A 56,219-nucleotide genomic window follows, 5' to 3' on the forward strand; every position below is an offset into this window, starting at 1 on the left:
GTTGATGTCGATGGGCATGATGATGGTGCCGCCGGCCGTTGTCTCACTGCCGTTCAAACTGGCGTTTTTCGTGGTCGCGGACGGTTGGAGTCTGGTGTCCAGCGCCTTGGTGCGCAGCTATTTCTGAAGCGCAAATGCTTTAGTTCACCACGAATTCGGCGTGTAATGCCCCCGCCGCGTTGATGCTCTTCAAAATGTCGATCATGTCATGCGGCGCTACACCCAAGGCGTTCAGCCCGGCTACGACCTCTGACAGGTTGGTGCCGCCGGATACTTCAGACAGCCCGGTGCCGGGTTCATTTTGGATTTCCACCGAGGTGCGCGGCAGCACGATGGTTTCGCCTTCGGAAAACGGGTTCGGCTGCGACACCATCGGCGTCTCATCAATCCGCAGCGTCAGGTTGCCCTGCGCCACCGCCACCCGGCTGATCCGTACATCTTCGCCCATCACTATGGTGCCGGATCGCTGATCTACCACGACGCGCGCTTTGGTTTCGGGCTCGACTTGTATGTTCTCAACCCGGCTGACCAAATGCGCCGGAGAGCGCCCCTTGGTTTGCAGCAATACCGTGCCCGCATCCAACATCTCGGCCGACCCATTGCCCATTTTGGCGTTGATCGCGGATTCGATCCGCTCTGCCGTGGTAAAATCGGGTTCGCGCAAGGCCAGACGCATAGACTCCAGTTGGGTGAAATCAAACTCCACCTCGCGCTCCACTCGCCCGCCCGAGGGGATCATTCCGGCAGTAGGCACGCCTTGTACAATCTTGGCCGCCTGTCCATCAGCAGAAATTCCACCAGCGATAATGGCGCCTTGAGCCACCGCGTAAATCTGCCCATCCGCACCATTCAAGGGCGTCATAATCAGCGTGCCCCCCAACAGGCTTTTTGAATCACCTATTGCGGAAACAGTCACGTCAATCTGGCCGCCAGCCCGGGCAAACGGCGGCAAAGTGGCGGTCACGAACACTGCCGCGACGTTTTTCGGCTGATACTGCTCACCGGTGACGTTAACCACCAACCTCTCCAGCAGGTTAGACATGATTTCCTCGGTGAACGGCGCATTGCGCAAGCCATCGCCAGTGCCGTTCAGACCAACAACCAAGCCATAGCCCACCAAATCGTTTGAGCGCACGCCGTCAAATTCGACCAGATCCTTGATGCGGATCGGGCCAGACCAAGCAGCGCTGGAAAGCAGGCCAAACATGACGGCGCAGATGAGTTTGCGCATCACAAGTAATCCAGCAGGCTTAGATGCGAAAGTCGCGCGGTGATGGCGTAGATTTTCTCCAACTGCGCCTCGGTGTCCTCTAGCCTCGTTGCGGATTCGTAGGGATCGGCCTCGGTGATGCCATTGCGCGCAATCTGCAACGCCGAGGTTTCGCTGGCATTGCGCGTGGCTGCGGCGTCGATTTGCGCTTCCACCAGACCAATCCCAGCAGCTACATTCGTGCGATCGGTTTTGTTATCCAGCAGGCTAAACCCGGCGCGGCGGGCAAGGTCTTGCCGCCCCGTGCTTTGCCCAGCCAGCACGCCGCGATTGAGCAGCGCCGCCATCGCCAACCCCTTGACGGTATCGCGCAAAGCCGGATCTTTGGCGGTGACGTCAATACGGGCTTCCTCGCCGGGCGCAATCGTAAGCCCAGCCAAAACATCGCCGCCTTGATAGGCGAGCGCATCATAGCCGGCAGGGTCTGCGAACCAACTTGTCACGGCAATTTCTACGTCTTGCGCGCTTACGGCTCCGGTCACGGCGACGCCGAGCGCGCTGAGCAACGTGTTGGCCCCGATCACTGCGGCCGCCATGGTGCCCACTCCGGCAAACAAGCTGCGCCCGCCGAACTGCGTGTTGAAAGCCGAAAGCACGGTTTGCAGTTTTTGCTCGGCATCCTTGCCCGCCAAATCAACCATCGCATCCGAGCCGCCCGTCGCCGCAGCGATCAGGGTCGTGCTGAGCCCAGACGCCAGACTGTCAACCGTGCCAAGCACAACCTGCATCGCACCGGTGAAAGCCGCTGCCTCGGCGGTCGCCGAGCCGTAGCCTTTCAGCCGAGCCAACGACGCATCGATGCCTGAAATCGGCACCAAATCGCCCGAAACGCGCGCAGTGATGTCGCTGGCATGGCCGGTTGCAACCTCATTCGTCAGCCTTTGCAGGTTTTGTTTCAGCGCCACAGTGTGGCGCCGCAACATGAAAGACTGGGCCATATCGCCCAAAGAAACCGCACCCATGCCTACATCTCCAACAATTTTTGCATCATTTCGCCGATGGTCGAGATCACTTTGGCATTGGCGGCATAAGCCTGCTCAATCACCAACAACGATTGCAATTCCTCATCAGTATCAACGCCATGCTCCAGCTCCATCGTTTGTAAGGTTTCCAGACGCGCAGATGAAAAACTCGCTTCATTCTCCGCCATGACCCGGGCTGTTGCGGCACCTGACACCACATCGGCGGCAAGCGTGGAAAAGCTGCGCGCGCCGGTCATAAATCCGCCAGATGCCGGGGTGCGTGGTGCTGACAGGGCGGTCTGCAAGTCTTTCAGCAATTGCGCATTGCCAGCAGACCCGGGCGCTGTGGCTCCAAGCCCATCACGAAGCCGCCAAACCGCGCCGCCCTGTGCTGCGTCCACCGCCGCATTAACAGTCAATCGTTGTGCGAGGCCGGTTTCGTTGGCAACATCGAAAGCAGCACCTGCGTCTGTAAACAAGCCAGCAGCACCCGCAGCCCGTGTGCCATCCAGACCTGAGGCCGCAAAACGTTCCACCAGATCGCGCGCCACCGCATCAAGTTTACCTTGGGCTTGCGGAGCCAAATCATCGCGGATGGCGAACTGCGCCGCCAGAGTGCCGCCTGAAATCGGGCCATCCTCTGCCGCGGTTGAAATCGCCTTTCCGTTCAACGTCAGCCCCGACAGAGCGCCGCTGCCTTGGGTCATCGCGGCAACGACCACGCCCACCGGAGTAAATCCCAGCCTAGCCGGCAAGCCATCTAACACCACAGCACCGCCCGTCGTAAACAACGCAATTTCGCCCTTATCGCGCGGCACTTCACGCAGCGGAATGATTTTGGCAATGCTGTCAATTGCCTGCTGACGTTGATCGATCAGCGCCGAATTATCGCGCCCGCTGCCCGAGGTCGCCCGGATCAACCCGTTCAGATCGGCAATCCGCGCCAAGGCAGTGTTCACTTGTGCCACCTGCGTTTCGATCTGATCGTCAGCGCTTGCGCGGGCTTGCTGCACATCATTGCCCGCCGCCGCCAGATGGGCTGCCAAAGCCTTTGCCGAGCCCAGCACTTGGCTGAGACGCGCCTCGGATTCCGGGCGAGAGCTCGCTTCAATAAGCGCGGTGTCGAAATCGCTGATCCGACTGCCCAGTGACGTCGCGCTATCAACTGTGCCAAGCGTGGTTTCGACCCGCTTCAGGAATGCCGCGGTCACGTCCCGCGCACCACTGCCCGCCTGCGCAAGCCTGCGATCGCCCAGCAGCACGGGGTCGCTGCGCCGCGTCACGCCGATCACGCTGACGCCCTGACCCGACCCGCCAACCGTGCGGGCGCTTACTTGCAATTCGCGCCGCCCATAGCCGTCGGTCATCGCGTTGGCGATGTTTGAGGAAACAATCTCAGCCGCGCGCGCCGCTGCGTTGAGACCAGATAGTGCCGAGGAAAGCCCCGATGTGATCGACATTCAAGCCTCCTATCGTTTGATATTTGTGGTTTCTTGCAGCATTTCGTCCGCCGTCTGGATCACCTTGGCGTTTGACGAATAGGCGCGCTGGGTTTGGATCAGTTGCGTCAATTCTGCCGCCACGTCGGTCGAAGATTCCTCGCGCGAAAAGCCGACCAGCGCGCCAGTTGGGCCGTCGCCTGCGTTCCACAGATAAAACGGGCCAGAGGCCGCCGAAACCTGATATGTCTGATTGTTCAGCGCCATCAGCCCGTTCGGATTGGGCACGTCTACCACCGGGATTTGGTAAATTCGCCGGGTGAAGCCTTGGTCGTAAATCGCGTATAGATCGCCTTTTTCGTCAACCTCAACCGAGGTCAGGCTCGCGACCGGAGAGCCGTTCTTGCTGATTGATACCGGCGCAAAACTGCTGGAAAGTTGCGTCATGCCATTTGGCAGCCCCAACTCGCCCAGTTTCAGCGCGATGCCGCCGCCCGCCACCGAAACCGGAATTGTGCCGCTGGCGGGGTCATATGCCGCGCCTGACACCGCTGTGACTGAGGCAAGGGTGCCGCCTGCTGCTTGCGAGGCATCAAAGGTTAAGGTGTATTCACCAATCACCGCCCCACCCGAGGCGCTGTCACGAATGCTCATCGTCCAAGCGTTTGATGCACCGGTGGCCGGCACTGTCGGGGTAAACCTGAACTCCAGCGATTCGGACGTGCCAAGATTGCCAAAATATTCAACCGTCAAATCATGCGGATCGCCCGATGCCCCGGCAATTGTGCCCGACGCGGGCAGGTTGACCCCCAACGTCATGTCCGCCGTCGGATTGCCGACATATTGGTTGGCATTGATCCGCACCGGTTGCAGCGCAGCCATAGTATCGCGCGGATAGGTGTTCAGGCTGCCATCCGGATTGGCCGGCCATCCCATCAGCACCAATCCGGTTTCGGTGCGCAACACCCCTTCGGCATCGGGGCGAAACGAACCAGTTGTCACTAAAGAAATCGGATAAGGTCCGGTGGCGCTATCCAACGCGCCGCTGTCAGTTACGGGTAGAAATCCGCGACCATCAATCGCCAGATCGGTGGCGTTGGTTGTCGAAATCAGCGGCCCGCGCTCGTCAATCAGCCGCATATTTGAGGCGCGCACACCGCCCGCAGAATAGCTGGCCTTGGCATTGCTGTGCAAAACCACCGAGTGAAAATCCGTCTCGGCGCGTTTATAGCCGTAGGTGGATGAGTTGGCGATATTGTCGGAAATCGTCGCAAGCCGGTTGGCATTGGCGTTCAGCCCCGCCACCCCGGCGTTTAGCGAAGAGGAAATTGTCATGGAAAGCGCCTTTCTGCAACTTCGACCGTCATAAGATCGAACCTGCCTGATGCGCCTTAACATCGCCCTAACAACTCAAGTTTTACGCATCTCAGCGGTCCTTACGCAGCAGGATGATTTCCAAGCGGTTGTTACGAATTGCGCTGGGGTCTTGCGTGGCAGGTTTACGATCGGCATGGCCACTGATCCGGGCCATCCGCGCTGGATCCACTCCATCCGCCTCTAGCATCACCCGCATTGACTGCGCGCGGGCGGCAGAAAGATCCCACGCCGGATTGTCTTTCAGGGTGATCGGCAGGGTGCGCAGATGACCGTTCACCGCGACTTTGTTCTCGGCCAATGCCAGCACTTCGGAGATCAAAGCGGCAATTTTGCGAGTTTCACCGGTTGGCTCCGCCGTGTCGCCGATAAACAAGGCAGCACCCGGGAGATCAAATATCTCAACCACTAAGCCCTCATCTGTGACCTTGGTTACAACATGCCGCAGCAGGCGTTGCATGGTCATGCTTTCGCCACCCTGCGCCATGAGCGTCTGGGCAATCTGTGCCAAACGACCCTGCTCTGCCGCCGCTGCCGCGTCTTTTTCGCCCGCAGTCGCCTCACCGCTTGCAGTCGCCTCACCGCTCGCCCTGTTGCTTTCGGTCGGCATCGCGAGGCTGGCGCCACTGCCATTTCGGCTTAGCGTTTCCTCCGAGAAGGTAGAATCGCCGCCAAACATGCCATCGCCACCGCCCGAAACCCGGCTGATCGCAATCGTCGGACTAAAATAATCCGCGATACCTTTACGTTGCTTTTCCGTCGTCGCGTTTAACAGCCACATCAGCATGAAGAAGGCCATCATGGCCGTTACAAAGTCAGCATAGGCCACTTTCCACGCCCCACCGTGGTGACCGCTGGCCTTGATGATTTTCTTCCGCTTAATAATGACTGGCGCGGCATTTGATTGCCCAGCCATCACACACCCATGTTTCACACCCAGGGTCAGATATAGCGGAACAGGCTTTACCAAGGCTTAAGCAATTGGATTTTAGCTATTTCCTGCGCACCATAGCGATGCCCAAATGGTCATCCTCTGTGCTCAAATATCCGACGGGGGTTTAATTCCTAGGCCAGCCCCGCAACTACCGCTCTCGCAAAGCCTCATTCGACTTATAAAGCGGCTTGGTCAGATAGGTCAGAATGGTCTTTCCCCCGGTTTCCAGTTCAACATCCGCCTGCATCCCCGGCTTGATTTCAAGGCCCTTTTGCCGCTCGGTGAATGCGGCTCGATCCACGGCCAGGGTCACTTTATAATGCGGGTCGCCATTCGGCTCGCGGGAACGGTCGTCCTTGAACGTGTTCGCCGAGATGAAAACCACCTTCGCCTTCAACGAGCCATAGATAGTGTAATCATAGGCCGACAGCTTGACCGTTGCGTCCAGTCCCTCGCGCACCGAAGCAATGTCACGCGGCTTCACCCGCGCTTCGATGAACAACGCGTCGTCCAGCGGGATGATCTGCAATATCTCCTCGCCCGGCTTCACAACGCCGCCGATTGTGGTGATCGACAGTTTGTTCACCACGCCACGCATCGGTGCCACCAGCACGGTGCGTGAAAGTTGATCCTGTGCCAGCTTCAGCTTTTGCCGCAAGCCCGCGAGATCGCTTTCGGTCTTGGCGTAGTCCGTCGCCCGCTCCATCTCGGTCGTGGTGCGCGCCTCGCTCAGTTTATTGTTAGCATCGGAATTGTCACGCCGCGCCCGCGTCACCTCGATCAACGGTGCGATGTCCTGCTTGTACATTTTCTCGAGCAAATCCAACTCGTTAGAGGTCTGCTCCAATACCGCCTGCGCGCCACCAACCCGCGCGTCGTATTCGCTCAACCGCGCCGTCAGCAGCGCCTTTTCTGAGGCCACAACATCCGGCACCCGGTTCCCAAAGCTGTCCGGCACAGCAAATCCGGGCTCGCCGTTCATCTCGGCTTCCAGCCGCAAACGGCGGATTTCCAGCGTGGCAATTTCATCGGACAACTCATCGACCGCCGCTTGGTACTGCGTGCCGTACAGCCGCGCGAGGGTCTGGCCCGGCTCTACAACGTCACCTTCGCCGACATTCAACTCGGCCAGAATCCCGCCTTCAAGGTTCTGGATGATCTGCGGCCGACTCGAGGAAACCACCTCGCCCTGCGCCCGCACAATTTCGTCAACCCAAGCCACCGAGGCCCAGATCACGAACACCACCATCACCAGCACAATCATCCAGATCGTGCGGCTTGGACCACGGGTCTTGTCAGCGAAGCTTTCGTCATAGGTAGCAAGGCTCATGGTTTCGCGCCCCCGACTTGCATGGCAGCACCATCAGAACGCCGCCAGCAACTGAAATCCACGCTAGATAGCGACCGATGGATGCGACAAGTCCCAGAAAAATCAGTATAAACGGCAAATCGCCCATTGGCCAATCGTCGTCGCTGCGAAGAACTCGCGCACCGAAGAAAACTCGCGCATCGCCGAAAAAAGGCTCGACGGGCTGCGCTGCCCCGGCCCGCGCTTCATGCCTAGCAGCTCTGTGCATCAGCCGCGCCTGACCGACCGGAGGCGCCAAATGGTGCCAGCAAATCCCGCGCGCCCGCGGGTGCCATATACCGCCTTGTGTCAAACCGCGCGCCGCCTTATCGCTTTGCCCAATGCTGCTGCCAGACCGGAGCCTTACCCATATGCCAACCCCCGCACGTCTTGCAGCGATCTTGCTCGCCCTGATGACGCTCGCCAGTTGCCAAGTTGGCAGCGGTTTCACCTCGTCACGCGCCGCCCCTGTGCTGAACGGAGCGTTGCAGATCGGCGTCCCCCCCGGCTATTGCATCGACCGCAAAGCCAGCGGTGAAAGCCGTGACACCGCGGTCGTTTTGATGGGGCGCTGCACCGATGCAATGAAAGCCACCCCCGCCTTGATCACCGCCTCGATTGGGCAGAGCGGTTCTGCCGGGGTGATGACTGCGGGCGGCCCGGCCCTCGCCACATTCTTCCGCTCCAACCAAGGCCGCGCCATGCTGGCACGCTCCGGCCGCGCCTCGGATGTGCGTGTTATCGCGGCTTTAGGCTCGGGGGACGCTTTCCTGCTACATCTGCAAGACCGCAACGCGGGTGAATATTGGCGTGCGGTTATTGGCATCAAGTCCCGGCTGGTTACACTCTCAGCGACCGGTACCGAGGCGGTTCGCCTTGACCCTAACCAAGGCCGCAAAGTGTTGGAAGACGCCCTCGCGGCTTTGCGTAGCGCCAACAAAATCCCGGCCTAGCCGCCTCTCGCTATAAGATCGCTACAGTTCGTGCCAAATTGCGAGCTTTGGGATGGAGTATTAATTTTTTTGCGGCGATAACGACATAGTTCCATAGGCTCAACAATCTAGTCGTGTCTCAGGCGCGGCTTGTTACAGTGGCGACAGCAAATGTGCGGGAAGGTGTTATGGCAGGGCAGATGTCAGGTTTTGTGGATCGGTTTCTGCACAAGCGCGCTTTAAGGCGCTGGGGTGTTGCGGCGGACCGAGCCCCCGCCACCGATTTGGAAGGTTTGCGCAGCTTGCGCGCGCGCGCCCGTGCGCTGCGGCGCAATTTGGACCGCGTCATCCACGAGGCAGAGCATCGCTTGGCAATGCCAGTCATCGGCTCCAACATCATTCGTAAGCAACGCGGCACCGATTGGGCTTGGCGGCCTGAGTTGTGGAAGGGTTCGATCCCGGTTCCGGGCATGGCTTCGGTTCCCGGCAGGGCTCTGATCTACGATGGGGCGACGATTTTCCACGATTGTCGGCATTCTGAACTGACCGTCCGGCAGATACGCAACACCCGCGATGTCGATATTGCGCCCTTCGGCTTTCGCATGGATGTGTTTCGCTTTGACGGATCGTTCCTGTCTCTGGTGGTGGAATTGCCCGAAGACGCGGCGCGCGGCTTGAAGCAAAAGCACATCATTCGCATGGACGTGATTGTCGAGATGGAGAAGCCGCTTGAGATCTTTGCACGGCTCAACATCAAGCACGGTCCAAACGTCGAACAAATCGTTCGCGAGTTGCCGCTTAACGAAGAAGAAGTCATGGTCGAATTTGACCTCGCCTATTCTAAGATCAACGAAAAACGCGTCGAGAGACTTTGGGTCGATCTGATCTTTGAAGGCCCCGAAATGAACCAGATCATTTTGCGAGATGTGACATTCTCGCGCCGCCCACGCGCCGAGCTCTGAGGTTTTGATGTCCGACACCATACTCACCAAAACCCGCATCCGCGCTGGCATCTGGGAGGGCGTTCTGACTGGCGCAAGCACCTCGCCCACATTAGATGTGCTCCACTTGGAACAGCCGATCAAAGGCGTCAGCGTCAGCCCGATTGCGGATCGTTCCGGCGAATATGCGGTGCAGGTGCCGATTCCCGCCGACCTGCTCAGCGAAGGCGTGCAAACTTTTCTGATCCGCGATCATAATTCTGGGCAAACCTTGGCGCATTTCACCATCATCACCGGGGTGGCGATGGAAGACGACGTGCGCGCTGAAATTGATTTGCTGCGCGCCGAGCTCGACATGCTAAAGCGAGCCTTCCGCCGCCATTGCCTTCAAACAGCGAACTGATCAGCGCGGGAGCTGAAAAATTACTGCGAAGCGCAAACAAAGCAGCCTGTAAGGCTCGCTAACTAAGGTTGCGCGCGAAATCCAGCATCGGTGCCTGACCGCTGCCGACGCCCGTAAAAAACATGGGTAGCTCGGGTACCCCGCCGCGACACCTGCGCAAGCATTGTCACCCGGGGTTGTGATCTTTATGGCCGCATGGAATAGCCGCATCCCTGAGACGCATCGCTTGGCTGCCATTGTCCGTGCTGACCTCAAAATTCTTAGATCTCGCCTTCCGGTCGCCAATTCGATAGGTGACTTCGCCATAGCCTTGAAAGCCTGACGCCAAATGGCAGTTACCGCCGACCATCAACGCCGTGGTGTTTTCAAGACAACGTAATGTTAAGGAAATCGCCGATGCGTCGCCATAGGATGCGCATTGCACATCTTCCTGCGCCAAAACCTTTGCATATGCATCGGTTGTGTCCTTCATGGCCGACTTATCCAACTGCAAGACCCATTTGCCGCTATCGGATGCGGCGACGGGTGCGGGATCATCTGCTTTTGGCGAAGTTGCCGCAGTCTTCAGGGCTTTCGCGGCTTCCGCAGCAGCTACGCCCGGAGGCAATGAATCCGAGATGATAATGGCACCGAGTTCTTTCCCGGCCCACTGGTCGTAACAATTCAGACGCGCAACAGGTGCCGATATTTTGGTGCAGGCTTCCTGCGCCTGAACGGCTGCCGCTGCCAGCAGCAGGGCAATCAAAGCAACAGCGAAAGTTTTATTCATCTAGGTTCCAATAGTTGGCAACGTCGAACCCGCTTCGTTGCGCCGATGCGTTCAGCCCCGTCAGTTAGCATTGAAAGAATTAACAAACCATGAATCACCACTCATTAACCCATTGTTTTTGTTAGAGCGAGATTTCCGCCACGCGTGAACGCCCCCCATCGTGACGCGGCGTTTCCGATGACAATTCTGTAAATTCAAGCCATCCTTCCGCAAACCCGGAGACGACGATGCCCTATCCCCACCTTCTCGCCCCGCTTGATCTGGGCCACATTACTCTGAAAAATCGAGTGCTGATGGGGTCGATGCATACGGGGCTAGAAGAGACCGGCGACTGGAACCGCGTAGCCGAATTCTACGCCACCCGCGCCCGTGGCGGGGTCGGATTGATGGTGACAGGCGGCATGGCCCCCAACCCAGAAGGCGGCGTTTTCCCCGGCGCGGCAGGACTGTTCACTCCGCAAGATATCGCAAACCACCGCATCGTGACCGACCGCGTCCACGAAGCAGGCGGCCTGATTGCCATGCAAATCCTGCACGCGGGGCGCTACGCCTATTCCAAAGATTGCGTGTCGGCGTCAGCCATCAAATCCCCCATCTCACCCTTCCCGCCCCGAGAGTTAGACGAGGCAGGCATCGAGAAACAAATCGCCGACATCGCCACCGCAGCCAGCCGCGCCCGCGAGGCAGGCTACGATGGAGTAGAAATCATGGGGTCGGAAGGCTACTTCCTGAACCAGTTCCTCGTCACCCATACCAACCACCGCACGGATCGCTGGGGCGGCAGCTTTGAGAATCGGATGCGTCTGCCGGTTGATGTGGTGCGCCGCGTCCGTGCTGCTGTTGGAGCGGATTTCATCGTAATATACCGCATCAGTTTGATTGACCTCATTCCAGACGGCTCGACATGGGAGGAAGTCATCAGTCTCGCCCGCGCTGTCGAAGTTGCCGGGGCGAGTATTCTCAACACTGGAATTGGCTGGCACGAAGCCCGTGTGCCCACGATCGCAACCTCGGTTCCGCGCGCGGCCTTTGCCCACCTGACGGCAAGATTGCGACCCGAGGTGACGATCCCGGTGATCACTTCCAACCGCATCAACGCCCCGGAAGTCGCCGAAGCCCTGCTGGCTGCCGGAACCGCCGATATGGTCTCGATGGCACGGCCCTTCCTTGCGGATCCGGATTTTGTCGCGAAAGCGGCGACGGGACGGGCGGATCAGATAGCACCTTGTATCGCCTGCAATCAGGCGTGTCTGGACCACACGTTCTCCGGCAAACTGACGACTTGTCTTGTTAACCCGCGTGCCTGCCACGAAACGCTGCTGTCTTACGATCCCACCCCGGCGCCGAAGTCCGTCGCGGTTGTGGGGGCTGGGCCGGCCGGAATGATGGCGGCGCTGGTAGCGGCGCGAAGGGGGCACCGGGTGACTTTGTTTGACCAAGCAGAGGATGTGGGCGGGCAGCTAAATCTTGCGCGGTTGGTGCCGGGCAAAGAGGAGTTCAACGGGTTGGTTGCGTGGTTTGCCGCCAGTATAGCCGAGGCGGGGATTGAAATCCGGCTGGGGCAGGCGGTTGGGGTGGACCATCTGCGCGGCTTTGATGAGGTGGTGGTAGCCACCGGGGTGAGCCCGCGTGATCCCGCGATTGCGGGGCAAGTGCAGGGTTTGAGTTACATTGAGACGCTGCGGGGGGCTGCGGTGGGATCGAAGGTTGCCGTGATCGGAGCGGGTGGGATCGGGTTTGATGTGGCGGAGTTTCTGGTTGCGGGCGGTCATTCGCTGACCACTCATCCCGATGAGTGGCGGCGTGAGTGGGGGGTGGGCGATCCGGCGACCTCTCGGGGCGGGCTGGCAGAGCCTGCTCCGGAAGCTGCGGCGCGGCAGGTTTGGTTGTTGCAGAGGAAGGCGGAGAAGCCGGGGCGGAGGCTGGGCAAGACGACCGGTTGGATTCATCGGGCAGCGCTGCAGATGAAGGGCGTGAAGATGTGGGGTGGGGTGAGTTATATTGGAATTGAGGAAGGCGGGCTGCGGATTTCCCGCGATGGGGTCGAGGAATTGCTGGCGGTTGATCGGGTGATTTTATGTGCCGGTCAGGTGCCGAACAGGGGGCTGGCGGATTTGCTGGCCGAGGCTGGGATCGCGGCGCATGTGATCGGAGGGGCGGATGTCGCCGCAGAATTGGATGCTAAGCGGGCGATTGATCAGGGCGCAAGATTGGCGGCACGGCTCTAGCTGCCACGCGTGGGCATCTTTTAAACATTGGAATATCAACAGGTTATTACTTATCTTTAGGGTTTGTTAAGACTTGGCGGCACTCAACGTCGCATCAATAGCATCTTTCACGACGCCTAGGGGCTTCGCATTCGACCCCCAAGCTTGCACGAAATTGCCGTCTGGCCCGATCAGGACTTTGTTGAAATTCCATCCCGGCACGAAACCTTGAGTTTCACTTACCCAAGCGTAGAACGGATGCACGTCGCCCGCTGCAACATGGGTAATCGTGGTCATCGGCAGCGTTAGATCGTAATTCAGCGCACAGAAATCCTTCACTTCGGCATCCGACGCGAGTTCTTGATTGAAGTCATCAGACGGTACCGCCAGCACCACAGCCTTATCGCCATAGCTATCCGACAAAGCCTGTAGATCTTCATACTGCGGAGTGAAGCCGCACATCGAGGCGGTGTTTACCAGCAGAACCGGTTTGCCGCGCCACTGTGCAGTGTCATAGCTTCCACCGTCGATGGCGGTGAATTTGAAGCTAGGGACATGGTCAGCGGCTTGGGCCATGTGGTTCACTCCGGGTTGAAATAAAGCCAAGGGGGCAGCCAAAGCCGCGCCGAGTGCAAGCAGGCGAAGTGGGATCATTGCGGCCTCCTATACTGGTTTGGCGATCATATAGTGCAGCGATCAAATTGGACTAGGGCAGCGGCATCCGCGTTAGAAATTTTATGCGCAACGGATGGCCAGAAAATCACGCAAGAGCGAGCCATCGTTTTGACCTAGAACTGCAAACCGGAGCTTAGCTACGAATTGTGTCGCCTTTTTGCAGGGTCGGAAACAGCTCTATCACTTCGCCGCCAACGATGCCGTTGGGGCGTTTTCCCGCAATGATCTCAGCTGCAACCCGGCCGATTTCCAGACGGCACGCATCCATAGTGGCAAGTTGCCGCGGCAGACCGTCAAGCAATTCGACGCCATTAAAGCCCGCAAGCCCGATCTGATCCGGCACATTGAGGCCCTTGTGCAGACAATACAGCAGCCCGCCCGCGCCGATCATGTCATTGGAATAATACAGAAAATCGACGTGCGGGCTGCGGGTCAGCACGGCTTCTGTCATCTCGCGGCCTTTGAGCAGCGCCGAACCGCCAGAGTAAAATTCCCGATCTGCCAAGCTAAGGCCAGCCTTGGCGAGAGCCTCTTCAAAGCCTTCCAACCGTTTGCGGGCGCGGTGGTCATTCGGCATCATCGTTCCAAGAAAAGCGATGTTGCGATAGCCCGCAGCGATGATCGCCTCGGCCATCTGACGACCGGCACGGCGGTGCGAAATGCCAACCGCGCTATCGACCGGGCTGCCGTCGATATCCATGATCTCGACAATCGGAATCCCGGCTTGCCCGAGCATGGCGCGGGCGGCCTCGGTATGCTCCAGCCCCGCGATAATCACGCCCGAGGGACGCCAAGACAGCATCTCATAGAGCACCGATTCTTCGCGATCTGGCGAGTAATTTGTAACGCCGACAACGGGTTGCAGTCCGGTGTCTTCGAGTGTGTCAGAGATACCCGTCATCACTTCCGGAAACACCATATTCGACAGTGAGGGAATGATCACGGCCACGAGATTGACCCGTTGGCTGGCCAATGCGCCGGCGATTTTGTTCGGCACATAACCCAAGCGACGGGCGGCTTCCAACACGCGGGCACGGGTGGTTTCCGAGACGTCGCCACGATTGCGCAGCACACGACTGACGGTCATTTCGCTGACGCCCGAGGCTTCGGAGACATCGCGCAGGGTCAGAGTGCGGCGTGGATCGGGGGTCGGAGGTTTGCTCAAGGGTATGCCTGCGAAATGGGTTTCCACCTTGTTAGCGATTATTCCTCCGCAGTCCAAGCCCTCGTCCCAAAGCGCGCCGAAGCCCGCGATATTAAGCTTGTTCTGAAGCGAGGCGTCGGATATGTTAGCGGTAACAGCAGCATTTGCTGGCGATATTCGACGCGTCTTGCAAGCTCTCATTCCAGACGCGGCGGACCCGAGGGGGAGTGGTGGGCCAAACTTCACTCCCCCTTAATTTACCCAGCGCACTCTGATCGCGCCGCCCTGCATGACTGTTGCATCTGGACGCAAATTTTTGCATGTAAAGCGCGTGGGCCTTGTTAAGACCCGTAATGCGAAAGGCTGGAGCGGTCGTCATTGAGCGGCGGGTCTGGCCTAGGAATGGCCCCGTAGCTCAGCCGGATAGAGCGACGGTTTCCTAAACCGTAGGCCGCGTGTTCGAATCACGCCGGGGTCACCAAAGTTTAGCCTACCTTAGGCGTTCCCATGTCGGGCCGTGCGAGGAACCGAAGCGGTCAAAGCGTATCCCAAAACGGCGTCACCGGCCCTTTTCTCGCAGGTAGGACGAAGACACATAACCTTTGAGGCCGCGCGCTTTCTCTAAAGCGACTTTGCACCAGCGGGTGCCGCCGATAAGTTGGCAGGTGTCTACACGCACAATCGCTCCGTTTGGCAGGCCCACGATGACAATGTAGCCGGTTCCGGGACCAGCGCGCATTTTCAGCATGTCTTCGCCCTTGACGCCGTACACTTCATAGCGATCACGCCAGCCCGCCGCCGCAGGTTGCACAGCTGTTGCTGACGACAACGCGGCTGCCAAAAGTGCAATAAGGACTGTTTTACCCATCGCTAACTTCCTTTCGTATTGTTTGAGCAGTGGGTTTAGCCCGTAAAAGGAACGAAAGGAACCGCGAGAAGTGTTGGTTGTTGATTGCTGTCGGTCGGACGCGGTGTTGAGAAATTGCTGTATTTGGGCGCGTTCTGGGTTAAAATAAGAAAAACACTACGAGCAGGACCAACAAATGACCCCGACCCTAACTGCTTTGCGCCTTGGCGGTGCAGGTTTTGCGCTGGCGCTTTTGGCGAGCTGCGGACTGCGGCATACAGAGCTGGATTGCATGGAACGCGCGATGTATTTCGAATCCAACCGATCAAGCCGGGATGGCATGGTTGCGGTTGGCAGCGTCGTGATGAACCGTGTCGAGTCGGGCAAGTATCCGCATAGCGTCTGTGGCGTCGTTAGCCAGCGCAAGCAATTCGCCCCGGGGGTGATGAACAAGCGCATGAACACGCGGACGGCGCCGAAGCTTCGTGAAGCGGCGCAATCTGTGCTGGAAGGGGAACGTCACCCGCTGGTGGGCAATGCGCAGTTTTTTCACACGGCCACCTACCGAGCCTCATATAACAACATGCATTATGTGTTAACGACCGGTGGGAACGCCTTTTACGAACGCCGCGATGCTGATTTGGTGACGCAGCCGACGCCTTTGCCGCCGATTGAGGGCATTACAGGGAAATGAGGCCGTCGGGCTTGCAATGTATGTTCCAAGGTATCGCGCGAAGTTGCTGAGGTGAGGCTACTTCATGTTCGACAGCTCGATCGCGGTGTCGCCGTCGATTATCAGCCCACGGGCGACGCCGCTGGCGAGAAAGCCCCGCGCAGCTGCGAGTTTTGAGCGTCCGGCCACGAGAGCTACGGTGAAGGTCCGGCGCAGGTCTTCGAATCCGAGCGCAATCGTGCGTTGATTTAGGGGATGGTCGACGGCTTTGCCTTGCAGGTCAAAGAACAGCCCGTTGGTGTCCCCCACTGCGCCAAGACGCTGCAGCTCATCAAGGTCGCAAGCGCTTATCATGCCTTGCGAGCGCAGCAACGAGCCTTCCCGCAACTCGCCAAGCGAGATATAGGCCACGGTTGTCGCATTCGCGAGTGCCAGCGCCTGCTGGACAGATTGTTGTGACAAAAGAATATTTCGAGCGGATGGCGTGTCAGCGATGAAGGGCACGGGCAGAAAAAAGCCCTCGGCCCCTGTTGCTCGGGCGAAGGCATGCACAACTTCGAACGGATTATAGGCAAGGTTGGATTGTAGCGATCCCATCAGGCTAATGAACCGGGCGTGGGGTGCCGCAACCCCTGCCAGTTGCAGCGTCATTTGCTCCAGCGTGCGCCCCCATCCGGTGCCGACCACAGCCAGCGGTGTTTCGGACAAGTGACGGCGCAAATGGGCGGCGGCGGCGGCACCTACGGCACGAAATGCGAAGGGGGCTAGGATGGCATCGCTTTCTGCCGCAGCAATGTCATGGCCGAGCGCCGGAGTGCATATGCAGAAGTCCAGGCCGTAGCGTTCGCGAATCGCCTCCTCGACCGGAAGCAAACCGACATTGGCCGGGTTGATGGTGATGCTGACCAAACCGGTGTCGCGGGCATCGGACAACAGCTTGTTAACGCGGGCGCGGGTGATTCCCAGACGCTTCGAAGTGGCTTCTTGGTTCAAACCGCCGATGTAGTAAAGCCACGCCGCGCGGGCCATAAGAATCTGATCTTCCTGAGTTTCTCCGGCCAGTGGGCGCATCTGCTGTCTTCCTTGCTTTGTGAATCATAATTACAAATGTCATATTACTTGACAATTGTAATAACTCGCGACATCTTTTGTGTGTCGGGAGAGGCCGACAGGGGGTTTCGCCAGTTAACTGGCTTAGGGAGGAGATAGCAGATGAAAAACCGGTTTGCCGGAATTGTTACGGCTTGTTCAATGCTTGCTTTGACGGCAGGGGCTGCGCAGGCGCTTGAACTGGCATGGGTTCATGCGAATGCTGCGGCACAATCAGAGCAGAGGGTGAAGGCGGGCTTTGACGCCTGGCTTGCAGAAACGGGCAAATCTGATTGGAATGTCAGCCTGCTGGACAGCGGCGGTTCGGGCGAAGCCACCGCTTCAAATATCCAGGATGCTGCCAGCCGCGGCGTCGATGTAATCGTGATCACCATGGCCGACCTGCGCGCCAGCCGTGCTGCACTTGATGCGGCTAAAGCCGCCAACATTCCGGTGTTTGCTGTGGACTCGGGCTACACCGAGGGCGTTCTGGTCGATATCACCACCAACAACTGGGCCATGTCTTCGGACGTATCGGTCTATTTGCTGGACCAACTGGGCGGCACGGGCAATCTGGTTTTCCTTCGCATGGCCGAGCACCACGGCACCCGCAAACGCGGCGACGTAATGGAAACCGTGCTGAAAGAATATCCCGACGTGAAAGTATTGGCCGAGCACAACATCGACTATACCGCGTTCTTTGAAGACACCAACAAAACGATGGAAGATTACGTGGCCCGCTTTGGCACGGAAATCAACGCTGTCTGGGCACCTTGGGATGAGCCTGCGCAAGCCGTCGTTAACGTTTTGAACGCGAACGGCCTAAAAGATGTCAAAGTGATCGGCATCGACGGTCATCCGCAAGCGATTGCCGAGGTGTGCAAGCCCGACAGCCAGATGATCGCCACCGTCAGTCAGCCGTTTGAAAAAATGGGTGTGCAGGTGGGCGAGTGGATCCAAGAGATTGTCGTCGACAAGAAGGCAGCCGATGACGTTCTGCCTGCCAAGACCGTCTATATGGATGCGCCCTTGGTCACCAAGAGAAACTGCAAAGACTTCATGTGATCCGATCGTTGGGGCGGGCATCTGTCTGCCCCGACGCAACCTTTTACGGTAGGGGAGGGATGGCGCATGGAAATCGTGCTTTCCAACATCACAATGCAATTCCCCGGCACCCGTGCGCTGGACGGGGTGAGCGCAAGTTTTCGCACTGATGAGGTGCATGGTCTGATTGGCGAGAACGGGGCTGGCAAATCTACTTTGGTCAACGTGCTTGGCGGTAGTTTGTTGCCATCCTCGGGCACGGTGCAAATTGACGGCCAAGCTGTGCGGCTGTCGTCGCCGCATGACGCGCTGATGCAAGGCATTGCGCATGTCAGTCAAGAGGGCAGTCTGGTACAGGGCCTTACTGGGGCCGAGAATATTTTGCTCGGAGCCGAGCCGAGCCGGATGAGCGTTGTGATCCGCTCGGCTGCGTTGAACGCACAGGCACAGGCTTTGTTGGCGCGCTGGTTTCCGCAGGTGCAGATTGATCTGCGCAAGCCGGTAGGCGAATTGCCGATGGCGGATCGCAAAGTGATCGAGATCGTGCGGGCTTTGCGCGGTGCGGCAAGGCTGGTCATTCTGGACGAGCCGACTGCAACCTTGCCTGCGCGTGAAAAAGAACAGTTGTGGGGCATTATCCGCAGCCTGCCGAAGCAGGGGGTCGGAGTGGTTCTGATCAGCCATTTCCTTTCGGAAATCAAAGCCTTGTCGGACCGCATTACCGTCCTGCGTGACGGGCGGCATGTTCGTACTGCCGCCGCTGCAGAGTTGTCTGAGCATGATCTTGTCGATCTGATGCTGCGTCGCACCGGCGGCTCTAATCTGCGCGGGGCGAGTGCAGCGGCGATACATGGAGAGACGGTGCTGGAGCTTGCCAATTGGCAGGTTGCGGCTGTCGATGTGCCCCAGTTCCGCCTGCACGCCGGAGAGATTGTCGGCTTGATCGGGCTGACCGGGGCAGGCCACACCGGCTTTGCGCGGTCGCTGCACAACCCGGCAGGCGCGCGTTGTGCGAGCCTTGTTGTTGCTGGCAAGCCGGTGAAGTTGGGGACGGTTTCGCAGATGCAGGCGGCGGGGATCGCTTTGGTGCCCGATCACCGCATGGAATATGCGCTTGTCGGCGAATGGACGCTGCGCGAGAATTTGGCGATGGTGCATCCGCAGCACGGCGCGATTGGCGCAGGTGTGCTGTCAATTCGGCGTGAGGAAGCCGAGGCGCGGCGGGTGATGACCCTTCTCAACGTCAAGGCGCATGGCTCGGGCCAGCTTCTGAAAACCCTGTCGGGCGGTAACAAGCAGAAAATCTCGATTGGCAAATGGCTGTATGGTGCCGAGGGCCGCTACCGCGTGATGATTTTTATCGAGCCAACCGAAGGCGTCGATATTGGGGCGAAAGCTGAGATTTACGCCGAGATGCGCCGTCTGGCGGCATCGGGTGTCGGGATTATCATCGCCTCATCCGACCTTTTGGAAATCGAATCCGTGGCGCACCGCGTCATTCCCTTCACCAATCAGCGACCGGGCCCAGAAATTCCGCAAAGCGGGTTTTCGGAAAGCACCTTCATCGCCGCAATTTCAGGAACCGCAGCATGAGCGATCTGACCCATTCCAGCAGCGCAGACCGCCGCGATACGGTCTTGGGGTTTATTCCCAAGGATTATGTGCAGCGCTACAGCACGCTCGTGGTGCTGGTGTTGATGTTCGTGGTGTTCACGGTGACGGTGGACAAGTTTTTGACGCCGCAGAACCTGTTGAATATCGCGCAGCAGATTTCGATGCTGACGATTGTGGGCGCGGGGCTGACGTTTGGCTTTGCGGCGAAAGAGATGGATTTGTCGGTGGGCTTTACCGTCGGTCTGGCGGGCGTGTTGGTGCCGCTGATGCTGGTGGCGGGATGGTCGCTGCCGATGGCTTTGCTTGCGGGGCTGGCGGCAGGGTTTGCGGTGGGCGTGCTGAATGCAGGCTTGGTAACTCTGGTGGGTATCCCGTCGCTGATTGCGACGCTGGCAACTGGGTCGATCCTGTTTGGCGTCAACTTCTTGCTGACCGGGGGCCGTGCGATTTACGGCGGCTTGCCTGACAGCTTTTTGTGGCTGGGGCAGGGGCGCATCTTGGGCATTCCGGTGCTGGCTTACTTTATGATCGGCGCGGTGGCCTTGGCGTGGTTCGTGATGGAGCGGACGATTTTTGGCCGGTACATGTATGCCGTTGGCGGCAACCAGAAGGCGGCGGAGCTTTCGGGCGTCAAGGTCCGCCGCTACAAGGCCGCTTCGCTGATCGTCTGTGCGCTGTTTGCGGTGGTGGCGGGCACGCTGCTGTCGGCAAGGCTTGGCTCGGGTCAGCCGAATGCGGGCGAGCGGTATCTGCTCGACGGTCTTGCCACGGTGTTTATCGGCATGACCATGCTGCGCCCCGGCACGGCGACGGTGTTGGGAACTTTCTTCGGCGCGTTGTTTATCGGGGTCATCAACAACGGCCTGAACCTGATGGGCATGGACACCTACATTCAGTCAATCGTGAAGGGTGTGATCATCCTTGTCGCGGTGGCCGTGGTGTCGCGCAGTACAAAACTGAACCTTCTGTAATGATCGGAGACTGAGATGAATCAGCCACAGGCTGTTCACCGGGCTGACGCAGGCTCTAACTCGGACCTGCCCCAGCTTTACCGCATGATGCGCCGGATTAGGACATTCGAGGAACGTGTCGGCGAGTTGTTTGTGCGCGGCCAATCGGCGGGGTCGATGTTGCATCTGTCAATCGGCGAGGAAAGTGCGGCGGCAGGCGTCTGCGCCGCGATGCGCGACGGCGACAGGTTTACCACGCATCACCGCGGCCACGGTATCTTTCTAGCGCGCGGTGCGGACCCCGCCCGGATGATGGCCGAGATCGGCGGCAAAGAGGCGGGCTATTGCCACGGCAAGGGCGGCTCGATGCATATCGCCGATATGGGGCTGGGGCATCTGGGGGCGAATGCGATTGTTGGGGGCGGGATTCCCGCCGTCGTGGGCGCTGGGCTGGCGGCGCGGCATCACAAGACCGGGGCGATCAGTGCCGCGTTTTTCGGCGATGGTGCGACGGGGCAAGGCATCTTGTATGAAAGCATGAACATGGCGGCGCTGTGGTCGCTGCCGTGCCTGTTCGTCTGCATTAACAACCAATACGGCATGGGCACACGAATTGATCAGGCCACCGCTAATCCTCGTCTGCATGAACGCGCGCAAGCCTTTGGTTTGGCCGCTGAAACCGTCGATGGGCTTGATGTCGAGGCTGTCGCTGAAGCTGGCCGGCGACTGGTTGATGGTGTGCGCGATGGCAAGCCTGCGTTTCTAGTGATTGATTGCTATCGCTTCTATGGCCATGCACGCAAAGACAAATCGCCCTACCGCGACCCGGGCGAGGAAGAAACCGGCCGCGCCAAGGACCCGGTGGCCTTCGCTCGCGCGGCACTGATTGAGCGCAAAGTGTTGGAGGAAAGCGCCTTGGATACGCTGGATGCCGAAGTGGCGGCGGAAATGGACGCTACGATTGATTTCACCGTGGCGCAGCACGAGCCGCCGCTGTCCTCGATGTTCCGCGATGTTTACGCCCCCGGGGAGCCAGAACCGGAGCCGGTTCGCACTCGGATAGATCGAATTTTGGCGCGCGGTTGAGGGGAATATCATGGCACTTCAAGAAATGACCTACCGCGATGCTTTGCGTAAAGCGCTGGCGGATTCGATGACGGAAAACCCCGATGTGATTATTCTGGGGGAGGAGGTGGGCCGCTACGGCGGTGCCTATGCCGTGACCAAGGATCTGATCAAGGAATTTGGCCCTGAACGGGTGATCGACACGCCGATTTCTGAACCCGCGATTGTGGGTGCTGCGGTTGGGGCTGCAATGGCAGGTCTGCGGCCGGTGGCGGAGCTAATGTATGTCGATTTCATCGGCATGACGATGGACCAGCTTGCCAACCAAGCCGCCAAAATCCGCTATATGTTTGGCGGCCAGATCGGCGTGCCGATGGTTTTGCGCACCCAAGGCGGCACGGGCCGTTCCGCAGGCGCGCAGCACAGCCAAAGCCTTGAGGCTTACGTGATGCACACTCCCGGTCTGCGGCTGGCGATGCCCGCGACGGTGGCCGATGCCTACCATCTGCTGCGCCAAGCACTGACCAAGCCCGACCCGGTGGTGTTCATCGAGCATAAGGCGCTGTATACTCTGAAGGAAATGGTCGATCTGGACGCGCCCGCCCCAGACTGGGGCAAGGCCGCGATCCGTCGTCAGGGCCGCGATCTGGTGATCGTCACCTATTCGCGCCAAGTGCATTATGTGATGGAGGCTGCGAAAAAACTCGCCGCCGAAGGCATTGAGGCGACGGTGATTGACCTGCGCACGCTGAGCCCGCTCGATTTTGACACCATCCGCACCCACGTGGAAAAGACTGGCCGCGCCATGGTGGTCAGCGAAGGTGTGATGACGGCAGGCGTGGCCGCAGAACTTGCTGCACGGATTTCTGAGGAATGCTTTGATTTTCTCGAAGACCCAGTAATCCGGGTGGCGGGTGAGGATATTCCGATCTCGGTCTCGACCGCGTTGGAAACCGGATCGGTTCCCGGCCCGCAACTGATCTTTGAGTCTGCGATGAAACTTCTGTCCTCGCGGGAGGCCGTGTGATGCAGCTTGAGCTGACCATGCCGCGTCTGGGGGAGACGATGGACGAAGGCACCATTTTGGGCTGGCTGGTGCAGATTGGCACGGCGTTCAAACGCGGCGATGCAATTTTGGAGCTGGAAACCGACAAGACCGTGGTGGAATATCCTGCGTTGGGCGATGGTGTACTGAACGAGGTAATGGTTGGCCCGGGCGACCGTGTTGCCGTTGGTGCGCCAATTGCACGGGTGACGGTTGCCAATGCTGCGGATTGGGCGGATGCGACCGCGCCAGCCGAAGCGAGCGTTGCCACGGCAGCCTTCGCTGTCCTGACGATGCCGCGTCTGGGTGAGACGATGGAAGAAGGGGTCATTGGGCAATGGCTGGTGGCCGAGGGCGCCGCCTATGCTCGGGGCGATGCTATTCTTGAGATTGAAACCGACAAGACGGCGGCCGAGGTGCCGGCGCTGTCGGCGGGCCGTCTGTTGCGAATCCTTGCGCAGCCCGGCGCGCGCATCGCGGTCGGTCAGCCGATCGCAGAGGTGCAAGGTGAGGTTGAAGCGGTGACGGTTGTTTCGGCGACAGCACCGCAAGTGCCCGAGGCGCAGACCGTTGCCAAGGCCGCGCCTTCGCTGGGCGATGGTCGATTGCGCGCCACACCCTTGGCTCGCCGTATGGCACGGCAAAAAGGTGTGGCGCTCGGCAGCCTGACAGGCACTGGGCGGCGGGGGCGAATTGAGCGCGCCGATGTGGAACGTGCCGATGTAGATCGTGCAGGGCCAGCGGTGGCAGGCTCGGGGTGGCTTGGAACGCCCGTAGGCCGGGTAGCCTATGAGGTCGAAGGCACGGGTGGGCGCACGCATCTTTTGATCCACGGTTTCGCAGGTGATCGCACGGCGTGGGCGGTTGCGGCTTCGGCATTGCGCCGGGCCGGGCATCGCACAGCGGTGTTTGATATGCCGGGGCATGGTGAGACCGAGGCAGAGGCGACGGACCTCGCCAATTTGACTGATGCGGCCGAGGCGCTTGCGGCTATCTTGCCGGGACCGCTGGTTCTGGTCGGTCATTCGATGGGCGCTGCGGTTGCGGTGGCGCTGGCGTCCCGGCTGAGTGCAAAGGTTGCAGGTCTTGTATTGTTAACGCCTGCGGGCTGCGGGCCGCTGATGGGCGCCGAGTTTGTGCATGGCATGGCAGATGCCACGACGACGGGTGAAGTCAGCCATCTATTGCGCTTGCTTGGCCCAAAGGGTGGCGCGCTTTCGGATGCTGTGCTGGCCCAAATGGCTGGGCAGATGGCGCGGGGTCGGCTGAAAGCACTCGCCGCCGCCTTGGCCTCACCGGATGGTCGCCAGAGGATTGACTTGATCCGAGCGCTGCAGGCACTGCCCGAAGCGCTGCCGATCCGGGCGCTGTTCGGCACTGAAGACCGCATTGTTTCGGCCACGGATGCGCTGAACGTGCCCGCCCGCGTGGCTGTGCATTTTTTGCCAACGGGACATATGCCGCAATGGGATGCACCGCGCGATGTGGTTGAGTTGATCCTGAAAGGAGCCAAAGATGAGTGACGCTAAAACAAATCTTGCCGCTGCCAAAACGCGTTTAAGCGGTTTAGCCAAGGCTACGCCTGCGCTGATGCAATCGTTTGCCGGCATCAGCAAGGCCGCCACTGCGCCGGGGCAATTTTCGGCTGCGCAAAAAGAACTGTTGGCGGTGGCTATATCCGTGGCGAAGGGCTGCGAGGATTGCATTCTCTACCACCTCGACGCCGCGCGCAGGCATGGTGCGGATGAGGCGGCACTGGTTGAGGTGCTTGAGGTTGCTGTGGAAATGGGCGGTGGCCCGGCAGTGATGTATAGTGCCAAAGCACTTGACGCGTGGCGCAACCTCGTCTGACTTTGGCGTCGTATCGGGGAGGATACTATGGCTTTTTACCTGACCGCCGACGGAGGCACGGAAAGCCTGCGAGCGCGGATTTATGATCTGAACGGCGCTTGCCTTGGGCAGAAAGCTGTGCCGTATGAGACTCGCTTTGCGGCGGGTGCGCGGGCTGAACAGAACCCCGAAGACTGGTGGCAGGCGCTGATCACCGCCACCGCAGGCGCGATTGCTGAAGCAGGAATTGACGCGGGCCAGATAGAGGCGATGTGTTTTGCTACCACCTGCTGCACCGTGGTTGCGCTTGACGAACAAGGCCGTGCGCTGCGGCCTGCGCTGATGTGGATGGATGTGCGCGCCAACGCCGAAGCCGACGCGGTGCTCGCCACGGGCGATGCGGCGTTAGCGATCAATGGTGCGGGGCAGGGGCCGGTATCGGCTGAGTGGATGATCCCCAAGGCGCTGTGGTTGAAACGCCACGAGCCCGCAACTTTCGATGCCGCCCATACGATCTGCGAGTATCAGGATTTTCTTATCCTGCGGCTGACCGGCGAGCGTTGCGCGTCTTTGGATAATGCGGGCCTGCGTTGGCATTATTCCAGTCGCAACGGCGGTTGGGCGCGCGGTATTCTTGCCAAGTTAGGGCTGGAGGATTTGATCGAAAAATGGCCCGCCCGCGTGGTGCCTCCGGGTGAGGTGGCGGGCACATTGACCCCCCATGCCGCTCATGCCCTGGGGCTTAGTCAAAGCGTCAAAGTGGTGCAGGGTGGGGCGGATGCATTAATTGGGATGATCGGGCTTGGCGTTGCCCAACCGGGGCAACTGGCGCTGATCACCGGCTCGTCGCATTTGCTGTTTGGTGTTACAGAGGCACCGCTGCACGCGCCGGGCGTCTGGGGCGCTTATCCTGATATCGTTTATCCGGGGCGCTGGATTGTCGAAGGCGGGCAAACCTCGACGGGGTCGATCATCAACTGGCTGCGGCGGATGACGGGCGGCACGTTGGATCTGGCCGAGATGAACCGCTTGGCCGAGGCGTTGGAGCCCGGTTGTGAAGGCTTGATCGTGCAGGACCACTTTCAAGGCAATCGCACGCCCTATACCGATCCGCTGAGCCGGGGTGCGATTGTGGGGCTGACACTGGCACACGAGCCGCAACACATCTTCCGCGCCATCATGGAAGGCATTGGTTTTGGCACTCGCGCCATTCTGGATGCATTCCGGGCGGGGGGCTATGCATCCACCGAGATCACCGTGGGCGGTGGCGCTACGGCGTCGCGGTTATGGATGCAGATACATGCCGATACCGCAGGCTTGCCGGTGCGGATTCCGGCTTCTGCGGATGCGCCATCGACTGGATCGGCGGTGCTCGCAGCGCATGGAGCTGGGCGGTTTGCGAGCATCGACGAGGGCATTGCCGCACTGGTGCGGCCCGGTTCGAGCATTGACCCACGCCCGCGCGAGGCCGCGATGTACGAGGAAATTTATCATAAATACAAGGCGCTGTATCCGGCGCTGAAAGGGGCTCTGGCATGATCCGCGAGTTCGATCTGACCGGGCGTCTGGCGGTTGTAACGGGAGGAGCGGCAGGCATTGGCCGTGCAATTTGTGCCGTGCTGGCAGAAGGCGGCGCGAGGGTGGTGGTTGCCGATCGCAACGCCGAGGCAGCAGCGGCTTTGGCTGCCGAACTGGGCGGCATCGCCCTGCCGCTGGATGTGACCGACCCCGAGAGATGCGAGATTGCCGCCATCGACCTTATGGCAAACTACGGCCCGGCGGCGATTTTGGTGAACAATGCGGGCATCGTGATGAATGCCACCTCGCTGGAGGTTGATCTGGCCGACTGGCGGCGGGTGATTGATGTCAATTTGCACGGCGTGTTTCATACCAGCCGCGCGTTTGGGCGGCATATGGTGGCGGCAGGGCGCGGTAGCGTGATCAACATCAGTTCGATCTGCGGTGAGGTGACGGTGCATCCGCAACCGCAAGCCGCCTATAACGCGGCCAAAGCTGGCGTGAACCTGCTGACAAAATCGCTGGCGGTGGAATGGGCGGGGCGGGTGCGGGTGAACGCTGTGGCGCCGGGATACACTGCGACTGAATTGACGCTGCTGGGTCGGTCAAAACCCGAATGGTTCAACACTTGGTTGGCGGGAATTCCGATGGGACGTCTGGCTGAGCCGCGCGAGATCGCGCTGGCAGTGGCTTACCTCGCCTCGGATGCAGCGTCTTATGTCACCGGCACTGTGCTGACGGTGGACGGCGGCTATACGGCAATTTGAAGGAGGAAACATGAGTATCACCAAACGCGTGGCATTGGTCACAGGTGCAAGTCGCGGTATCGGCAAGGCGATTGCAATCGGATTGGCCGAGCGCGGCTTTGATCTGGTGCTGAACGATATTGCTGCACAGTCGATCACGCTTGACGAAACTGCAACTGAGGCGCGCACGCATGGCGGCCGGGTGATCGCTTTGCATGCGGACGTCTCAAACAAGGCGCAGGTGCAGGCGATGGTAACGGATGCGGTTGCGCAGATGGGCAGCATTCATGCAGTGGTGAACAACGCGGGCATTCTGCGCGCGTCTGACGTGGAACACTGCCCTGAGGATTATTGGGACAGCGTGATGGACATCAATGCCAAAGGCACTTTTTTGGTCGTGCAGGCAGTGCTACCGATGATGAAAGCGCAGAACTACGGGCGCATCTGCAATATCTCGTCCATTGGCGGCAAGCATGGCGCGCCTGAGCAAGCGCATTACTCCGCATCGAAAGCCGCCGTGATGGGCTTTACCCGCGTGCTTGCTCAAGAAGTCGGCCCGTTTGGTATTACCGCCAACTGTATTTGTCCCGGCATTATCCTGACCGATATGGGCCGGGTGAACCTTGACGACCCCAGCATCAGCAATGCCTGGAAAGCCAAGACCGCGATGGCGCGCATTGGTGACCCAGAGGATGTGGTGGGGCCGGTTGCATTTTTCTGTTCGGACGACAGTGCTTTTGTCACCGGGCAAAGTCTTAACGTCGATGGGGGCATCGTGCTTAGTTGAGCGATCTTTAAGTTTGATCTGGGTCGGCAGCAACAGTCGTTGCCGATCAGATTAGAGCGACTCGGCGCCGTCGATGACAAGCGCGTGGCCCGTCATGAATGACGATTTATCCGACGCCAGAAACACGATGCTGTCAGAAATTTCATCGACCCTGCCGAACCGCCTCATTGGGATCAAGGTCGCCACGTAGTCTTCCAACGCCAAGCGCCCACCCATCTGTGCCTCAAAACCAGCGTTGAAGGTCGTGTCAACAAAGCCGGGGCAAAGCGCATTGCAGCGTATGTTGTAGCGGGCATAATCGACGGCGATCTGTTTGGTCATTGCGATAACCGCATGTTTTGTCGTGGTGTATGCGATCATCTCGCGGTCATATTGCACACCTGAATTGGAGGCGGTGATAATGATTGATCCGCTCCGCTGCAGCTTCATGATGGCTATAGCCGCCTGCGCTGCCACGAAATGAGCACGAACGTTCAGCCGCCAAGAGTTATCCATATCGGCGGGCGTGATCTGATCGAGTTTGCCAGGGATCTGAATGCCCGCATGGGAGTGCAGGATATCAAGCTTGCCATAACGCGAGGCCGTATCGTTTATGGCACGCGTCAGGGCGTCGTCGTCGGTTACATCCAACCGCATTGCTTCGGCGATGCCGCCGCTGGATATAATTAATGCCGCTGTCTCGGATGCGCTGGCATGGGCGAGGTCGGTCACAACAACTTTGGCACCTTGTGCGGCCATTGCTAACGCGCCTGCGCGGCCGATACCGGCTCCGGCTGCGGTGACAAAAGCGATGCGGTCCTGCAAAAGCATCAAAGTCTTCCCTAAGATTTGGCCGCACCGCGCCGCAAGATGCTTTGGGCGGTGATTAGAAGGCATAGGGAAACCGCCAAAACCATGCTGCCGATCGCGTTGATTTCGGGCGTCACACCGCGCCGGATCGACGAGAAGACATAGATCGGCAGCGTGGTGTTAGAGCCTGCGACAAAGAACGCGATGATGAAGTCGTCGAAGGAAAACGTGAAGGCCAACAGAGCTCCCGCAAGTATTCCCGGAAAGATTTGCGGTAGCGTCACTTGGCGAAAGGTGCCGAACGGCGTTGCGCCAAGGTCAGCGGAAGCTTCGATCAGGCTGCGATCCATGCCGGCGATGCGGGCGCGGACGATAATGATGACCAAGGACATCGAAAACAGCCCGTGTGCTGCGATGAGCGAGCCGTAGCCCAAGCCCAGTTGCGGCGCGGTTTCGGCCGAGGCGAAGATCAGTTTCAGCATCGGGTTCAGCACGTCAAACAGCGTTACCATCGCGATGAGGGTGGCGATGCCGATCACGATGCCGGGGACCATAACTGCGATGTAGATCATCGCATCGAACAGCGCGCGGGTCTTGCCCTTGACGCCTTGCAGCGCCAGTGCCGCCATTGTTCCAAACACTGTCGCCAAAACGGACGAGGTCAAGGCGACGATCAGGCTGGTCTGAAACGCCTCGACCACAAAGGTATTCGACAGCGCCTTGCCATACCATTGCACAGAAAGACCCTGCAACTGGCTTGCCGCTTTCCCGGCGTTAAACGAAAACAGCACGATGATGCCAATCGGCACATAGAGGAACAGGTAAACGGCGAGGGCATAAAGGCGCATTTTCCCTCACATCAACGAGATATCATCGCGGCCACCCGACCAGCGACGCGTAAAGCGCATGTAGGCAGTGACGGTCACCAGCATCACCAGCACCAAAGCCACCGCGACCGCCGAGCCAAAAGCCCAGTTGCGCGACTGCACGAATAGATCGACCAGCGCATTGCCGACAAAGAACACCTTGCCGCCGCCGAGCATCGCGGGGATCAGGAATTCCCCCATCAACAGGATGAACACCAGCATGCAGCCAGTGGCCACGCCCGGCATCGACAAGGGGAGTGTGACGGACAGGAACGTGTTGAGCGGTGGTGCACCAAGGTCGCTCGCGGCCTCCAGCAGGCGCTTGTCCAGCCGTTCGAGGCTAACGTAGATCGGAAAGACCATCAGCGGCAGATAGCCATAGACGATGCCGACCAGTACGGCGAAGGGGGTATTGATCAGCTGGATATGACCCAGACCCAAGGCGGCGAATACATTAGGCAAGCCTTTGCCGCCCAACAGAAAGATCCACGCATAGCTCCGGATCAGGATCGATGTCCAGAATGGCACGATCACGAGGATCAACAACATCGTCTGCCATTTGGCGCTGGCGCGTACGGCGAGGAAATATGCCAGCGGATAGGCGATGAACAGGCAAGCGATGGTGCCGATTGGCGCCAGCACCATAGTGTTCTTGAACGCCGCCCATCTCGCGCCGAGGTTTAAGAAATTGGCAAAGCTGAAAGCGGGAACATAGCCACCGGCTGGCCCCCGCTCTCCAAATGAAAACACGAAAACCACGATCAGGGGCAGCACCAGCATGGCGACGAACCAAGCGGTTGCAGGAAACAATAGCAGCGCTCTCCGAAATCGTGGTTTCATCACTAGGCCGACTTGAACCGGGCCATCAACTCGGCGCGATCGGGGTTGGTCAGGGTCTCTGCCGCGCCGAACTCCAGCGCGTTGAGCAGCTCTGCGGCAGGATACAGGATCGGATCGGCCAGACGCTCTGGCGTTAACATGGCATTGACGCGGGCATCGGCGACAGGTTGGCCGTGGAACAGCGTCTCTTTCATGTTGATCGCAGGGTCGAGCAAGTAGTTGATGAGCGCATAAGCCGCATCACGGTGCGGGGCACCGATTGGAACGGCGTAGAAATCGCTCCAAATCTCGCCGCCCTCTTTACCTAGGGTGTATTCGATCTCGGGCATATCGCGGTTCAACTGTTTTCCGTCGCCCGTCCAGCACATTGCCAGCCACGCATCGCCATTGCGCATCGCGGGCTGATAATCCGAGGTGATTGCAAACAAATGCGGCTTGACGTCAAGCAGCAGTTTTTCGGCGTCGGCAAGCTCTTTCGGGTCAACGGAATTGAAGGAATAGCCGAAATATTTCAAAGCGTTGCCGATTGTGGTCAGCTGATAGTCATGCACCGTCGTGCGACCGGAAAACGCTCCCTGGGTAATGTCCCAGAATTCTTTCCAACTGGTCACGGCTTTGCTGTTGTTGTTTGCCGTGTTGGTCGCCATGCCAGTGGTGCCCCAGTCTTTTGAGACCGCGTAGATTTTGCCATCGACGGTTCCGGGGCCAGCAAAACGTGGATCAAAGGCGTTGGCGTCGTAGTTTGGTATCTTCGACATGTCCAACGGTTCGATCAGACCGAGTTCGACATAGGTGGTGATCGTGTAGTTGGTCGGCACGAACACGTCCCAGCCGGTGCCGCCCGCCTGAAGTTTGGCCAACATTTCCTCGTTTGAACCAAAGACATTCAGATCGACAGCGGCCCCGGTTGCGGCCTTGAAACTTTCGAAATCCGCCGGGTCGTGGTAGTTTGGCCAGCTGGCAATCACCACGCGGTCGCCAATGTTCGCCTGTGCCATGGCTTGTCGGGAAAGCGTCGCGCCAAGCACCGATGTCGCGAGCCCCAAGCCGGTCACACCCAAGAAATGCCGGCGCGAAACCGAGCCTTTCTTGTAGCGCATAAGTTCTTCCATAAACTTTGTACGAGATATGAAGTCATTGCGGTCACTCATGTTCATTCTCCCAGTTGTATTTTTGTTATGTTTTCAGTCATTGCCAAGGATCAAACCGACCCCATCACGCCAGCTTGCATGTGCCGCTTGCCCCGGTTCAAAGGCACCTTCGACAGCTTCGGCTTGGCGTGGAACCAGCACCAAGAACTCACCAAGATCAGTATTCTTAACGAGGTATTCGGTATGTTCGCCAAGGAAAATACGCGCGGCAATCGTCACCGGCACAGAAATGCGGTCTGCGGGCGTAGCATTGCGTTGCAAAGTGATCTGCTCGGGCCGCAGGCAAAGCGAGGCCGTTTGCCCAATCACCAAGGAACGCGGTGCGTTGGCAGTATGGTTCAGGCCAACAACACGGATCTGGCAACTATCTCCCGACGCCGTGACGACGCCCGCGAAGAAGTTCGTCTTGCCGACGAAATCTGCGACGTAACGGGTGTTCGGGCTGTCATAAAGCGCACGAGGCGAGCCGATTTGCACGATTTTGCCGCCTTGCATCACACAAATGCGATCCGACATCGACAGTGCCTCTTCCTGATCATGGGTGACCAGAACGAAAGTAATGCCAAGCTGACGTTGCAGAGTTTGAAGCTCTATCTGCATGTCGCGTCGGAGCTTTTTGTCTAAGGCTGCCATCGGCTCGTCCAGCAACAAAAGCTTGGGTTCGTTGACGATGGCCCGCGCAAGGGCGACGCGCTGTTGCTGGCCACCTGACATTTCGTAAATGCGGCGCGTGCCATAGCCGGGCAGGCGCACTGTATCTAGCGCCTTATCGACGGCGCGAGCGATTTCGGCTTTTTGCAGGCGGGGGCGCTGTTGACGCAGGCCATAGGCGATGTTGTCAAAGACGGTTAGGTGGGGAAACAGCGCATAGTGTTGAAAAACCATGTTGATCGGGCGGCGGTAGGGCGGCAGATCGTTCACCCGTTGCCCATCAAGCAGCACATCGCCCGAGGTTGGAACTTCAAAGCCGGCCAACATCCGCAGGGCAGTGGTCTTGCCGCAGCCGGATGGGCCGAGGAACGACAGGAACTCACCACGCTGGATCGTCAGCGAGACATTATCGGCGGCAATGACCTTGCCGTAATGCTTTGAGGTATTTCGCAATTCGGCGATTGGGTCATTTTGTTCGGCCATCCGCCCATCCGTGCCTATGCAGTGAACTGAGCTAAATCCTAGGCAGGCGGCTTTTCATTGTATATACCTCAAAAAGCATAGCGGCGATTTATACATTGCAAATGAATCAGGCAGAACTGTTCACGAAAGCGGGTAGCCTGGTCGAGATGATCGGGGCCAAGGGCTTTCCTGGCGCACTGGCAGACCTGCTGCGATTCACGGTGCCTTACAGCTACACCGTCGTATTTGGCTATCGCGATGCGGCTCGCCCATTGGACCTTTTCGACGACTTTCCGGTGAGCAAGCAGAAGATATTCGTGACCGACTATGTCGAGGGCCCGTATCTGTTGGACCCATTTTTTCGCGCAGCCAAGCGCCCGGTTGCGCAGGGGTTGTATCGGATGCGCGATCTGGCGCCCGATCGGTTTTATCAGGGCGAATACTATCGCAATTATTACGCGAAAACCGGACTGGCCGAGGAGATCGGCTTTTTCATCAAGCTGGCACCATCAACGACCATAGTTTTGTCGCTGATGCGGGCTGAAAAGGCGTTCAGCGCTCGCGAGATGGTTGGTCTGCAAAACATTGCGCCGTTTGTGATCGCGACCGCTCGTAAGCACTGGGGCGGTCTGCCCCATATGACGCAGACCAGTGATAATGGGGACGATAAAAAGATAGAGAACTCCTTCGCAAGCTTTGGTCAGGGCACCCTGACGCCGCGTGAGCGTGAGGTTGTCGAACATACGCTCAAGGGCAATTCCGCTGAGGCGATTAGTAAGATCCTCGGCATTGCCTCCGGCACGGTGCGCATTCATCGCCGCAATGTTTACGCCAAACTTCAGATCTCATCGCAGGGCGAACTGTTTTCGATGTTCATCAAAGCCCTGAGCGGCACGGCTGGCTAGAGGCACCGCGTTTGATAGGCGTGGTCAAGACAAGGACTTTTCGTCCAGCGTGGCCGCCCGAATCCAAAGCCATCCGGCAAGCCAAGCAACCCCTGTGGCAAGCACGACCAGACCCAGATCAAGTGCAAACTCCGGCACAAAAGCCCGCAATGCGATCGGCACTGCGCCCATCGCATAGAGCATCAACGGCAGGCGCGGCACTTGCTTTCCGATGGCCAGAGCGATGGCGAAGGCGATCGTGCTGAACAAGAATAGCAATGAACTGATGGTGAGGATCAGGCCCAGTGGCCCAGCACGCAGTTCGGCGATGGTTTCCATCGGAAGCTTAGAAAACACTAGATTTATGACAACCTCTACGCCTTCCAAACTCGCCAAAGACACAAAGTGAAGGAGAAAGGCGATGACACCGAATAGTCCCGTTCGCCGACCGAAAGCGAGGAAAAGGCCAGTGACAAGACCCAAGGCCATAATCTCGGCGACGGGGGCCAGCAGTTGCGTCAGATCATTGGTGGCAATGAGGCCACTGCGCTTGGCGGCGTTCACCAATAGGACGGCGGCACCGCCAAAGCCGGCGGAGGCAGCAAGTCGGAAAAGGGTCATATCTGTCAGCGCTGCCATCGTCTGATGGTCTTTGCCGGAGGATTGGAGAGGCATCGTTGACAGGCGACCTTTGAGGTCTGGATTTATCGTCGGCATGGTCGCTTTCTCCATTCGATACGCAGCAGCGCAATCGGGCTGTCTTCGCGTCATGTGTAAGCACCGATTACATGGAAATGGCCCCTGTGTAAACAGTGATTACTTCTTTGGATGATTTGTGCGAGGATGGGATAATCGAAAGCGAACGGAAGACCAGATGCCTGACCCTTCACCACCCACCTCAGCAAATTACCACCACGGCAACCTGCGGGAGGCGTTGATCAAGGCTGCGGTGCAGCTTGCCGAAGAGGGCGGTCCGGAGAATGTCAGCGTGCGCGAGGCCGCAAAGCGTGTAGGGGTTTCGCCCGGCGCGCCTTTTCGTCACTTCGCCAGCAAGACCGCCCTGATGACGGCGATCGCGGAAGAAGCGACAAGTCGCTTTCTTGCGGAAATAGCGTCGGCGGTTCGCGAAGTTGCGGTTGACGATCCGATGGGACGCTTCGCGGCTGTTGGCGTTGCTTACCTAAGGTGGGCCATTCGTAATCCCACGCACTTCCAGATTATTTCCAATCGAAGCCTGATTGATTGGGACGGTTCCGCATCTTTGCAGCGAGATAATGCTGCCATCCGCGCTTTGATGGAGGAGGCGCTGACCGAGGCACAGCGGCGTGGCCTTCTGGCGTCAAACGATCTTGCAGAAGCCCAGATTGCCGGGCGTGCACTCGTTTACGGTTTGGCGCGTATGCATATCGACGGGCATTTTGCGCAGTGGCGCGTGGATGGCGAAACGGCAGAGCGCACCGCACAGAATGTCCTGAAGCATTTCACAACGCTGATGGGAAATCGTTAGTCGGCTGATCCTAACCTGCCGTCTTATAAAACATTGGTTGGTATTTCGCAGGGCCGAATTTAACGATAGCCCGCGGCTTGTAGCTCAAACAGTTCGGCGTAGCGGCCCGATTGAGCGAGAAGTTCTTGATGGGTGCCCGACGCTTCGACGCGCCCGTCTGCCAGCACAAGAATACGATCAGCCATGCGAACCGAGCTGAAGCGGTGCGAGATCAGAATGGCGGTCTTCCCGGCGCTGAGTTCTTTGAAGCGTTGGAACACCTCAAACTCTGAGCGGGCATCAAGTGCTGCGGTGGGTTCGTCAAGAATCAGCACCTCGGCACCGCGCATATAGGCGCGCGCAATGGCCAATTTTTGCCATTCGCCCCCGGAAAGTTCAACGCCATTGCGAAAGCGTTTGCCGATCATTTGGTCATAACGCTGCGGCAGATTTTCGATCACCTGATCGGCAAGGCTGCGCCGGGCGGCTTCAATAATGCGGGGGCGGTTGTTGCGCTCTTCGATGCGGCCCACCGCGATATTGTCGGCGGCGCTAAGGTTGTAGCGCATGAAATCCTGAAAAATCACGCCCATCGCGCCGCGCAAACTTTCTAGATCATACTGGCGCAGATCTTGGCCATCCAGCGTGATGCGGCCTTCGTCGGGGTCATAAAGCCGGGCCAGCAATTTAACCAACGTGGTTTTACCAGCGCCGTTTTCACCAACCAGCGCCAAAGTTTCACCGACGTGCAGGGTGAAATTCAGCCCGCGCACCGCCCAACGCTCGGCACCGGGATAGCGAAAGCCGACGTTTTCAAACACGAAGCCTTTGCGGATAGATTCTGGAAAGGGCAAAGCGTTGGGGGCAGAGAGAATTTCGGGCTCAACGTCAAAGAAGCTGAACAAATCTTCGAGGTAAAGCGCCTGTGCCGCGGTCGAGGAAAACGTTGTGAGCAAGCCTTCTAGCAGACCGCGCAGGCGCAGGAACGAGCCTGACAGGAAGGTGAGATCGCCCAGGGTCAACTGCCCGGCCAGCGTGCCCGCGATGATCCACGCATAGGCTGCGTAGTAGCCAAGCGTGCCAAGCGCCGTCAAAATGCCGCCCCAAACTGCGCGCCTTTGAGCAATCTTGCGGCTGGCGGCGTAAAAGCTTTCTGACAGCTCGCGGTAACGGTCGGTGAGAAATTGGTTCAGGCCGAAGATCTTGACTTCCTTGGCAGATTCAACACTCGCGGCGGTTTGGCGCACGTAGTCCAACTCGCGGCGTTCCGGCGTCCGACCGAAATCTAGTGAGTAGGTTTGGGCGTTGAAATGCGCTTCACCCAAGAACGCGGGGATCAGGGCAAGCGCCAGAAGCAGAATCAGCCAAGGATTAAAGATCACCAAGCCAGCCGCAAAAGTGGCAACGGTGACGAGGTTTTGCATCTGGGAAAAAAGTAATCCCATCAGTGTCATGCGGCCGCTGGCTTGCCTGCGGGCGCGCTCCAGCTTGTCTTGAAACTCGGCATCCTCAAAATCTTCGAGATCAAGGGTTGCGGCGTGTTCCATCAGGCGGATAGACGATGACATGGTCAGACGATCTGACAACAGAGTGTCAACCAGCCCGACGACCCGGCCCAAAAGATCAGACAAAATGGCGAGCGCGAATTCGGCTAGAACATAGGTGGTGATCAAACCAAGCGCGCCGCTGTTCCACCAACCCGATATATCGGCGGGGTGGTTGGGCAGGGCCGATAGCCGCACCACTTCGTCGATGATCAGTTTACCGATCCACAGCGCCGTGACCGGAAGGACCGCCCGCAGCAAGCGCAAGACCATCGAGGTCAGCATTAGGAGCGGGCTCGCCTGCCATACCAGACGCAGAAACGGCCAGATGTTGCGGAGGGCGGTAAAGCGGGCTCTGAAAGAGGTTTGTGCGGCGGTGGGAGGCTGGCGTCCGGGGTTCACGAGGCTGGGTCTCCTTTAGTCCATTGGCACTTTGGCAGAAGGCGCGGGCGCACAACAGGGTGAACCGAGATCTGCTGGCAAATGGGTTGCGTAAGGCAATCGGTGTCGCGCCGAGTTCCCAAGCTTGAAGCCCGTACCTGCGCACCAAGCGCAATGTCGCGAATGGAATGTGCATTGGCTCAAGCGGTGTTGAAAAACGGGCCGCGTCGATTGAGTGTTGGGGAGCAGCTGCAACGGTGTGAGAAATTATGCGTCCCCTTCAGGCGGCTTCAGTCAATATGATTACTTAAGGAGCGGATATGCGGAATAGCGTTCTCAGCGATTTCTTGGAAGCTGCTGAAGATGGGTTGCGGGTGACAACCGGTAAGGCTGCGGAGGTGGCGGCTGAAGTTGTCAAGCGTTGGCAAGTGCCGCAGAGTGCGGGTCCAGCAGCGGCTGAAAGATTGCCGGTATGCGAGTGGGTTGCGCCAGCGTTGGCGGTAAATCCGGGCGCATTGGCACAAAGTTTTGCAAAGCTGGAGCGGGGGTTGCGGTGGACCAGGCGGGCTTCGGCAGACCCGGCCGATGCGCAGTTCTGGCATGGCCATGCCAATGCGATGATCCTCGGACCGGGCGGTTTGGAGGATCGGAGGGATGTTTGGCTGGGTGTGACGGTAATGGCACCGGGCACGCTTTATACCGACCACAGCCATCCGCCGGCGGAAGTGTATCTGCCGCTAAGTGTCGGGGAATGGTGGAACGCCGAGATGGCGTGGACCGATCCGGGCGCACAGGGGTTTATCTACAATCCGCCGGGGATTCTACATGCGATGCGTGCCGGGGCCGCGCCATTTTTGGCGCTGTGGTTTTTGCCGACGTGAGGCAGGGGCCGTCAAAGCCCCCGCTTTGATTTACGCGTCGAGGTGTTCAACGTTTAGGGCGTTGGCTTGGATGAACTCGCGACGGGGTTCAACGACATCGCCCATTAGTTTGGTGAAGATGTCGTCGGCTTCGGTGAGATCATCAATCTTGACTTGCAGCAGGGTGCGGGCTTCGGGATCAAGCGTGGTTTCCCAAAGCTGTTCGGGGTTCATTTCACCCAGACCCTTGTAGCGTTGCAGCGCGAGGCCCTTCTCGCCCTCGGCCAGCACCGATTTCAGCAGATCAATCGGGCCGTGCACCAATTGCTCGCGGTCTTTTCGGGTCAGGCGAGCAGGGTCGCGGAAGTAATCGCGGGTGTCGCGCGAGCTTGCGGCGAGGCGGCGAGCCTCACCGGAACGCAGAACCGCACCATCAAGCGTGCGCAATTCTTCGACACCGCGCAGCACACGGCTTAGGCGGATGCCGTGATCTTGGGTGATCCGACCGCTCCAACCCTTTTCGTACTCCGGCGCGATGAGATTCAGACGAGTGGCGACGGTATTAGCGACGGCTTGCAAATCGGCGTCGGCTTGGCCTTGATCGAAAGCACCGGCAAGCGCCGCCTGTTCCAGAATGCCGCGCGGGTAGTTGGTCGGGAAGCTATCGAGAACCTTGCGGAACTGGCGCGCACCTTCAATGACACGGCGCAGGTCGGCACCGGCAATTTCCTCTCCACTCGGCAGCGCCAGAACTGCTCCTTCGACGCCCATGTCGATCAGGTAATCTTCCAACGCGGCTTGGTCCTTGATGTAAACCTCGGACTTGCCACGCGCCACTTTGTAAAGCGGTGGTTGGGCGATATAGAGGAAGCCACCCTCAATCAGCTGCGGCATTTGGCGGAAGAAGAAGGTCAGGATCAGGGTACGGATATGCGCGCCATCTACATCGGCGTCGGTCATAATAACGACCTTATGGTAGCGCAACTTCTTGATATCAAACTCATCCCGGCCAATACCGGTGCCAAGTGCGGTGATCAGCGTGCCGATTTCCTGGCTGGCGAGCATACGGTCAAACCGCGCACGCTCGACGTTCAGGATCTTACCTTTCAGCGGCAAGACCGCTTGATTGGCGCGTGAACGACCCTGCTTCGCGGAACCGCCAGCTGAGTCACCCTCGACGAGGAAAATCTCGGCTTTGGAGGCATCCTTCTCCTGACAATCGGCCAGTTTCCCGGGCAGGTTTGCTACGTCTAACGCTGTCTTGCGCCGGGTCAGTTCGCGGGCTTTACGGGCGGCTTCACGCGCCATTGCAGCTTCGATAATCTTACCGACGATCACTTTGGCATTCTGCGGGTTTTCTTCAAACCATTCGGACAACTTTTCATTGACCATGTTTTCAACTGCTGGGCGCACCTCTGATGAGACCAGCTTATCTTTGGTTTGACTGGAGAATTTCGGATCGGGCACTTTCACCGACAATACGCAGGTCAGACCTTCGCGCGCATCGTCGCCGGTGAAGTCAATTTTCTCACGCTTGGCGATGCCGGAGGATTGCGCATAGGCGTTGATCGTGCGGGTCAATGCCCCGCGGAAACCGGCCAAATGGGTGCCGCCATCGCGCTGCGGGATGTTGTTGGTAAACGGCAGCACCATTTCGTTGTAGCTGTCGTTCCACCACATCGCGACTTCGATAACTATGCCGTTACGCTCGCCAATCATGTATATCGGCTCTGCCATGATCGAGGTCTTTGAACGGTCGATATACTTGACGAACTCTTTCACGCCGCCGTCATAGTAAAGCTCGGTCCGCAGCGGTTCAGCGGGCCGTTCGTCTTCGATGATGATGCGCACGCCCGAGTTCAGAAACGCAAGTTCACGCAGGCGGTGTTCTAAGGTTTTAAAGCTGTATTCCAGATTGGAAAACGTGCCGTCGGGGATGTTTGTTTTTGCCGCTGCCAAAAAGCGCACTTCGGTGCCGCGCATACCGGGGGCCGGGCCAACTTCGTAGACATGCACGACGCAATCGCCGTGCTCAAAGCGGGCACGATACTCGGTTTCGTCGCGCCAAACCGTCAGTTCAAGCCATTCCGACAATGCGTTCACAACCGAAACCCCGACGCCGTGCAGGCCGCCGGACACTTTGTAAGCGTTTCCGCTGTCGTCAGTGTTGTTGAATTTGCCGCCTGCGTGGAGCTGGGTCATGATGACCTCAGCCGCCGAAACACCCTCTTCCTGGTGCATATCCACTGGGATGCCGCGACCGTTGTCGCGCACTGAAACCGAGCTGTCGGCGTGAATTTTTACCGTCACTGCGGTGGCGTGTCCGGCTAATGCTTCGTCGATGCCGTTGTCAACGACTTCATAGACCATATGGTGCAGGCCCGAGCCATCGTCGGTGTCGCCAATATACATGCCCGGACGCTTGCGAACAGCCTCTAAGCCTTTGAGAACTTTGATAGAATCGGCGCCGTAAGATTCCGGCTTTCTGGGCTCTACGGCCATGTGGTTTTCACCCTTTGATTTACCCTCGGAATATAGCGGCTCGGGGGGGGGATGTCACGCCTTGCACACAAGATTTAGCGGTTTGATGCCGCAATCACGAGGCCGACGCCGATAAGCAAAATGCCCGAGCAGAGATTAAGCTTACGGATGCTTTCCGGGCTGGAGAGCAACTTGCGCGCACGGTCAAGAAACAGCGCGAGGCTAAGATTTCCAAGCATCGGTACCGCTGCGGAAATTATCAGGATCGCCGCGATGTCAGGGGTTTTGACCTTTGAAAGATCGAAGAAACCCGGCAGAACCCCCATGTAAAACAAGATGGCTTTCGGGTTGCCGATCACGGCGGCGACTCCAACGGCAAATCCCGCCCACATGCCGGGTCTGGTCATGCGACCCTCGGTGGTGGGGGATGCGGCAGGCTTGCGAATGAGCAAGATGCCCATGAAGATAAACACGACAGCCGCAAGCCAGCGCAGCATATCGAGAAAGCCGCCATAGACTGATAAAACCCAGCTTAGCCCGAAGATTGCAGCCATTGGCCAGATCAGATCGCCCAAAGCAACGCCGATAGCGAGCGGCCACGCCGAGGCAAAGCCCCCCGACAGCGCCCGCGCGGTCAGCGCCACCCAAACCGGGCCGGGGATGGCCCAAAGCAGCGCCATGCCGCCTGCATATAGCACCAACTGGTATAGGCTGACAGACATTTGGATCCCCGCATTGCGTGTTGCTTAGAAGAGTGGCCCGAGCATGTCCAGCGGGGCAGTGGTAGGCCAGACTTGACCGCGCAATGGAAGCACCATCAAAGTTTCGGCGGGTTCGGTGGCAATCTCTTGGGTGCGGCCACTGCTGATATTTAGGTAAGTTAACGCATTCGGATGTCGAATAAATCCATGGCCTGCGTAGAGCGATGCCTTACCAAACAGCACGAGATATTCTGAGGGCGTGCTGTCGGCCAGTTTGATCGCAGCTTGCAGGAGCCTGCTGGCAATCTGTTGGCCGCGATGATCGGGATGGGTGCAAACCTCGGCCATTCCCGCAATATCGGTTAGCTTGCCTGCCATCCGAACCGTGCGCAGCAGCAGGCCGATGTGTCCCATGATCTGGCCGTTCAAGCGATGAATAAGCCTAAGGTGCGGACGCTGGCGGTAATAGCTTTTATTATCGAAATCGGTGTCGAAACAGCGGGTCAGCAAATCGGCAATCTGCATTTCGTCGGCACGCGTCAGCGCCCATTCCGGGATTTGTTCGATCATTTTGTCACCGAGGAAAGGCCGTTTATCTCAGTGACGCTTAGGTTTTGCGCGCGTGGGCCAAGGCTGTCAAATAGCGCGGCTTCTGTGCCGGTCATCAACGCCTGTGCGCCCAAGGCGCAAAGCTCGTCATAAAGTGCAGCACGGCGATCGGCATCCAAATGGGCCGCGACTTCGTCTAGCAACAGGATCGGGGCGGCACCCAGTTCGGTGGATAAAGCGCGGGCGTTGGCGAGGATCAGACTGATCAGCAGCGCCTTTTGCTCGCCAGTAGAGCATTGCTCGGCTGGCACGCCTTTGGCGGCGAAGATCGCGGACATATCCGCGCGATGCGGGCCGATCAACGTGCGGCCAGCGGCCATATCGCGGCGGCGGTTTTCGGAGAGGGCGAGGCTTAGGTCGGCCGCGTCCTCAATGGTGGTCAGGGTCAGATCGGCACGAGGAAAGGCGGTCTCTGCACCGTCTTGTGCCTGCCGCAACTGAGTTAACGCCGCCTGACGGTTGGCAGTGATCTGTGCGCCTGCGCTGGCCATCTGAGCCTCTAAAGCGCCATACCAATGCGGGTCGGTGATCTGGTCCTTCAGCAAGCGGTTGCGGTCACGCATGGCTTTTTCATAGGCCAGCACCGCCTCGGCATGGTCTGGTACGAACGACAGCGTCATGCGGTCGAGAAAGCGACGACGGCCTTCCGCAGCTTCAATCCATAAGCGATCCATCGCGGGCACCAGCCACAGCACGCGGGCAATGCGCCCCAGTGCGGACTGGGTGGCGGCTTTACCATCGATGCGGACAGAGCGCGTGTCGCCACCTTCGGCCCAAGTTTCCACCTGATGATCGGCACCAAAGCCGCGCAGATCGGCAGTTATCTTCCAGCCGAGGCTTTCGGGTTTGCGAGCGATCTCATCCGCAGTGGCACGACGCAAACCGCGGCCCGGCGATAGCAGCGACATGGCTTCTAGGATATTGGTCTTGCCCGCACCATTCGGCCCAACGATAGCCACCGGGCGGCCATCAAATTCTAGCCGCGCGGCTTTATGGCTACGGAAATGCGAGAGGGTTAGCGCGGTGATGGCAAGCCCGCTCACGCTGATCCCTTTCACATTGGCCTAAATACTCTGAGGGTATGGGGGCAAGTCCCCAAGCGCGTCTTAAACCCGCATCGGCATGACGACGTAGACCGCCGACATATCATTGCCTTCGCGCATTAACGTCGGGTCGCCCGACGAGTTGAACAGGAACACAGCGTTTTCGCGATCTACTTGGCTGGCGATTTCCAGCAAGTATTTGGCGTTAAAACCGATTTCGAGACGCTCGTCAGAGTAAGCCACGGCCAGTTCTTCCTCGGCGGCACCGGAATCAGGCGCGTTTACGGACAGGATCAGGCGGTCTTCGTCGAGGCTGAGTTTCACCGCGCGGGAGCGTTCCGACGACACGGTGGCGACGCGGTCAACGGCTTTGGCAAATTCGGTGGCATCGACTTCCAAGCGGCGGGTGTTGCCGGTGGGGATGACGCGGGTGTAGTCGGGGAAGGTGCCGTCGATGACTTTTGAAGTCAGCGTGATCAACGGTGTCGCAAAGCGGACTTTGGTTTCCGAGACTGAAACCGCGATGATCGCGGAATCATCATCGAGCAGTTTCTTCAATTCGTTCACAGTCTTGCGCGGCACGATGACACCGGGCATCCCCTGCGCGCCTTCGGGCAGGGGGGCATCAATGCGGGCGAGACGGTGGCCATCGGTTGCCACACAACGCAGCACAGCGCCGACGTCTCCGGTTGAGACATGCATATAAACGCCGTTCAGGTAATAGCGGGTTTCCTCGGTCGAAATCGCGAATTTTGCTTTGTCAAACAGGCGGCGCAGCACTGGGGCGGGGGCCGAGAAGTTTGAAGAATATTCGGAGGTTGCCATTACCGGGAAATCTTCGCGCGGCAGGGTGGCGAGGCTGAAGGTGGAGCGACCAGCGGCAATCGTCAGGCGACCAGTGGCGGCATCCTCTGTCAGAGCCACAAGCGAGCCATCGGGCAGTTTACGGATAATTTCATGCAGCATCACGGCGGACACCGTGGTGGCCCCGGCGCGCTCCACCATCGCAGGCGCGCGGTCAACTACCTCTATATCCAGATCGGTGGCGCGGAACGATACTGTATCGCCCTCGGCTTCAATCAGCACGTTGGCGAGGATCGGAATGGTGTTGCGGCGTTCCACCACTGACTGCGCTTGTGCCAGCGCCTTCAGAAGAATGCTGCGTTCGATGCTGATCTTCATTTCGTTCCCCTTGGCGACGCCCCTTTGCAGGGACGCCAAAACTACCCGGTTCTGGCCGGTTCACAAGCATTTTCGGGACTTTGTGGACGAATACGCAGGCCGTCAAGCCTGCGATCCCCGATTAGGTCTGCAACTGACGCCGCAACAGTTGCAGATCGTCTGAAAGTTGCGAATCGGTGGTCATCAGTTCTTCAATTTTGCGCACACCGTGCATGATGGTAGTGTGATCGCGGCCGCCAAACCGGCGCCCGATTTCCGGCAAGCTGCGCGAGGTTAGCTGCTTGGCGAAATACATCGCGACTTGGCGTGGGCGGGCGATATTGCGCAGGCGTTTCGGGCCGATCATATCCGACAGGCGGATGTTGTAATGCTCGGCGACTTTGCGTTGGATTTCTTCGATGGTAAGCTTGCGATCCGAAGCGCGCAGGATGTCGGCAAGGCAATCTTGCGCCAGTTCCAGCGTGATTTCGCGGCCCACAAGGCTGGCGAAAGCGAACAGGCGAGTCAAAGCGCCTTCCAGCACGCGAACGTTTGTGGTGATGCGATGGGCGAGAAACTCCAGAACCCCGGTAGAGATCGCCAAGCCTTTGTATTGCTGGCGATAATACTCGGCCTTTTGCTGTAGGATGCCAAGACGAAGTTCGTAATCGGTGGGATGAAGATCAACCACCAATCCGCATTGGAGGCGAGATTTGATGCGGTCTTCCAGATCTTTAATCTCACCCGGCGCGCGGTCAGCGGAGATGACGATCTGTTTGTTCTGATCAATCAGCGCATTGAAGGTGTGGAAAAATTCTTCTTGGGTGCTGTCTTTGCCCGCGATGAATTGCACGTCATCGACCATTAGCACGTCAACCGAGCGGAACAGCTCTTTGAAATCCATGATCTGCTTGTCGCGCAAGGCTTGCACGAAGCGGTACATGAATTGCTCGGCGGATAGATAAAGCACACGTAGCTGCGGCTGGCGGGCCTGAAGTTCATGTGCAATCGCGTGCATCAGGTGGGTCTTACCCAAACCGACGCCACCATACAGGAACAGCGGATTAAAGGTAACCGGGCCGCCCTCCGCGACACGGCGCGCAGCAGCATGCGCCAGTTCGTTGGGCTTGCCGACAACGAAGCTGTCGAAGGTAAAGCGCGCATCGAGCGTGGCACCGGGCAGATCATCGTCCGAACGGTAGCGCGCAGAAGGCTTGACGCGGCTAGGTTTGTCAGCAGCCAGCGCGGTATGAGTCGGCATCGGCGCAGGAGAATTGGCTGGCACGAAAAACTCTGCGCGGCCTACTGGATGGCCTTCGGCATTCAGCAGACCCAAAATATGATCGGAATAGTTCCGTGACACCCAATCGCCGAAAAACGTTGTAGGCACTTCAAAGCGTGCCACACCGTCAGTCAGACCAGCCCAACGCAAGGGCTCGATCCAGCTGGTGTAATTGTTCTTGCCGATCCGCTTTGCCAGCGTTTCGCGCACCTTGCCCCAGGCCTCATTCGTCATTGTCTCGTCTTCCCCAAGCGCCTTTCGGAAACCCGATGGCGCTTTCTAGTTGTCCCACGTTCCCACACGGTTCAGCTCGACTGTTGTCACCGAAAAACACTCAATGCAGCTTGGCAAAACTGCCAAACCTGCTTGAGTGTCCCTGCGCGGTGGCGAGGACAAAACTATAACTTCCGCATCCGGAAGATCCGGCGACGGCGTTTTCGTTTAGTTAGCGCAAAAATGGCGCAAGCAGTATAACAGTCGGACAACAAAAGATAATATCAGGTTATTATGAGCATGGCTTGGCAGCTGCGCCCCTGATTTTCCGCTTTTATTGCCGTCTTGTCCCCCAGACGAAGTGAATCGCTTGGGCAAGTTAGCAAGCTGCGGCGGCCGCCTGCAACTGAACTTGTTGCTTGACAGAACTTTGGTTTCGCGAATCCCTTTGGCCATGCAAATCGGCAACGCTGGATGCGAAATGCTTGAGAAATTGCTGTGTGAACGGGGTATCTGGTTGCGTTCAGGCAATTGTCCCAAAGCCGATGACCGATTCTTACCGCAACCGAATGTGCAAAAATGCACTAGGGCGCGGCCTTTCGGCGCGCGCCCTAACGTAAGTCCAAGTCTGACGAATTCGGACCTAAGCCCGAGTTAAGCTGCAGGGGTCGCCAGCGCGTTGACGCGCGATGCCAAACGCGAGATTTTGCGTGACACGGTATTCTTGTGCATCACGCCTTTGCTAACGCCACGCGCCAATTCTGGCTGAGCATTTTTCAGCGCCAAAGCAGCTGCGTCTTGGTTGCCCGAAGCCAATGCTTCTTCAACCTTGCGAAGGAAAGTACGGATGCGCGAGCGGCGCGCCTTGTTGATGTCTTGACGAGCTTCAGACTGGCGAGCGCGTTTTTTGGACTGGGCAGTATTTGCCATTGATATGGTATCCTTGGGGTCGGTTAAATTTTGTCGCGCAAAAGCCCCAAGGCCCCTTCAGACGTGAAGGGATGATTCTGCCAAAGCGGGCTCACACGCATGTATCGAAAGCCCATAAGGCAAGTGCGTCAGAAAGGAAACAGCAAATGCGCGCGCCTATTCATAGGGCACGCGCAAGGAAACTGGTCGGTATTTTAGTTGCTTTCGCTTTCCATCAGCGTCTCGGTAGAGGCGAAGAACATCGCCTGACTTACCGAGGACCGCACCTGCTCTTCGGAGTAGGGTTTGTTAATCAGGAACGCAGGCTCTGGACGTTCGCCGGTCAGCAGGCGCTCTGGAAACGCCGTGATAAAGATAACCGGGATGTGATCGAAGCCAGCAAGAATATCATTCACCGCATCAATACCGGAAGAACTGTCGGCCAGATGAATATCGGCGAGGATAAGGTCGGGCATATCAGACTTCGCCAGCGCCACCGCCTCTTTACGGGTGCGGGCAACGCCGGTTACTTGATGGCCCATCGCCTCTACTATAGCGATGATATCCATCGCGATGATCGCTTCGTCTTCGATCACCATGATACGTCCGCTCACGGTTCCCGTCATTTCACGCAGAGCCATGTTAATCAGGCCGAGTGCCTCCTCGGCGTCGGTCTGCATGATTGCGCCAATCTGCTCGGCGGTAAAGCCTTCAACAAAATGCAGCAGTAACGCCTCACGGCTGTTAGGTGTCAAATCTGCCATATGAGCCTGTGCGGCTGCGGACAATCGGTTGTCGGCCTGACCGACAGGCGCACCGGAACTTGCCCAAACCATATGGAAAACATTGAAAAGCGCAACTTTCGCATCAGTTGCTTCGGCGATTAATGCTGGCTCGGCCAAGACAGTTTCCAGAGCTGCCAAGGCGTAGCGATCTCCGCTGGTCTGGTTGCCAGTTAATGCACGAGCATAGCGCCGTAACATTGGCAGATGCAGGCCCACTGTGTCTGCCAAACCGACGCTAGAATTATTGCTCATTCAGTTGCTCCCCTATACATTTTTCTTGGGAACCAAACGCAAGGAACCGCGTTTGGTTCCGTGATGATGACAGGAAATTGTTTGTAATGCAAAATCAGGGGTCAAAAGCAGAGCTGGATGCGCAAGCAAACCAGATCAAAACGCAGATCGAAGAAAACCTGAAAAGGGTTTACGAAGCTGTGCTGGTTGAAGAGGTTCCAGATCGTTTCAAACAACTGCTGCAACAGTTGAAAGCGAACGAGGCATTGAAGTGACCACGGAGCCAGATGGCGGTGTAGATCCGCGAGATCAGCTTGTCGAACATCTGCGACCCTTGCGGGCTTTTGCGATTAGTTTGACTCGAAACGTGTCTTCTGCGGACGATTTGGTGCAGGAGACCATACTTAAAGCTTGGAGCAGCATTGATAAGTTCCAGCGCGGGAGCAACCTGCAAGCGTGGTTGTTCACAATTTTGCGCAATACCTACTACTCCAGTCTTCGCAAATCTCGGCGTGAAGTCGCGGACCCTGAGGGCAATTTCGCTGCGACGTTAAGTGTGAAACCGGCGCATGATGGGCGCATGGCGTTCACTGATTTTCTCCGGGCCTTTGACGCATTGTCCGACGAGCACCGTGAAGTGCTTATTCTGGTGGGTGCATCTGGTTTTACCACCGAAGAGGCCGCCGCGATGATGGGCGTTGCCACGGGAACCGTGAAAAGCCGCGCCAGCCGAGCGCGACGTCGATTGTCGCAACTATTGGGCTTGGCCGAAGGTGAGGGGATGTTTTCGGGCGTTGACGCAGTCACCGAGGCCGTTATGGCGCGTGGATCGGCCGCAATGGGATGACACGTTTACCGCCGTCCCTGTCTGCGCGTCCGCCGTTTTTTCAACGGCTGGGCGCGCGCCTTGCGTTGATGGTGGCGGTGGCAATGTTGCCGCTTGGCTTTTTAGGATTGCTACAATCGCAGGCCGCCAACACCGAAGCTCGGCAACGTTCTGTGCTCGCCATTATGGATGAAACGACACGGGCAGCCGCTCCCGAGATTCGGTTGATCCAACACGCTCAAGTAACGGCTGCCACCTTGGCACAGACCGTGGTGGACCGATTAGACGAAAATGCCAGATGCCGGCAGCTTATGAAGGCGATAGCGAAACAGAATCCGGCGCTATCGTTGGTGGCATATGTTCCGCTTTCAGGCAAAATGACCTGCTCTTCGGTCGATAAAGACTTTGATTTTTCGCAAAGCGAACGTTTCAAAAAGATCGCGGCTTTTGACCGTCCGGGATTTTCGGTCAACCCTAAAGGTGCGGTTTCGGGTGTTTCCGTGCTCGGGGTCACGCACCCTGTTTATGATGACGGTGGTACGCGGATCGGGTTTATGTACATTTCGATGCCGCATAAAACCTTGGCCGAAGTGAACAATACTGTGCCTGCCACCAGTTCAGCAGACCCGTTGGCGCTGGTGACCTTCGATGCCGAAGGCACTGTATTGACCTCTTCGGTTGGCCTGAACGAGGCTGCTGCCAACATTCCCAGCAATACCACGCTGAAAGATCTTGCGAACGGCACGGCGCGCACGTTCTCGGCGCGTTCGCTGGAGGGTGAGAGCCGGATATTTTCTGTCGTGCCAATGGCTGACGGGCTTTTTTTGTTGGGCTCTTGGGGCCAAGCTGACAGCCTGATGTTACTGGGCCATGATATCAGCCCCTACATATTCCCGATGCTGATGTGGTTGTCTGCGATGCTGATGGCTCTGTTGGGCGCTGAAACTTTGGTGGCACGACATATGCGGCGCCTTGGTGCGGCGATGACTGGTTTCGCGGGCGGTGACCGCAAACAGGCCGCGCTTAGTCTGGCTGGCAGTCCGGCCGAGATCAAAGAACTCGGCCGATCCTACGAGGTGTTGACAGAGACTATTCTGCATGACGAAGCCGAGCTTGAGAACATCCTACGGCAAAAGGAAATTTTGCTGCGTGAGGTGCATCACCGCACAGGCAATAGCTTGCAGCTTATCGCCTCGATAATGCGCATTCACATGCGCCAGGAACAATCCAGCACGGTGCGCTCTATTCTGGAAGGGCTGCATGATCGCGTGATGGCACTGGCAACGGTGCATATCGGGCTTTACCAGACCGCTGGGCAAAACGACGTGCGGATGGATGCGTTGTTTGCCGGGGTGATCCGGCAGATTAGCGGAATGGGCAAAGCCGCTGGAAATAAGCCCAAGATTGAAACTGATTTTGAGCCGATTCAACTCATCCCCGATCAAGCAGTACCTTTGGCGTTGCTGTTGACCGAATTGCTGGCCGGTATGGCAGCAAGCGAGGCTTATGTTAATCCTATCGAAGTGTCGCTGAAGCGAATCGATTTAGGCCAAAAGGCGCGGTTACACATAAAAGGTCCGGCGGTGATCGGCACCGCGGTGGCGGATCAACCAACCCCCACGGTGATTGGCGCACAGTTGGTGCGGGGTTTTGCCCAGCAAATCGGCGGTAAAGTCAGCGTCGCCCATACGGCTCAAGCGGTAGATGTGACGGTAGATTTTCCCATTCGCGAAGGCTACGTTCCAGTACTGCCGGAAATTAGCGCAGCTTAGGCTTCATCGGGTGAGAGATACGGGATAACGCAAAAAATAGGCGCCGCTGTCTTGCGACAACGACGCCCTACTGGTCTAAAAGCTGATGCAGATCGCGTTACGAGGTTTGACGCGCGCTGCGACTTCCGGCCAGAATATCCATCGCCGTATGTGCCCGCTGACGCTCTTGCGATAGCAGGTCGCGGGTTTCTTCCAGCAAACGGTCGCGTTCCTTTGCCATCTTCCGCTCACCCGACGGACGCCGCCGGACGACAGCGCAAATTGCAGCGCCCAACGCCAAGGCTGCGCTGATGATTGCAATAGGATGATCGTTGACGGCCTTTGAACTGGCATTGCGCAAACTTAGCTGAGCTTCATAAGCGGCTTCTCGCGCTGCGACAATGCGCTCTTGTGCCGCCGTCGAAAGTTGATCCAAGCCGCGGTGCATAGATTTGCGAACATCGCGCGCGAGATCAGCAAACACTGCCGCGCGTTGTTTAGCGTATTCAATGCCGTCCATCGCTTTGGCTTCCAAACCATGCAGGGTTGCGTTGGCTTGCAGGCGAAGCGCCTCAGCTTCTGCGACCCAGTCAAAGTCAGGGTCTTCCAGCGGCATCGTGGGGCCGCCTTCGTCTTCCCAACGCGCATGGGCTTCGTACTTTGTGCCATTCAGACCTTCGGTATCAACTCGGTTCGCATCGTGCTTGCGACTTAGAAGATACCAAGCCAAGCCCGCGCCCGCGAGGGACACCAAGGCAGGATTGGCTCTGGCGACGCCGCCAATCTGGCGTGCCTGAGTCATCAAATTTCCTGCCACGCCCTGCACCGAAAAGCGATCGCCCAACGCGCTGAGCGAGGCTTTCAATGCAGCACGATCGCGCTGCAGTTGTTGCTCGATAAGATCGGGTTCCAGATTATCCATTCGCATCTCAGTTTCCCATCGTTTTCAAGCTGCCGTTATCTTGGCGAGGATTGCCAAAGCTGCGCTTGGATGTTGACGTTGTGCGGTTGTCGTTATTTCTCATGATCGACCGCCGCGATTGCGGTTTGGCGACTGCATGAAACGCGCAACGACAAAACCCAGAACAGCCGCGCCAGCGACCACGGTTCCAGGATTGCGACGCGCATAGGCTTTACTGCTGGCGACGAGGTCATTGATCGAACCCGAACGCAATTGTTCTGTCACGTCCGTCACAGTACCCGCCACGGCTTCAACCACGCGGCCCGAGGCAGTACGCGTTCCATCTGCTGCATCACGCAGCGCGCTGGCCAAACGATCGCCGCCGTCGGAGAGCTTCGCGCGTGCCGAACTGAACCGTGACTGCGCTGCCTCGCTTAAATCATCCAAACGGTCTTCAGCGGCTGCCGCAGCTTCGGCCGCCTTATCTTTTACTTTGCGTGCAGCACTCTGACCCAAGTCTTTTGCATCATCGAAAACCTCAGAAGCATTTTCGCGTGCAGACTTGCTTGCTTGTGTCACTTTTTCTGCAACTTGCTTAACCGCATCGTCTACAGCCTTGTGCGCATTAGAAGCCGAATCTTTTAGATTTTCCGCGTTCATTAGTTCATCCCCTGAATCATGACTCCATGTTGATCCGACGATTTAGCGACCAGCATGGCGATAATCACATCAAATATAGCGCGCTGAGATTGGCTCAACACACCCGAATCCACATCAGTCGCTGCTAGAATCCGCGCCCACCGATGCGATTGCGCAAGATCAACGCGCAAAGGCTCGGTTGGTTCCGTCGTTAGCGGCGACTTAGGTGATCGCAGCGTCAGTCAGGCAACTTCGTCAGATAATTTGGCGACAACGCACCTGAGGGCAGTGCTGTTTCGCGGCTTCGATTACATAATTAAACCCGTGGAGGGAACGATCCGTTTGCTGCGGTGTTTCCACCGCATGAACGATCCGCCGTAATACCCCGGATAGGACGCAGCCTCGCCCCGATCTTGCCTGATTTGACGATCAATAAGATCACATCTGCCCACTCTGCTCGCTTGGGGACAACAATGGATCGACTCACTGAAATGGAAGCGTTTGCCACGGTCGTAGACCAGGGCGGCTTCACTGACGCTGCGAAGAAGATGGGGATTTCTAAGTCCGCTGTCTCAAAGCACGTCTCTGCCTTAGAGGCTCGCTTGGGGGCGCGATTGCTAAATCGCACCACGCGCCGTGTTTCACCGACAGAGATCGGCTTGGCGTATTATGATCGCGCCCGGAGGGTTTTGAACGATGCGGGTGAGGCGGATGCCTTGGTCACATCAATGCAATCCGCGCCATCTGGATTGCTGCGTATTTCGGTGGCGACCGACTTTGGCGTGAACCTTTTGTCGCCAATCTTGGGGGATTTCCTGCTAGAATATCCCGATATCACCGTCAACATGGTGCTGAACAATCGCTATGTGGAGCTAATTTCTGAGGGCTTCGATATGGCTATTCGGGTTGGGGAACTCGAAGACAGCTCGTTGCGCGCCCGCAAATTGACTGACACCACCAAGCGGATGATTGGCAGCCCATCGTATTTTCAGAAATACGGACGACCACTCAAAATCGACGACCTCAACGAACACAAACTTCTGCATTATTCCAACCAAGCCAACGGAAATGTCTGGAAAGTTTCTGCGCCTTCAGGTGAAAAGCGGCAGGTACGGACGGCCGGCTGGCTGACTGTTAATGACGGTCAAAGCCTGCTAAATGCGGCGATCTCTGGGCTTGGTATCGCTTACCTGCCCAGCTTCCTCTATGCCGATGCGATGAAAAACGGTCAGGTTGAAGAAGCTATCGCGGGCCTGCCAGTTGAGACACTTGGGATCTACGCGGTCTATCCGCCCGGGCGATTCACCCAACCGAAAGTCCGCGCGTTCATCGACTTTCTTGCACGTAGGTATCTTGATAAGGGCCCAGACGTTTGGTGAGACTTAGCGTTAGTGACTAGCGATGTTATTCCGGGGTCAGGGTTGGAACAACCTCGACCCTTCGGTTTTTCTGTTGGCCATCGGGCGTCAGATTGCTGGCACGCGGCGCAAGCGGGCCGACGCCATCCGCGCTGATTTGCGCCTCGGTCGCGCCATAACTTGTCACAAGCACCTGCCGCACACTTTCAGCCCGCTTCTTCGACAGTGCCGTGTTGCTCGCCAGCCCGCCCGAGGCATCAGTATGGCCAACCAGCGCCACGGTCTTTGTGGGATTGGCATTCAGCCACCCGGCAAGAGCCACCAATGACGCATACTTGCCGTCGGCCAACTCTGACGAGCCCGACGTGAAAACCAGATCCTCCAGTACTTGTGCTTGACCAAGATCTAGCCGAGCACCCAAATCGGACGCGGATTGCGCCGCATCTGCGGGCTTCAAATCTCCAATGTCAGCTTGTGCGGCGGGCTCTGATGATTGGGGTGATGCAGCCGCCAGCGTAGCCGTCTCGCCACCGATTCTGGTCAACTGTACGTAGCCGTTTTCTGGCGATTTGCTGACCAAAAGCCCGAGATATTCCTTGCCCTTGAGCCCCGCCCGTTCCGCCGCAAGGTACCGGAAGTCCCCCAGATCGACGTGCATGTCCGGTTCTGCCACTACCTCTGTTCCAAAGCGGAAATCGTAGCCACCGCAAGCCTCGGTCTCGCATTCGAAAATTACTTTGAAACCAGCCGCAGCGATCTGACTGCGCAATGATTGGATCAGTTCCAACGTCGACACCCTTGGCACCTCTACACGCCAAGCCCGTTGGTCGAGGTTGCCTTCGGTCTGCTGCATCGCGATCGTACCCGCGGCAAATGGCCCGACAGCGAGGCGAAACGAGGCCAAAGCCTCATTGCGCTGCAGCGTTGACTCAGAAGGGCCGGGAAATTGGATGTTTAACATTGGTGCAGATTGCGCAACCGTGGCGCAGCAAAATGAGCCGATCGCAAAGACTACACGAAGCGTCGAATTTTTCATTTGCTTGGCCTCTGTGGGCTCATTTCTGTCGATAGTGATATTGTCCCACAACCTTCATCGCCAAGGAAGCGTAAAGCCTGCGGGCCGCATCATTCGCCACGGTGACGATCACTAACAACATATCTGCCCCGTTGTCTTGCGCCCAAATGGCCGCAGCCCGCAAGATGTTGTGCGCGGAACCCTGCCTGCGCTGACGGGTCGTGACCTCTAGCGCATGCAGCATCGCGAAGTTTTCGTGCACCGCAACGAAGGCAATCCCAGCTGCGCGGTCTTGGGCACGGCTTAGGATGGCTGTTTTCGGCCCCACCACCCGATCCATGATTGCCAAACGTGCCGCGCCGACACCGCCTTCTGCCCACAGGTCAGCGGCGATTGCCATCGGTGGCCAATGCGGAAAAGTCGTCATTGGCTCCGGCGGTAGTGCTAGCGTCGCTATCGGTGCCGCATAGGCTACGACCGGGTCAACAATCCGATAGCCGCGTGCCATCAGCGCCTGATCAAGCCTGTCGTCGCCCGCTCGGATCACGAATAGCGCTGACTGCCCCAACGCGGCCATAGCCGTTTCAGCGACAGGAATATCGGTGTCTTGCCAGTCGCCATCAGCCGTCGCTGCAGACACACGTTTGCCGCCGCCCTTGCCTTCACGGATCGTCCAAGGCCCAGCTTTGCTGGCTGCGGCGGTACGCCAAGTCGCCTCCATCACTTGCTGAAGCCGTTCGGCATCTATGACTGCGGATGTCATTCGAACAACTCGGTCAACCGCAGCATGGCAGCGCTTACCCGTCCCGGATCTGTGCCGCGGATTACCAGATTCGTTCCGAAGCTTCCATTTTGCGTGAACGGATAGGACCCCATCGAAAGGTCGGGGAATTGGGCAGCAAGAGCGCCAAAGTCCGCAGCAATCTCACCCTCACCACGCTGCACGCGCAAGGTTTGCGAAAGCAACGGTGGACCACCGGTCAGCGTTGGCAGCACCGAGGCCAGCATCGCCTCAAATATCTTTGGCACTCCGGCCATGACATGCACATTGTTCAGGCTGAAACCCGGCGCAATCGAGACTGGGTTGTCAATCAGGGCGGCGCCATCGGGTATGCGCGCCATACGCTGCCGTGCCTCGTTAAACGGCATGTTCTGTCGTTCATAATGTGCGCTCATCAGCGCCATGGCATCTGCGCGGTGGGTGATCGCCACGCCGAACGCCGCCGCAATCGCATCGGCGGTGATGTCATCGTGGGTCGGGCCAATGCCGCCAGAGGTGAACAGATGGTCATACTTGTTAGATAAAGCCTGCACGGCCTCGACAATCTCGGCGTGATCATCCGCCACCACCCGCGCTTCTGCCAAGGTGATGCCATGCTTGGTCAGCTCGCAGGCAATGTAGTGCAGATTCGAATCGCGAGTGCGTCCCGACAAGATCTCGTCACCGATCACCAGCATGGCGGCGGTTGGGTTGGGCATGAGGTACTCCTTTTCGAATTTCTCAAATATAGGTCTAAGCGAGGTGATCAACCAGCTTTGTATCGACACAGCTGACATAGCCCGCACTGACCCTCTGGCAAAGCCGCTTTGCATGGCTTATTTAAAGCCAAACCGGAGGATAACCCGTGGAAGACATCCGTGGCCGCGTGACCAAAAACGGCATTCGCATCTACGAAGACGCGGATTTCGCAGGAATGCGAGCCGCTGGGCGCTGTGCCGCCGAAATTCTTGATATGGTCGCGCAATATGTAAGGCCCGGCGTAACAACAGCCTTGCTCGACGACTTTATCCGGGAGGAGATTGAGCGGCGCGGTGTGGTATCGGCCACCATTGGTTACAAGGGCTATCAGCATGCGTCGTGCATTAGTGTTAACCATGTCGTGTGCCATGGTATTCCGGGAGCCAAGATATTGGCGGATGGAGATATCCTCAACGTTGACGTGACGGTGATTGTTGATGGTTGGTTTGGCGATACCAGCCGTATGTATGTTGCAGGTTCTGTGCCGCGCAAAGCTGAACGGCTTATTGAAGTGACTGTCGAATCGCTGATGCGCGGCATCGCAGCGGCAAAGCCGGGCAATACTTTCGGCGACATTGGTTATGCTATTCAAAGTTTTGTCGAAGCAAATCGCATGTCAGTCGTGCGGGATTTCTGCGGGCATGGGCTGGGGCGGGTATTCCACGCTCCGCCAAATGTGCTGCATTACGGGCGTCCAGGCACCGGTGCGGTGTTGGAAGAAGGCATGATTTTTACCATAGAGCCGATGGTTAATTTGGGCCGCCCCGAAACCAAGGTGCTGGCCGATGATTGGACCGCTGTGACGCGCGACAAATCGCTTTCGGCGCAATTTGAACATTCGGTCGGGATCACGGCGACGGGCTGTGAAATTTTTACGTTGTCGCCGGCCGGGAAGTTTCACCCCACTTGGAGCTAAACGCCCAATAGACGGGGTAAATCCTTCATGTCGTTGAAAACAACTGCGCCCTCGGCAGCAAGATTGACATTACCAAGTGGTGCATAACCCATGCAGCGCATTCCCGCAGCTTTGGCGGCGCGCGCACCTGTTGGGCTGTCTTCGATTACCACGCATGTGCTCGGATCGACGCCTAGTGCTGCCGCGGCGTGCAGATAAAGATCCGGTGCTGGCTTTGGTTTGCCGAGACTTTGGCCGGAGTATAGGCCCTTGAACCGTGTAATCAGCCCATGCTGCCCGAGGGTAATTTGCATTTTCTCAGCGGATCCATTGGAGCCCATGGCAAACGGAATTCCTGCCGCATCCAACGCATCAAGCAC

Annotated in this window: 55 protein-coding genes, 1 tRNA gene and 1 pseudogene (1 of these 57 running past the window's edge); 25 read left to right on the top strand and 32 right to left on the bottom strand. The window is 58.1% G+C overall.

The window, feature by feature from the left end; translation table 11 throughout:
* Positions 1-127, top strand: a pseudogene (locus JWS10_RS16495) (flagellar biosynthetic protein FliP); the annotation flags it as partial.
* A gap of 12 nt (positions 128-139) precedes the next feature.
* Here the strand turns inward: JWS10_RS16495 and JWS10_RS16500 are convergent.
* The 6 genes from JWS10_RS16500 to JWS10_RS16525 form a co-directional block, all read right to left on the bottom strand.
* Complete coding sequence (locus JWS10_RS16500; protein ID WP_299508990.1) at positions 140-1,207, bottom strand: flagellar basal body P-ring protein FlgI; 1,068 nt, start codon at positions 1,205-1,207, stop codon at positions 140-142.
* A gap of 23 nt (positions 1,208-1,230) precedes the next feature.
* On the bottom strand, positions 1,231-2,232 hold the full coding sequence (locus JWS10_RS16505; RefSeq protein WP_299508931.1) for a flagellin: 1,002 nt from the start codon (positions 2,230-2,232) through the stop codon (positions 1,231-1,233).
* A gap of 2 nt (positions 2,233-2,234) precedes the next feature.
* The gene (gene flgK, locus JWS10_RS16510) at positions 2,235-3,692 is read right to left on the bottom strand and encodes a flagellar hook-associated protein FlgK (RefSeq protein ID WP_299508932.1); all 1,458 of its coding nucleotides are present in this window, start codon (positions 3,690-3,692) and stop codon (positions 2,235-2,237) included.
* A 9-nt stretch (positions 3,693-3,701) separates the two neighbouring features.
* Positions 3,702-5,006 (bottom strand): flagellar hook protein FlgE, encoded by a 1,305-nt coding sequence (locus JWS10_RS16515; RefSeq protein ID WP_299508933.1) that lies wholly within the window; start codon positions 5,004-5,006, stop codon positions 3,702-3,704.
* Positions 5,007-5,097: 91 nt separating this feature from the next.
* A complete protein-coding gene (locus tag JWS10_RS16520) occupies positions 5,098-5,961 on the bottom strand; it encodes a flagellar motor protein MotB (protein ID WP_299508934.1) in 864 nt (287 codons plus the stop codon).
* A 166-nt stretch (positions 5,962-6,127) separates the two neighbouring features.
* Positions 6,128-7,309: an HlyD family efflux transporter periplasmic adaptor subunit gene (locus JWS10_RS16525; RefSeq protein ID WP_299508935.1), complete on the bottom strand. Its 1,182-nt coding sequence runs from the start codon at positions 7,307-7,309 to the stop codon at positions 6,128-6,130.
* A gap of 389 nt (positions 7,310-7,698) precedes the next feature.
* On the opposite strand from JWS10_RS16525, the gene JWS10_RS16530 reads away from it, so the two are divergent.
* The 3 genes from JWS10_RS16530 (at position 7,699) to JWS10_RS16540 (ending at position 9,603) form a co-directional block, all read left to right on the top strand.
* Positions 7,699-8,280, top strand: a complete 582-nt coding sequence (locus tag JWS10_RS16530) for a hypothetical protein (protein WP_299508936.1) — start codon at positions 7,699-7,701, stop codon at positions 8,278-8,280.
* Positions 8,281-8,447: 167 nt separating this feature from the next.
* A complete protein-coding gene (locus tag JWS10_RS16535; protein WP_299508937.1) occupies positions 8,448-9,221 on the top strand; it encodes a DUF6478 family protein in 774 nt (257 codons plus the stop codon).
* A 7-nt stretch (positions 9,222-9,228) separates the two neighbouring features.
* Positions 9,229-9,603, top strand: coding sequence for a hypothetical protein (locus JWS10_RS16540; RefSeq protein ID WP_299508938.1), 375 nt, complete (start codon positions 9,229-9,231; stop codon positions 9,601-9,603).
* Positions 9,604-9,769: 166 nt separating this feature from the next.
* Here JWS10_RS16540 and JWS10_RS16545 read toward each other — a convergent pair whose 3' ends face one another.
* Complete coding sequence (locus JWS10_RS16545; RefSeq protein ID WP_299508939.1) at positions 9,770-10,348, bottom strand: hypothetical protein; 579 nt, start codon at positions 10,346-10,348, stop codon at positions 9,770-9,772.
* A 251-nt stretch (positions 10,349-10,599) separates the two neighbouring features.
* Here JWS10_RS16545 and JWS10_RS16550 point away from each other — a divergent pair, with 251 nt between their 5' ends.
* Positions 10,600-12,600: an NADPH-dependent 2,4-dienoyl-CoA reductase gene (locus JWS10_RS16550; RefSeq protein WP_299508940.1), complete on the top strand. Its 2,001-nt coding sequence runs from the start codon at positions 10,600-10,602 to the stop codon at positions 12,598-12,600.
* Between the two features lie 66 nt (positions 12,601-12,666).
* Here the strand turns inward: JWS10_RS16550 and JWS10_RS16555 are convergent, their stop codons facing one another.
* Both JWS10_RS16555 and JWS10_RS16560 read right to left on the bottom strand, forming a co-directional pair.
* Positions 12,667-13,233, bottom strand: a complete 567-nt coding sequence (locus JWS10_RS16555; RefSeq protein ID WP_299508941.1) for a glutathione peroxidase — start codon at positions 13,231-13,233, stop codon at positions 12,667-12,669.
* Between the two features lie 154 nt (positions 13,234-13,387).
* On the bottom strand, positions 13,388-14,419 hold the full coding sequence (locus JWS10_RS16560; RefSeq protein WP_299478908.1) for a LacI family DNA-binding transcriptional regulator: 1,032 nt from the start codon (positions 14,417-14,419) through the stop codon (positions 13,388-13,390).
* 383 nt (positions 14,420-14,802) lie between these two features.
* On the opposite strand from JWS10_RS16560, the gene JWS10_RS16565 reads away from it, so the two are divergent.
* Positions 14,803-14,879, top strand: a tRNA-Arg gene (locus tag JWS10_RS16565).
* A 78-nt stretch (positions 14,880-14,957) separates the two neighbouring features.
* Here the strand turns inward: JWS10_RS16565 and JWS10_RS16570 are convergent.
* A complete protein-coding gene (locus JWS10_RS16570) occupies positions 14,958-15,266 on the bottom strand; it encodes an SH3 domain-containing protein (protein ID WP_299478905.1) in 309 nt (102 codons plus the stop codon).
* Between the two features lie 271 nt (positions 15,267-15,537).
* Between JWS10_RS16570 and JWS10_RS16575 the strand changes: the two genes are divergently transcribed.
* Positions 15,538-15,939 (top strand): cell wall hydrolase, encoded by a 402-nt coding sequence (locus JWS10_RS16575; RefSeq protein WP_299478912.1) that lies wholly within the window; start codon positions 15,538-15,540, stop codon positions 15,937-15,939.
* A 57-nt stretch (positions 15,940-15,996) separates the two neighbouring features.
* On the opposite strand, the gene JWS10_RS16580 is transcribed toward JWS10_RS16575, so the two are convergent.
* Entirely contained in the window at positions 15,997-16,989 is a 993-nt protein-coding gene (locus JWS10_RS16580; RefSeq protein WP_299508942.1) for a sugar-binding transcriptional regulator, read from the bottom strand.
* Positions 16,990-17,130: 141 nt separating this feature from the next.
* Between JWS10_RS16580 and JWS10_RS16585 the strand changes: the two genes are divergently transcribed.
* From JWS10_RS16585 to JWS10_RS16630, 10 genes are all read left to right on the top strand, one after another.
* Positions 17,131-18,072 carry a substrate-binding domain-containing protein gene (locus JWS10_RS16585; protein WP_299508943.1) on the top strand — a complete coding sequence of 314 codons (942 nt, stop codon included), beginning with the start codon at positions 17,131-17,133 and terminating at the stop codon, positions 18,070-18,072.
* A 66-nt stretch (positions 18,073-18,138) separates the two neighbouring features.
* A complete protein-coding gene (locus JWS10_RS16590; protein WP_299508944.1) occupies positions 18,139-19,644 on the top strand; it encodes a sugar ABC transporter ATP-binding protein in 1,506 nt (501 codons plus the stop codon).
* A complete protein-coding gene (locus JWS10_RS16595; protein WP_299508945.1) occupies positions 19,641-20,636 on the top strand; it encodes an ABC transporter permease in 996 nt (331 codons plus the stop codon). The genes JWS10_RS16590 and JWS10_RS16595 overlap by 4 nt, the downstream gene beginning before the upstream one ends.
* A 15-nt stretch (positions 20,637-20,651) precedes the next feature.
* On the top strand, positions 20,652-21,701 hold the full coding sequence (locus JWS10_RS16600; protein WP_299508946.1) for a thiamine pyrophosphate-dependent dehydrogenase E1 component subunit alpha: 1,050 nt from the start codon (positions 20,652-20,654) through the stop codon (positions 21,699-21,701).
* A gap of 10 nt (positions 21,702-21,711) precedes the next feature.
* Positions 21,712-22,707 (top strand): alpha-ketoacid dehydrogenase subunit beta, encoded by a 996-nt coding sequence (locus tag JWS10_RS16605; protein WP_299508947.1) that lies wholly within the window; start codon positions 21,712-21,714, stop codon positions 22,705-22,707.
* Positions 22,707-24,248: an alpha/beta fold hydrolase gene (locus tag JWS10_RS16610; RefSeq protein ID WP_299508948.1), complete on the top strand. Its 1,542-nt coding sequence runs from the start codon at positions 22,707-22,709 to the stop codon at positions 24,246-24,248. Before JWS10_RS16605 ends, JWS10_RS16610 begins: the two co-directional genes overlap by 1 nt.
* Positions 24,241-24,576 (top strand): carboxymuconolactone decarboxylase family protein, encoded by a 336-nt coding sequence (locus JWS10_RS16615; RefSeq protein WP_299508949.1) that lies wholly within the window; start codon positions 24,241-24,243, stop codon positions 24,574-24,576. The genes JWS10_RS16610 and JWS10_RS16615 overlap by 8 nt, the downstream gene beginning before the upstream one ends.
* A 27-nt stretch (positions 24,577-24,603) precedes the next feature.
* Entirely contained in the window at positions 24,604-26,094 is a 1,491-nt protein-coding gene (locus tag JWS10_RS16620; protein WP_299508950.1) for an FGGY-family carbohydrate kinase, read from the top strand.
* Positions 26,091-26,840 carry a glucose 1-dehydrogenase gene (locus JWS10_RS16625; protein WP_299508951.1) on the top strand — a complete coding sequence of 250 codons (750 nt, stop codon included), beginning with the start codon at positions 26,091-26,093 and terminating at the stop codon, positions 26,838-26,840. Before JWS10_RS16620 ends, JWS10_RS16625 begins: the two co-directional genes overlap by 4 nt.
* A 10-nt stretch (positions 26,841-26,850) precedes the next feature.
* The gene (locus tag JWS10_RS16630) at positions 26,851-27,606 is read left to right on the top strand and encodes an SDR family NAD(P)-dependent oxidoreductase (RefSeq protein ID WP_299508952.1); all 756 of its coding nucleotides are present in this window, start codon (positions 26,851-26,853) and stop codon (positions 27,604-27,606) included.
* Positions 27,607-27,657: 51 nt separating this feature from the next.
* Here JWS10_RS16630 and JWS10_RS16635 read toward each other — a convergent pair whose 3' ends face one another.
* The 5 genes from JWS10_RS16635 to JWS10_RS16655 are packed head-to-tail and all read right to left on the bottom strand — an operon-like array spanning position 27,658 to position 32,386.
* Positions 27,658-28,416, bottom strand: coding sequence for an SDR family oxidoreductase (locus JWS10_RS16635; RefSeq protein ID WP_299508953.1), 759 nt, complete (start codon positions 28,414-28,416; stop codon positions 27,658-27,660).
* 11 nt (positions 28,417-28,427) lie between these two features.
* On the bottom strand, positions 28,428-29,243 hold the full coding sequence (locus JWS10_RS16640; protein WP_299508954.1) for an ABC transporter permease: 816 nt from the start codon (positions 29,241-29,243) through the stop codon (positions 28,428-28,430).
* A gap of 6 nt (positions 29,244-29,249) precedes the next feature.
* On the bottom strand, positions 29,250-30,101 hold the full coding sequence (locus JWS10_RS16645) for an ABC transporter permease (protein WP_299508955.1): 852 nt from the start codon (positions 30,099-30,101) through the stop codon (positions 29,250-29,252).
* 2 nt (positions 30,102-30,103) lie between these two features.
* Positions 30,104-31,252, bottom strand: a complete 1,149-nt coding sequence (locus tag JWS10_RS16650) for a spermidine/putrescine ABC transporter substrate-binding protein (protein ID WP_299508956.1) — start codon at positions 31,250-31,252, stop codon at positions 30,104-30,106.
* Positions 31,253-31,285: 33 nt separating this feature from the next.
* Complete coding sequence (locus tag JWS10_RS16655) at positions 31,286-32,386, bottom strand: ABC transporter ATP-binding protein (protein ID WP_299508957.1); 1,101 nt, start codon at positions 32,384-32,386, stop codon at positions 31,286-31,288.
* Positions 32,387-32,487: 101 nt separating this feature from the next.
* Between JWS10_RS16655 and JWS10_RS16660 the strand changes: the two genes are divergently transcribed.
* Positions 32,488-33,270 carry a helix-turn-helix transcriptional regulator gene (locus JWS10_RS16660; protein ID WP_299508958.1) on the top strand — a complete coding sequence of 261 codons (783 nt, stop codon included), beginning with the start codon at positions 32,488-32,490 and terminating at the stop codon, positions 33,268-33,270.
* 24 nt (positions 33,271-33,294) lie between these two features.
* On the opposite strand, the gene JWS10_RS16665 is transcribed toward JWS10_RS16660, so the two are convergent.
* Positions 33,295-33,966, bottom strand: a complete 672-nt coding sequence (locus JWS10_RS16665; RefSeq protein ID WP_299508959.1) for a hypothetical protein — start codon at positions 33,964-33,966, stop codon at positions 33,295-33,297.
* Positions 33,967-34,183: 217 nt separating this feature from the next.
* Here JWS10_RS16665 and JWS10_RS16670 point away from each other — a divergent pair, with 217 nt between their 5' ends.
* Entirely contained in the window at positions 34,184-34,756 is a 573-nt protein-coding gene (locus JWS10_RS16670; protein WP_299508960.1) for a TetR/AcrR family transcriptional regulator, read from the top strand.
* A 59-nt stretch (positions 34,757-34,815) separates the two neighbouring features.
* On the opposite strand, the gene JWS10_RS16675 is transcribed toward JWS10_RS16670, so the two are convergent.
* Positions 34,816-36,681 (bottom strand): ABC transporter ATP-binding protein, encoded by a 1,866-nt coding sequence (locus tag JWS10_RS16675; protein WP_299508961.1) that lies wholly within the window; start codon positions 36,679-36,681, stop codon positions 34,816-34,818.
* 299 nt (positions 36,682-36,980) lie between these two features.
* On the opposite strand from JWS10_RS16675, the gene JWS10_RS16680 reads away from it, so the two are divergent.
* The gene (locus JWS10_RS16680) at positions 36,981-37,541 is read left to right on the top strand and encodes a dimethylsulfonioproprionate lyase family protein (protein ID WP_299508962.1); all 561 of its coding nucleotides are present in this window, start codon (positions 36,981-36,983) and stop codon (positions 37,539-37,541) included.
* 30 nt (positions 37,542-37,571) lie between these two features.
* Here JWS10_RS16680 and gyrB read toward each other — a convergent pair whose 3' ends face one another.
* The 8 genes from gyrB to JWS10_RS16720 all read right to left on the bottom strand — a co-directional run bounded on the left by gyrB (position 37,572) and on the right by JWS10_RS16720 (position 46,956).
* Positions 37,572-40,022 carry a DNA topoisomerase (ATP-hydrolyzing) subunit B gene (gene gyrB / locus JWS10_RS16685; RefSeq protein ID WP_299508963.1) on the bottom strand — a complete coding sequence of 817 codons (2,451 nt, stop codon included), beginning with the start codon at positions 40,020-40,022 and terminating at the stop codon, positions 37,572-37,574.
* Between the two features lie 74 nt (positions 40,023-40,096).
* On the bottom strand, positions 40,097-40,723 hold the full coding sequence (locus tag JWS10_RS16690) for a LysE family translocator (protein ID WP_299508964.1): 627 nt from the start codon (positions 40,721-40,723) through the stop codon (positions 40,097-40,099).
* A 24-nt stretch (positions 40,724-40,747) separates the two neighbouring features.
* On the bottom strand, positions 40,748-41,272 hold the full coding sequence (locus JWS10_RS16695) for a GNAT family N-acetyltransferase (protein ID WP_299508965.1): 525 nt from the start codon (positions 41,270-41,272) through the stop codon (positions 40,748-40,750).
* Entirely contained in the window at positions 41,269-42,354 is a 1,086-nt protein-coding gene (gene recF, locus JWS10_RS16700; RefSeq protein ID WP_299508966.1) for a DNA replication/repair protein RecF, read from the bottom strand. The genes JWS10_RS16695 and recF overlap by 4 nt, the downstream gene beginning before the upstream one ends.
* Before the next feature lie 63 nt (positions 42,355-42,417).
* The gene (gene dnaN, locus JWS10_RS16705; RefSeq protein ID WP_299508967.1) at positions 42,418-43,536 is read right to left on the bottom strand and encodes a DNA polymerase III subunit beta; all 1,119 of its coding nucleotides are present in this window, start codon (positions 43,534-43,536) and stop codon (positions 42,418-42,420) included.
* A gap of 121 nt (positions 43,537-43,657) precedes the next feature.
* Complete coding sequence (gene dnaA, locus JWS10_RS16710; RefSeq protein WP_299508968.1) at positions 43,658-45,031, bottom strand: chromosomal replication initiator protein DnaA; 1,374 nt, start codon at positions 45,029-45,031, stop codon at positions 43,658-43,660.
* A gap of 633 nt (positions 45,032-45,664) precedes the next feature.
* The gene (rpsT, locus tag JWS10_RS16715; RefSeq protein WP_299481718.1) at positions 45,665-45,940 is read right to left on the bottom strand and encodes a 30S ribosomal protein S20; all 276 of its coding nucleotides are present in this window, start codon (positions 45,938-45,940) and stop codon (positions 45,665-45,667) included.
* Between the two features lie 194 nt (positions 45,941-46,134).
* Positions 46,135-46,956, bottom strand: a complete 822-nt coding sequence (locus JWS10_RS16720) for a response regulator (RefSeq protein ID WP_299508969.1) — start codon at positions 46,954-46,956, stop codon at positions 46,135-46,137.
* A gap of 86 nt (positions 46,957-47,042) precedes the next feature.
* Here JWS10_RS16720 and JWS10_RS16725 point away from each other — a divergent pair, with 86 nt between their 5' ends.
* From JWS10_RS16725 to JWS10_RS16735, 3 genes are read left to right on the top strand one after another with little or no spacing between them, the layout of a single operon-like run.
* Positions 47,043-47,210: a NepR family anti-sigma factor gene (locus JWS10_RS16725; protein ID WP_299481806.1), complete on the top strand. Its 168-nt coding sequence runs from the start codon at positions 47,043-47,045 to the stop codon at positions 47,208-47,210.
* Positions 47,207-47,782, top strand: a complete 576-nt coding sequence (locus tag JWS10_RS16730; RefSeq protein WP_299508970.1) for an RNA polymerase sigma factor — start codon at positions 47,207-47,209, stop codon at positions 47,780-47,782. Before JWS10_RS16725 ends, JWS10_RS16730 begins: the two co-directional genes overlap by 4 nt.
* Entirely contained in the window at positions 47,779-49,533 is a 1,755-nt protein-coding gene (locus tag JWS10_RS16735; protein ID WP_299508971.1) for a sensor histidine kinase, read from the top strand. Before JWS10_RS16730 ends, JWS10_RS16735 begins: the two co-directional genes overlap by 4 nt.
* Positions 49,534-49,630: 97 nt before the next feature.
* Here JWS10_RS16735 and JWS10_RS16740 read toward each other — a convergent pair whose 3' ends face one another.
* Positions 49,631-50,434, bottom strand: coding sequence for a hypothetical protein (locus JWS10_RS16740; RefSeq protein WP_299508972.1), 804 nt, complete (start codon positions 50,432-50,434; stop codon positions 49,631-49,633).
* A 99-nt stretch (positions 50,435-50,533) separates the two neighbouring features.
* The gene (locus JWS10_RS16745) at positions 50,534-51,073 is read right to left on the bottom strand and encodes a hypothetical protein (RefSeq protein ID WP_299481730.1); all 540 of its coding nucleotides are present in this window, start codon (positions 51,071-51,073) and stop codon (positions 50,534-50,536) included.
* Positions 51,074-51,525: 452 nt separating this feature from the next.
* Here JWS10_RS16745 and JWS10_RS16750 point away from each other — a divergent pair, with 452 nt between their 5' ends.
* On the top strand, positions 51,526-52,431 hold the full coding sequence (locus tag JWS10_RS16750; protein WP_299481733.1) for a LysR family transcriptional regulator: 906 nt from the start codon (positions 51,526-51,528) through the stop codon (positions 52,429-52,431).
* A 25-nt stretch (positions 52,432-52,456) separates the two neighbouring features.
* Here JWS10_RS16750 and JWS10_RS16755 read toward each other — a convergent pair whose 3' ends face one another.
* The 3 genes from JWS10_RS16755 to JWS10_RS16765 are packed head-to-tail and all read right to left on the bottom strand — an operon-like array spanning position 52,457 to position 54,904.
* Positions 52,457-53,446, bottom strand: a complete 990-nt coding sequence (locus tag JWS10_RS16755; RefSeq protein ID WP_299508973.1) for an OmpA family protein — start codon at positions 53,444-53,446, stop codon at positions 52,457-52,459.
* Positions 53,447-53,465: 19 nt separating this feature from the next.
* The gene (locus tag JWS10_RS16760) at positions 53,466-54,188 is read right to left on the bottom strand and encodes an N-acetyltransferase (RefSeq protein WP_299508974.1); all 723 of its coding nucleotides are present in this window, start codon (positions 54,186-54,188) and stop codon (positions 53,466-53,468) included.
* Positions 54,185-54,904: a molybdopterin-binding protein gene (locus JWS10_RS16765; protein ID WP_299481738.1), complete on the bottom strand. Its 720-nt coding sequence runs from the start codon at positions 54,902-54,904 to the stop codon at positions 54,185-54,187. The genes JWS10_RS16760 and JWS10_RS16765 overlap by 4 nt, the downstream gene beginning before the upstream one ends.
* A gap of 146 nt (positions 54,905-55,050) precedes the next feature.
* Here JWS10_RS16765 and map point away from each other — a divergent pair, with 146 nt between their 5' ends.
* On the top strand, positions 55,051-55,860 hold the full coding sequence (gene map / locus JWS10_RS16770) for a type I methionyl aminopeptidase (protein WP_299481741.1): 810 nt from the start codon (positions 55,051-55,053) through the stop codon (positions 55,858-55,860).
* Here map and JWS10_RS16775 read toward each other — a convergent pair.
* Positions 55,857-56,219, bottom strand: the 3' portion of a protein-coding gene (locus tag JWS10_RS16775; protein ID WP_299508991.1) for an HAD family phosphatase. Its footprint extends 273 nt past the window's final position; the window shows 363 of its 636 coding nt (coding positions 274-636); the start codon falls outside the window, past its right edge; its stop codon occupies positions 55,857-55,859. The two genes, map and JWS10_RS16775, sit on opposite strands and share 4 nt — an antisense overlap.

The organism is Cypionkella sp., from assembly GCF_028290025.1.
Taxonomy (GTDB): domain Bacteria; phylum Pseudomonadota; class Alphaproteobacteria; order Rhodobacterales; family Rhodobacteraceae; genus Cypionkella.

Coding starts and splice junctions, on each gene's coding strand:
- JWS10_RS16500 (WP_299508990.1), bottom strand. CDS start 1,207: ATGTTTGGCCTGCTTTCCAGCGCTGCTTGGTCTGGCCCGATCCGCATC.
- JWS10_RS16505 (WP_299508931.1), bottom strand. CDS start 2,232: ATGGGTGCGGTTTCTTTGGGCGATATGGCCCAGTCTTTCATGTTGCGG.
- flgK (WP_299508932.1), bottom strand. CDS start 3,692: ATGTCGATCACATCGGGGCTTTCCTCGGCACTATCTGGTCTCAACGCA.
- JWS10_RS16515 (WP_299508933.1), bottom strand. CDS start 5,006: ATGACAATTTCCTCTTCGCTAAACGCCGGGGTGGCGGGGCTGAACGCC.
- JWS10_RS16520 (WP_299508934.1), bottom strand. CDS start 5,961: ATGGCTGGGCAATCAAATGCCGCGCCAGTCATTATTAAGCGGAAGAAA.
- JWS10_RS16525 (WP_299508935.1), bottom strand. CDS start 7,309: ATGAGCCTTGCTACCTATGACGAAAGCTTCGCTGACAAGACCCGTGGT.
- JWS10_RS16530 (WP_299508936.1), top strand. CDS start 7,699: ATGCCAACCCCCGCACGTCTTGCAGCGATCTTGCTCGCCCTGATGACG.
- JWS10_RS16535 (WP_299508937.1), top strand. CDS start 8,448: ATGGCAGGGCAGATGTCAGGTTTTGTGGATCGGTTTCTGCACAAGCGC.
- JWS10_RS16540 (WP_299508938.1), top strand. CDS start 9,229: ATGTCCGACACCATACTCACCAAAACCCGCATCCGCGCTGGCATCTGG.
- JWS10_RS16550 (WP_299508940.1), top strand. CDS start 10,600: ATGCCCTATCCCCACCTTCTCGCCCCGCTTGATCTGGGCCACATTACT.
- JWS10_RS16555 (WP_299508941.1), bottom strand. CDS start 13,233: ATGATCCCACTTCGCCTGCTTGCACTCGGCGCGGCTTTGGCTGCCCCC.
- JWS10_RS16570 (WP_299478905.1), bottom strand. CDS start 15,266: ATGGGTAAAACAGTCCTTATTGCACTTTTGGCAGCCGCGTTGTCGTCA.
- JWS10_RS16575 (WP_299478912.1), top strand. CDS start 15,538: ATGGAACGCGCGATGTATTTCGAATCCAACCGATCAAGCCGGGATGGC.
- JWS10_RS16580 (WP_299508942.1), bottom strand. CDS start 16,989: ATGCGCCCACTGGCCGGAGAAACTCAGGAAGATCAGATTCTTATGGCC.
- JWS10_RS16585 (WP_299508943.1), top strand. CDS start 17,131: ATGAAAAACCGGTTTGCCGGAATTGTTACGGCTTGTTCAATGCTTGCT.
- JWS10_RS16590 (WP_299508944.1), top strand. CDS start 18,139: ATGGAAATCGTGCTTTCCAACATCACAATGCAATTCCCCGGCACCCGT.
- JWS10_RS16595 (WP_299508945.1), top strand. CDS start 19,641: ATGAGCGATCTGACCCATTCCAGCAGCGCAGACCGCCGCGATACGGTC.
- JWS10_RS16600 (WP_299508946.1), top strand. CDS start 20,652: ATGAATCAGCCACAGGCTGTTCACCGGGCTGACGCAGGCTCTAACTCG.
- JWS10_RS16605 (WP_299508947.1), top strand. CDS start 21,712: ATGGCACTTCAAGAAATGACCTACCGCGATGCTTTGCGTAAAGCGCTG.
- JWS10_RS16610 (WP_299508948.1), top strand. CDS start 22,707: ATGCAGCTTGAGCTGACCATGCCGCGTCTGGGGGAGACGATGGACGAA.
- JWS10_RS16615 (WP_299508949.1), top strand. CDS start 24,241: ATGAGTGACGCTAAAACAAATCTTGCCGCTGCCAAAACGCGTTTAAGC.
- JWS10_RS16620 (WP_299508950.1), top strand. CDS start 24,604: ATGGCTTTTTACCTGACCGCCGACGGAGGCACGGAAAGCCTGCGAGCG.
- JWS10_RS16625 (WP_299508951.1), top strand. CDS start 26,091: ATGATCCGCGAGTTCGATCTGACCGGGCGTCTGGCGGTTGTAACGGGA.
- JWS10_RS16630 (WP_299508952.1), top strand. CDS start 26,851: ATGAGTATCACCAAACGCGTGGCATTGGTCACAGGTGCAAGTCGCGGT.
- JWS10_RS16635 (WP_299508953.1), bottom strand. CDS start 28,416: ATGCTTTTGCAGGACCGCATCGCTTTTGTCACCGCAGCCGGAGCCGGT.
- JWS10_RS16640 (WP_299508954.1), bottom strand. CDS start 29,243: ATGCGCCTTTATGCCCTCGCCGTTTACCTGTTCCTCTATGTGCCGATT.
- JWS10_RS16645 (WP_299508955.1), bottom strand. CDS start 30,101: ATGAAACCACGATTTCGGAGAGCGCTGCTATTGTTTCCTGCAACCGCT.
- JWS10_RS16650 (WP_299508956.1), bottom strand. CDS start 31,252: ATGAGTGACCGCAATGACTTCATATCTCGTACAAAGTTTATGGAAGAA.
- JWS10_RS16655 (WP_299508957.1), bottom strand. CDS start 32,386: ATGGCCGAACAAAATGACCCAATCGCCGAATTGCGAAATACCTCAAAG.
- JWS10_RS16660 (WP_299508958.1), top strand. CDS start 32,488: ATGAATCAGGCAGAACTGTTCACGAAAGCGGGTAGCCTGGTCGAGATG.
- JWS10_RS16665 (WP_299508959.1), bottom strand. CDS start 33,966: ATGCCGACGATAAATCCAGACCTCAAAGGTCGCCTGTCAACGATGCCT.
- JWS10_RS16680 (WP_299508962.1), top strand. CDS start 36,981: ATGCGGAATAGCGTTCTCAGCGATTTCTTGGAAGCTGCTGAAGATGGG.
- gyrB (WP_299508963.1), bottom strand. CDS start 40,022: ATGGCCGTAGAGCCCAGAAAGCCGGAATCTTACGGCGCCGATTCTATC.
- JWS10_RS16690 (WP_299508964.1), bottom strand. CDS start 40,723: ATGTCTGTCAGCCTATACCAGTTGGTGCTATATGCAGGCGGCATGGCG.
- JWS10_RS16695 (WP_299508965.1), bottom strand. CDS start 41,272: ATGATCGAACAAATCCCGGAATGGGCGCTGACGCGTGCCGACGAAATG.
- dnaN (WP_299508967.1), bottom strand. CDS start 43,536: ATGAAGATCAGCATCGAACGCAGCATTCTTCTGAAGGCGCTGGCACAA.
- dnaA (WP_299508968.1), bottom strand. CDS start 45,031: ATGACGAATGAGGCCTGGGGCAAGGTGCGCGAAACGCTGGCAAAGCGG.
- rpsT (WP_299481718.1), bottom strand. CDS start 45,940: ATGGCAAATACTGCCCAGTCCAAAAAACGCGCTCGCCAGTCTGAAGCT.
- JWS10_RS16720 (WP_299508969.1), bottom strand. CDS start 46,956: ATGAGCAATAATTCTAGCGTCGGTTTGGCAGACACAGTGGGCCTGCAT.
- JWS10_RS16725 (WP_299481806.1), top strand. CDS start 47,043: ATGCAAAATCAGGGGTCAAAAGCAGAGCTGGATGCGCAAGCAAACCAG.
- JWS10_RS16735 (WP_299508971.1), top strand. CDS start 47,779: ATGACACGTTTACCGCCGTCCCTGTCTGCGCGTCCGCCGTTTTTTCAA.
- JWS10_RS16740 (WP_299508972.1), bottom strand. CDS start 50,434: ATGGATAATCTGGAACCCGATCTTATCGAGCAACAACTGCAGCGCGAT.
- JWS10_RS16745 (WP_299481730.1), bottom strand. CDS start 51,073: ATGAACGCGGAAAATCTAAAAGATTCGGCTTCTAATGCGCACAAGGCT.
- JWS10_RS16750 (WP_299481733.1), top strand. CDS start 51,526: ATGGATCGACTCACTGAAATGGAAGCGTTTGCCACGGTCGTAGACCAG.
- JWS10_RS16755 (WP_299508973.1), bottom strand. CDS start 53,446: ATGAAAAATTCGACGCTTCGTGTAGTCTTTGCGATCGGCTCATTTTGC.
- JWS10_RS16760 (WP_299508974.1), bottom strand. CDS start 54,188: ATGACATCCGCAGTCATAGATGCCGAACGGCTTCAGCAAGTGATGGAG.
- JWS10_RS16765 (WP_299481738.1), bottom strand. CDS start 54,904: ATGCCCAACCCAACCGCCGCCATGCTGGTGATCGGTGACGAGATCTTG.